The sequence below is a fragment of the Sphingopyxis sp. MWB1 genome, from assembly GCF_000763945.1.
Classification (GTDB): Bacteria; Pseudomonadota; Alphaproteobacteria; order Sphingomonadales; family Sphingomonadaceae; genus Sphingopyxis.
Genome location: NZ_JQFJ01000002.1, coordinates 962,519 through 1,019,722 on the forward strand (window position 1 = coordinate 962,519; position 57,204 = coordinate 1,019,722).

The 57,204-nt window shown below is 63.9% G+C and carries 51 protein-coding genes and 2 riboswitches (2 of these 53 only partly in view); of the genes, 10 read left to right on the forward strand and 41 right to left on the reverse strand.

What is annotated here, in order from left to right; all coding sequences use genetic code 11:
• The 31 genes from JV18_RS0105430 to JV18_RS0105570 all read right to left on the reverse strand — a co-directional run.
• Positions 1 to 280, reverse strand: the beginning of a protein-coding gene (locus tag JV18_RS0105430) for a putative bifunctional diguanylate cyclase/phosphodiesterase (RefSeq protein WP_052071754.1). Its footprint begins 1,796 nt before the window's first position; the window shows 280 of its 2,076 coding nt (coding positions 1–280); the start codon lies at positions 278 to 280; its stop codon lies beyond the left edge, outside the window.
• Positions 281 to 431: 151 nt separating this feature from the next.
• On the reverse strand, positions 432 to 542 hold the full coding sequence (locus JV18_RS15710; protein WP_144243867.1) for a DUF938 domain-containing protein: 111 nt from the start codon (positions 540 to 542) through the stop codon (positions 432 to 434).
• 650 nt (positions 543 to 1,192) lie between these two features.
• Positions 1,193 to 1,846 carry a DUF938 domain-containing protein gene (locus JV18_RS0105435; protein ID WP_033073718.1) on the reverse strand — a complete coding sequence of 218 codons (654 nt, stop codon included), beginning with the start codon at positions 1,844 to 1,846 and terminating at the stop codon, positions 1,193 to 1,195.
• Positions 1,843 to 2,310: an ABA4-like family protein gene (locus JV18_RS0105440; RefSeq protein ID WP_033073719.1), complete on the reverse strand. Its 468-nt coding sequence runs from the start codon at positions 2,308 to 2,310 to the stop codon at positions 1,843 to 1,845. The genes JV18_RS0105435 and JV18_RS0105440 overlap by 4 nt, the downstream gene beginning before the upstream one ends.
• 112 nt (positions 2,311 to 2,422) lie before the next feature.
• Entirely contained in the window at positions 2,423 to 3,982 is a 1,560-nt protein-coding gene (gcvPB, locus tag JV18_RS0105445; protein ID WP_033073720.1) for an aminomethyl-transferring glycine dehydrogenase subunit GcvPB, read from the reverse strand.
• Positions 3,979 to 5,337 (reverse strand): aminomethyl-transferring glycine dehydrogenase subunit GcvPA, encoded by a 1,359-nt coding sequence (gcvPA, locus tag JV18_RS0105450; RefSeq protein WP_033073721.1) that lies wholly within the window; start codon positions 5,335 to 5,337, stop codon positions 3,979 to 3,981. The genes gcvPB and gcvPA overlap by 4 nt, the downstream gene beginning before the upstream one ends.
• A 224-nt stretch (positions 5,338 to 5,561) precedes the next feature.
• Positions 5,562 to 5,933: a glycine cleavage system protein GcvH gene (gcvH, locus tag JV18_RS0105455; RefSeq protein ID WP_033073722.1), complete on the reverse strand. Its 372-nt coding sequence runs from the start codon at positions 5,931 to 5,933 to the stop codon at positions 5,562 to 5,564.
• A gap of 3 nt (positions 5,934 to 5,936) precedes the next feature.
• Complete coding sequence (gcvT, locus tag JV18_RS0105460; RefSeq protein ID WP_081944691.1) at positions 5,937 to 7,076, reverse strand: glycine cleavage system aminomethyltransferase GcvT; 1,140 nt, start codon at positions 7,074 to 7,076, stop codon at positions 5,937 to 5,939.
• A 55-nt stretch (positions 7,077 to 7,131) separates the two neighbouring features.
• Positions 7,132 to 7,265: riboswitch (glycine riboswitch) on the reverse strand.
• Positions 7,266 to 7,364: riboswitch (glycine riboswitch) on the reverse strand.
• Between the two features lie 58 nt (positions 7,365 to 7,422).
• The gene (locus JV18_RS0105465; protein ID WP_033073723.1) at positions 7,423 to 8,091 is read right to left on the reverse strand and encodes an NAD-dependent dehydratase; all 669 of its coding nucleotides are present in this window, start codon (positions 8,089 to 8,091) and stop codon (positions 7,423 to 7,425) included.
• A 28-nt stretch (positions 8,092 to 8,119) separates the two neighbouring features.
• Positions 8,120 to 9,292 (reverse strand): deoxyguanosinetriphosphate triphosphohydrolase, encoded by a 1,173-nt coding sequence (locus JV18_RS0105470; RefSeq protein WP_033073724.1) that lies wholly within the window; start codon positions 9,290 to 9,292, stop codon positions 8,120 to 8,122.
• The gene (locus JV18_RS0105475; RefSeq protein WP_033073725.1) at positions 9,289 to 11,274 is read right to left on the reverse strand and encodes a tetratricopeptide repeat protein; all 1,986 of its coding nucleotides are present in this window, start codon (positions 11,272 to 11,274) and stop codon (positions 9,289 to 9,291) included. The genes JV18_RS0105470 and JV18_RS0105475 overlap by 4 nt, the downstream gene beginning before the upstream one ends.
• An 80-nt stretch (positions 11,275 to 11,354) precedes the next feature.
• A complete protein-coding gene (ftsZ, locus tag JV18_RS0105480; protein WP_033073726.1) occupies positions 11,355 to 12,896 on the reverse strand; it encodes a cell division protein FtsZ in 1,542 nt (513 codons plus the stop codon).
• 153 nt (positions 12,897 to 13,049) lie between these two features.
• Positions 13,050 to 14,306, reverse strand: coding sequence for a cell division protein FtsA (gene ftsA, locus JV18_RS0105485; RefSeq protein ID WP_033073727.1), 1,257 nt, complete (start codon positions 14,304 to 14,306; stop codon positions 13,050 to 13,052).
• Positions 14,307 to 14,309: 3 nt separating this feature from the next.
• Entirely contained in the window at positions 14,310 to 15,248 is a 939-nt protein-coding gene (locus JV18_RS0105490; RefSeq protein WP_033073728.1) for a cell division protein FtsQ/DivIB, read from the reverse strand.
• Entirely contained in the window at positions 15,245 to 16,168 is a 924-nt protein-coding gene (locus JV18_RS0105495; RefSeq protein WP_033073729.1) for a D-alanine--D-alanine ligase, read from the reverse strand. The genes JV18_RS0105490 and JV18_RS0105495 overlap by 4 nt, the downstream gene beginning before the upstream one ends.
• Positions 16,165 to 17,085, reverse strand: a complete 921-nt coding sequence (gene murB, locus JV18_RS0105500) for a UDP-N-acetylmuramate dehydrogenase (RefSeq protein WP_033073730.1) — start codon at positions 17,083 to 17,085, stop codon at positions 16,165 to 16,167. The genes JV18_RS0105495 and murB overlap by 4 nt, the downstream gene beginning before the upstream one ends.
• Complete coding sequence (locus tag JV18_RS15715; RefSeq protein WP_268746262.1) at positions 17,082 to 17,213, reverse strand: hypothetical protein; 132 nt, start codon at positions 17,211 to 17,213, stop codon at positions 17,082 to 17,084. The genes murB and JV18_RS15715 overlap by 4 nt, the downstream gene beginning before the upstream one ends.
• Positions 17,210 to 18,643 (reverse strand): UDP-N-acetylmuramate--L-alanine ligase, encoded by a 1,434-nt coding sequence (murC, locus tag JV18_RS0105505; RefSeq protein ID WP_033073731.1) that lies wholly within the window; start codon positions 18,641 to 18,643, stop codon positions 17,210 to 17,212. The genes JV18_RS15715 and murC overlap by 4 nt, the downstream gene beginning before the upstream one ends.
• Positions 18,643 to 19,827, reverse strand: a complete 1,185-nt coding sequence (murG, locus tag JV18_RS0105510; protein ID WP_033073732.1) for an undecaprenyldiphospho-muramoylpentapeptide beta-N-acetylglucosaminyltransferase — start codon at positions 19,825 to 19,827, stop codon at positions 18,643 to 18,645. Before murG ends, murC begins: the two co-directional genes overlap by 1 nt.
• Before the next feature lie 7 nt (positions 19,828 to 19,834).
• Entirely contained in the window at positions 19,835 to 21,073 is a 1,239-nt protein-coding gene (locus JV18_RS0105515) for an FtsW/RodA/SpoVE family cell cycle protein (RefSeq protein ID WP_081944692.1), read from the reverse strand.
• Positions 21,070 to 22,386 carry a UDP-N-acetylmuramoyl-L-alanine--D-glutamate ligase gene (gene murD, locus JV18_RS0105520; RefSeq protein ID WP_033073733.1) on the reverse strand — a complete coding sequence of 439 codons (1,317 nt, stop codon included), beginning with the start codon at positions 22,384 to 22,386 and terminating at the stop codon, positions 21,070 to 21,072. The genes JV18_RS0105515 and murD overlap by 4 nt, the downstream gene beginning before the upstream one ends.
• Positions 22,383 to 23,453: a phospho-N-acetylmuramoyl-pentapeptide-transferase gene (gene mraY, locus JV18_RS0105525; RefSeq protein ID WP_033073734.1), complete on the reverse strand. Its 1,071-nt coding sequence runs from the start codon at positions 23,451 to 23,453 to the stop codon at positions 22,383 to 22,385. The genes murD and mraY overlap by 4 nt, the downstream gene beginning before the upstream one ends.
• On the reverse strand, positions 23,453 to 24,829 hold the full coding sequence (locus tag JV18_RS0105530) for a UDP-N-acetylmuramoyl-tripeptide--D-alanyl-D-alanine ligase (RefSeq protein ID WP_033073735.1): 1,377 nt from the start codon (positions 24,827 to 24,829) through the stop codon (positions 23,453 to 23,455). The genes mraY and JV18_RS0105530 overlap by 1 nt, the downstream gene beginning before the upstream one ends.
• On the reverse strand, positions 24,826 to 26,265 hold the full coding sequence (locus JV18_RS0105535) for a UDP-N-acetylmuramoyl-L-alanyl-D-glutamate--2,6-diaminopimelate ligase (protein ID WP_033073736.1): 1,440 nt from the start codon (positions 26,263 to 26,265) through the stop codon (positions 24,826 to 24,828). The genes JV18_RS0105530 and JV18_RS0105535 overlap by 4 nt, the downstream gene beginning before the upstream one ends.
• Positions 26,265 to 27,962 carry a peptidoglycan D,D-transpeptidase FtsI family protein gene (locus JV18_RS0105540; RefSeq protein WP_033073737.1) on the reverse strand — a complete coding sequence of 566 codons (1,698 nt, stop codon included), beginning with the start codon at positions 27,960 to 27,962 and terminating at the stop codon, positions 26,265 to 26,267. Before JV18_RS0105540 ends, JV18_RS0105535 begins: the two co-directional genes overlap by 1 nt.
• On the reverse strand, positions 27,959 to 28,576 hold the full coding sequence (locus tag JV18_RS0105545; protein WP_033073738.1) for a hypothetical protein: 618 nt from the start codon (positions 28,574 to 28,576) through the stop codon (positions 27,959 to 27,961). The genes JV18_RS0105540 and JV18_RS0105545 overlap by 4 nt, the downstream gene beginning before the upstream one ends.
• Complete coding sequence (gene rsmH / locus JV18_RS0105550; protein ID WP_033073739.1) at positions 28,570 to 29,565, reverse strand: 16S rRNA (cytosine(1402)-N(4))-methyltransferase RsmH; 996 nt, start codon at positions 29,563 to 29,565, stop codon at positions 28,570 to 28,572. Before rsmH ends, JV18_RS0105545 begins: the two co-directional genes overlap by 7 nt.
• On the reverse strand, positions 29,562 to 30,062 hold the full coding sequence (locus JV18_RS0105555) for a division/cell wall cluster transcriptional repressor MraZ (RefSeq protein ID WP_033073740.1): 501 nt from the start codon (positions 30,060 to 30,062) through the stop codon (positions 29,562 to 29,564). Before JV18_RS0105555 ends, rsmH begins: the two co-directional genes overlap by 4 nt.
• A gap of 290 nt (positions 30,063 to 30,352) precedes the next feature.
• Entirely contained in the window at positions 30,353 to 31,495 is a 1,143-nt protein-coding gene (locus tag JV18_RS0105560; protein ID WP_033073741.1) for a hypothetical protein, read from the reverse strand.
• Between the two features lie 5 nt (positions 31,496 to 31,500).
• Positions 31,501 to 31,902, reverse strand: coding sequence for a hypothetical protein (locus tag JV18_RS0105565; protein ID WP_052071756.1), 402 nt, complete (start codon positions 31,900 to 31,902; stop codon positions 31,501 to 31,503).
• Positions 31,899 to 32,873, reverse strand: a complete 975-nt coding sequence (locus tag JV18_RS0105570; protein ID WP_033073742.1) for a cysteine synthase A — start codon at positions 32,871 to 32,873, stop codon at positions 31,899 to 31,901. Before JV18_RS0105570 ends, JV18_RS0105565 begins: the two co-directional genes overlap by 4 nt.
• Before the next feature lie 169 nt (positions 32,874 to 33,042).
• Here JV18_RS0105570 and JV18_RS0105575 point away from each other — a divergent pair, with 169 nt between their 5' ends.
• The gene (locus tag JV18_RS0105575) at positions 33,043 to 35,193 is read left to right on the forward strand and encodes a TonB-dependent receptor (protein ID WP_033073743.1); all 2,151 of its coding nucleotides are present in this window, start codon (positions 33,043 to 33,045) and stop codon (positions 35,191 to 35,193) included.
• A 63-nt stretch (positions 35,194 to 35,256) separates the two neighbouring features.
• Here JV18_RS0105575 and fabG read toward each other — a convergent pair whose 3' ends face one another.
• The 3 genes from fabG to JV18_RS0105590 all read right to left on the reverse strand — a co-directional run bounded on the left by fabG (position 35,257) and on the right by JV18_RS0105590 (position 37,866).
• Positions 35,257 to 36,000, reverse strand: coding sequence for a 3-oxoacyl-[acyl-carrier-protein] reductase (gene fabG, locus JV18_RS0105580; RefSeq protein WP_033073744.1), 744 nt, complete (start codon positions 35,998 to 36,000; stop codon positions 35,257 to 35,259).
• Positions 36,001 to 36,022: 22 nt separating this feature from the next.
• Positions 36,023 to 36,961, reverse strand: a complete 939-nt coding sequence (gene fabD / locus JV18_RS0105585) for an ACP S-malonyltransferase (RefSeq protein ID WP_033073745.1) — start codon at positions 36,959 to 36,961, stop codon at positions 36,023 to 36,025.
• A 77-nt stretch (positions 36,962 to 37,038) separates the two neighbouring features.
• Positions 37,039 to 37,866, reverse strand: a complete 828-nt coding sequence (locus JV18_RS0105590; RefSeq protein ID WP_033073746.1) for an LD-carboxypeptidase — start codon at positions 37,864 to 37,866, stop codon at positions 37,039 to 37,041.
• A gap of 171 nt (positions 37,867 to 38,037) precedes the next feature.
• Here JV18_RS0105590 and JV18_RS0105595 point away from each other — a divergent pair, with 171 nt between their 5' ends.
• The 4 genes from JV18_RS0105595 to rplI all read left to right on the forward strand — a co-directional run bounded on the left by JV18_RS0105595 (position 38,038) and on the right by rplI (position 40,886).
• Positions 38,038 to 39,462 carry a Mur ligase family protein gene (locus tag JV18_RS0105595; RefSeq protein ID WP_052071757.1) on the forward strand — a complete coding sequence of 475 codons (1,425 nt, stop codon included), beginning with the start codon at positions 38,038 to 38,040 and terminating at the stop codon, positions 39,460 to 39,462.
• Between the two features lie 169 nt (positions 39,463 to 39,631).
• Positions 39,632 to 39,991, forward strand: a complete 360-nt coding sequence (gene rpsF, locus JV18_RS0105600; RefSeq protein WP_033073747.1) for a 30S ribosomal protein S6 — start codon at positions 39,632 to 39,634, stop codon at positions 39,989 to 39,991.
• Positions 39,992 to 40,002: 11 nt separating this feature from the next.
• Positions 40,003 to 40,227 carry a 30S ribosomal protein S18 gene (gene rpsR, locus JV18_RS0105605; protein ID WP_033073748.1) on the forward strand — a complete coding sequence of 75 codons (225 nt, stop codon included), beginning with the start codon at positions 40,003 to 40,005 and terminating at the stop codon, positions 40,225 to 40,227.
• Between the two features lie 14 nt (positions 40,228 to 40,241).
• The gene (rplI, locus tag JV18_RS0105610) at positions 40,242 to 40,886 is read left to right on the forward strand and encodes a 50S ribosomal protein L9 (protein ID WP_033073749.1); all 645 of its coding nucleotides are present in this window, start codon (positions 40,242 to 40,244) and stop codon (positions 40,884 to 40,886) included.
• Between the two features lie 276 nt (positions 40,887 to 41,162).
• On the opposite strand, the gene folE is transcribed toward rplI, so the two are convergent.
• On the reverse strand, positions 41,163 to 41,759 hold the full coding sequence (folE, locus tag JV18_RS0105615; RefSeq protein ID WP_033073750.1) for a GTP cyclohydrolase I FolE: 597 nt from the start codon (positions 41,757 to 41,759) through the stop codon (positions 41,163 to 41,165).
• 491 nt (positions 41,760 to 42,250) lie between these two features.
• Here folE and JV18_RS0105620 point away from each other — a divergent pair, with 491 nt between their 5' ends.
• Complete coding sequence (locus tag JV18_RS0105620) at positions 42,251 to 45,160, forward strand: TonB-dependent receptor (protein ID WP_052071758.1); 2,910 nt, start codon at positions 42,251 to 42,253, stop codon at positions 45,158 to 45,160.
• 103 nt (positions 45,161 to 45,263) lie between these two features.
• Here the strand turns inward: JV18_RS0105620 and JV18_RS0105625 are convergent, their stop codons facing one another.
• From JV18_RS0105625 to JV18_RS0105635, 3 genes are all read right to left on the reverse strand, one after another.
• Complete coding sequence (locus tag JV18_RS0105625) at positions 45,264 to 47,687, reverse strand: TonB-dependent receptor (RefSeq protein ID WP_033073751.1); 2,424 nt, start codon at positions 47,685 to 47,687, stop codon at positions 45,264 to 45,266.
• A gap of 379 nt (positions 47,688 to 48,066) precedes the next feature.
• Positions 48,067 to 49,080 (reverse strand): inorganic phosphate transporter, encoded by a 1,014-nt coding sequence (locus JV18_RS0105630; RefSeq protein WP_033073752.1) that lies wholly within the window; start codon positions 49,078 to 49,080, stop codon positions 48,067 to 48,069.
• Positions 49,081 to 49,095: 15 nt separating this feature from the next.
• The gene (locus JV18_RS0105635; RefSeq protein ID WP_200879071.1) at positions 49,096 to 50,220 is read right to left on the reverse strand and encodes a DUF47 family protein; all 1,125 of its coding nucleotides are present in this window, start codon (positions 50,218 to 50,220) and stop codon (positions 49,096 to 49,098) included.
• A 191-nt stretch (positions 50,221 to 50,411) separates the two neighbouring features.
• Between JV18_RS0105635 and JV18_RS0105640 the strand changes: the two genes are divergently transcribed.
• Entirely contained in the window at positions 50,412 to 51,962 is a 1,551-nt protein-coding gene (locus JV18_RS0105640; protein ID WP_081944694.1) for a flavin-containing monooxygenase, read from the forward strand.
• 2 nt (positions 51,963 to 51,964) lie between these two features.
• On the opposite strand, the gene JV18_RS0105645 is transcribed toward JV18_RS0105640, so the two are convergent.
• From JV18_RS0105645 to JV18_RS0105655, 3 genes are all read right to left on the reverse strand, one after another.
• Positions 51,965 to 52,147 (reverse strand): DUF3008 family protein, encoded by a 183-nt coding sequence (locus JV18_RS0105645; protein ID WP_033073754.1) that lies wholly within the window; start codon positions 52,145 to 52,147, stop codon positions 51,965 to 51,967.
• 28 nt (positions 52,148 to 52,175) lie between these two features.
• Positions 52,176 to 52,970, reverse strand: coding sequence for a glucose 1-dehydrogenase (locus JV18_RS0105650; RefSeq protein ID WP_052072080.1), 795 nt, complete (start codon positions 52,968 to 52,970; stop codon positions 52,176 to 52,178).
• A gap of 161 nt (positions 52,971 to 53,131) precedes the next feature.
• Complete coding sequence (locus tag JV18_RS0105655; protein ID WP_081944695.1) at positions 53,132 to 53,950, reverse strand: DUF4163 domain-containing protein; 819 nt, start codon at positions 53,948 to 53,950, stop codon at positions 53,132 to 53,134.
• Between the two features lie 78 nt (positions 53,951 to 54,028).
• On the opposite strand from JV18_RS0105655, the gene JV18_RS0105660 reads away from it, so the two are divergent.
• The 3 genes from JV18_RS0105660 to argC form a co-directional block, all read left to right on the forward strand.
• Positions 54,029 to 55,444: a leucyl aminopeptidase family protein gene (locus JV18_RS0105660; protein WP_033073755.1), complete on the forward strand. Its 1,416-nt coding sequence runs from the start codon at positions 54,029 to 54,031 to the stop codon at positions 55,442 to 55,444.
• Positions 55,445 to 55,519: 75 nt separating this feature from the next.
• Complete coding sequence (locus tag JV18_RS0105665) at positions 55,520 to 56,464, forward strand: C40 family peptidase (protein ID WP_235302902.1); 945 nt, start codon at positions 55,520 to 55,522, stop codon at positions 56,462 to 56,464.
• A 4-nt stretch (positions 56,465 to 56,468) separates the two neighbouring features.
• On the forward strand, positions 56,469 to 57,204 hold the 5' portion of the coding sequence (argC, locus tag JV18_RS0105670; RefSeq protein WP_033073757.1) for an N-acetyl-gamma-glutamyl-phosphate reductase. 191 nt of this gene lie beyond the right edge of the window; only the first 736 of its 927 coding nucleotides appear in the window; the start codon lies at positions 56,469 to 56,471; the stop codon falls past the right edge of the window.

The following is a 57,204-nucleotide window of genomic DNA, read 5'->3' on the forward strand; positions in this document are numbered from 1 at the left end:
CCATGGCCACGAGCAGCGAGGCGATGGTGAGCACCGGATCGAGCGTGACCGGCGCCTGCGCTTCATAGGCGAGCATGGCGACAAAATGGGTGCACCATATGGTCGCCCCGGCAGCAACCGCGGTCAGAAAAGTCCAGCCCGCGCGCTGTGCGCCGCTGGTCTGGCGCGCGCGTTCGAACATCTGGACAATGGCAAAAGCGCCGAAAGCACAAACCAGAACGGCCAGAAGAACCAGCCACGGGTCATGCTCGACCGCAATACACAAGGCGACGTTAATCATTAAAAATACCTAAATCTGTCCTGCCAAGCGAGGGGCAGGACCCCACTCGGCCGCGTTAGGTAAGGGGGTTTAAAAGCCGGTTAACAACAAACCCGCCCCAAGGCAGGTCAGCCTGGGGCCTCGTTTTCAGAAGGTATTTTTTTACAACCTCTTAGCTGCGGCGGAACAGCAGCATGAGATTATTTGCAGGCATGGCGCGGCGTGCGACAAAGGCCAGCCCGGCATCGGCGGCGGCCTGTTTCACAAGGTCGAGCTGGCGCAGGCCTCACGTCGCATTGTGCGCGCGCAAACCCGCGTCGAATAGTTGGTTGCGTTCCGCCGTCGGCACATCCGCTTCCACATGGCTTCATGATGTCCGCTCCACGGCTTGGCACGAAAAGGCGTGACCGTCCGATTTGAGGTGGGAAGCCAACGTTCGCTCATCTTCTTTCGTCATCCCGGACTTGATCCGGGATCCAAAGCAGCGCCGTCGTCATGGACCCCGGATCAAGTCCGGGGTGACGATGATGCATAGGTCCGCAATCGGTCGTTAGCGAAAACGCAGCTTTTGGGGTCGAGTGATAGCAAGCTGCCGCCTCCAGGCGGGCGGCGCATCCCAGCGACAGGGTAAAATTAGGAATAAGTGCGCACTTACGACTTTCTCCGAATATCCCGCCGGAATGGCTTCATGGTGTCCGCTCTACGGCTTCGCACGAAAAAGCGTGGCCGTCCGATTTGAGGTGGGAAGCCAACCTTCGCTCATCTTCTTTCGTAATCCCGGACTTGATCCGGGATCCACAGCAGCGCCGTCGTCATGGACCCCGGATCAAGTCCGGGGTGACGATGATGCATAGGTCCGCAATCGGTCGTTAGCGAAAAGGCAGCTTTTGGGGTCGAGTGATCGCAAGCTAACGCTTCTAAGTGAGCCGCGCATCACGCGCCTGATTTGGATTTTCTCCGGTAGGCGACAGTGAGGTTGTTTGCGGGCATCGCGTAGCGGTGGGTGCGTTCAAATCCGAACTTCTGCGCTACGCGGTCAACGTCAGCCAGTTTCCGGAGACCCCAAGCCGGGTTTCGCTCTTTCAGGGAGCGGTCAAAGGCCAAGTTCGATGGTGCCGTTTCGACGGCTTCCTCCAGATATGGCCCGTACAGAATGACCGGCGCATCTTGGGCGAGATGTTTTGCGCTTCCCCTGAACAGCCCAACCGTCGCTTCCCATGGGCTGATATGCACCATGTTGATGCACAGGATCGCGTCGGCCTGTGCGACCGGCCAGTCGGGGGCGGCGGCGTCCAGCGCGAGCGGGGGGCGGATGTTGGCGAGGGCGCTTTCCGCGCTCCATGCGGCGATGGAGGTCAGCGCGGCGGGGTCGGGGTCGCTCGGTTGCCAGTCGAGCGCCGGGAAGGCGCGCGCGAAATGGACGATATGTTCGCCCGATCCGCTGGCGATTTCGAGCACCAATCCCGTAGGCGGCAGCCAGTCGGCAAGGACAGCGGCGATGGCGTCGCGGTTGCGGAGCGTTGCGGGGGCGTGACGCTTGGCCCCGGCGCCGCCATCTTCGGGCATCCAGGGGCGCGGATCGCTCATGCCGCCTTTCCGGCTGCCTTGGTCTTTGCCTGTGCCCGCGCGCGGCGGTCGCGTATCACCAGCCAGCCGAGCAGGCCGACCGGGCCGAGGAAGAAGGTGAAGAGCAGGAAGGGAAGCTGCGCTGCCCGGCTGAACCCCTTTTGATCGGCATCGCGCGCGATCCACATGCCGACGAACAGGTCAAAGGCCAGATAATGGGTCCAGCCGATCACCGCCCCGCCCTTGCTGTCGAAGAGCGTCATCACCCCCGCCAGCGTGGAAAAATCGCCGCCGGTCGGGCCGACGGGATCGACCCCGCCCGCCAATATCGCGACGAGCGCGACGGTATAGACAAGGCAGAGCAGCGCGACGCCGAGATAAAGGATGAGCGCAAGGATGCGCGGGTCGCGCGGCAGAAAAGCCAGCGCCAGCCAGCCGATGATCGCCCAGCCATTGGCCAGATTGAACAAGGTTTCCCAGGCCATTCGCTCTCTCCCCTCTTATCCCTTTCGCCCGCGCTGGCGGGACGCGCCATCGCATTGGCTCATGGCCTCCAGCGCCCCCCGCCTTCGCGGGGGCGACGCCGGGGTCAGGCGATCAGGCCCCTTCGCCCTCGCTCCACGCAAGAACGGGTTTGCGCGCCGCGCCGGTTTCGTCAAGCCGCGCGCGCGGGGCGAAATGCGGCGCCGATTTGAGCGCGGGATCGCCATTTTTGGCGCGCAGGGCAAGGCTGCGCAGCGCGCCGATAAACTGGTCGAGCACCGCCTTGCTCTCGGTCTCGGTTGGCTCGACGAGCATCGCGCCATGAACGACGAGCGGGAAATAGACCGTCATCGGATGATAGCCTTCGTCGATCAGCCCCTTGGCAATGTCGAGCGTCGAAAAGCCTTCGGCGAGCCCCTTGTCGCTGAATAGTGCCTCGTGCATGCACGGGCCCGATGCGGCGAAGGGCGCGTCGAGCACATCTTCGAGGCTGCGGAGCATATAATTGGCGTTGAGCACCGCATCTTCGGCGACCTGCTTGAGCCCGTCGGCGCCGTGGCTGAGAATATAGGTCAGCGCGCGGGTGAACATGCCCATCTGGCCATGGAACGCGGTCATGCGGCCGAAGGTGTCGGGATGCTCTTCGCCCGCACTTTCTTCCTCGACCAGCTTGAAGCTGCCATCGGCATAGCGCGCCGAATAGGGGATCGGGCCATAGGGCGCGAGCGCTTCGGACAGCACCACCGGCCCCGAACCCGGCCCGCCACCGCCATGCGGGGTGGAAAAGGTCTTGTGCAAATTGATGTGCATCGCGTCGATGCCAAGGTCGCCGGGGCGCACCTTGCCAACGATGGCGTTGAAGTTGGCGCCGTCGCAATAGACATAGCCGCCCGCCGCGTGGACCGCGTCCGAAATCGCCTTCATATCGCGTTCGAACAGGCCGCAGGTGTTGGGATTGGTGATCATCACCCCCGCGACATCGGGGCCAAGCCGCGCTTTCAGCGCTTCCAGATCGACGCGGCCTTCCTTGGTCGCGGGAATATCCTCGACCGCGAAGCCCGCAAAGGCTGCGGTGGCGGGGTTGGTGCCATGCGCGCTTTCGGGGACGAGCAGCACGCGCCGGTCTTCGCCGCGCGCTTCCAGCGCCGCCTTGATGCAGAGCACCCCGCACAGCTCGCCATGCGCGCCCGCCTTGGGCGACATGGCGACGCCATACATGCCGGTGAGGCTGATCAGCCATTCGGCGAGTTCATTGATGACGGCGAGCGCGCCCTGCACCGTTTCCTGCGGCTGCAAGGGGTGGACGTCGGCGAAACCGGGCATCCGCGCGACCTTTTCATTGAGGCGCGGGTTGTGCTTCATCGTGCAGCTTCCCAGCGGGAAGAGGCCGAGGTCGATCGCGTAATTCTGGCGCGAGAGGCGCGTATAATGGCGCACCGTTTCGGATTCGCTGAGCCCCGGCAGGCCGATGGGGTCGCGGCGCATCAGCGAACCGAGATCGGCGGCTTCGGGATTTTCGTCGAAATCGACGCCGGTGGTCTGGTTGGAGCCGATTTCAAAGATCAACGGCTCGTCGAGCATCAGCGCGCGATTGCCGGTGAAGGTCACATTATCGTCGGCGCCGCCCGCAGCATTCATTTCGGGCCGCCAGCCGGTGGGGTTGAGCGCGCTCATGCCAGCACCTCCTTCAGCGCCGCGGCAAAGGCGGCGATATCTTCCTCGGTCACCGTTTCGGTGACGGCGACGACCAGCCCGTTCGCAAGGCCCGCATTATCGGGATAGAGGCGGCCCAGCGACACGCCGCCAAGCACGCCCTTTTCAGCGAGCGCATGGACGACGGGCCGCGCCTCGGCCGGGAGGAGCAGCGTGAATTCGTTGAAATAGCTGTCGTTCATCACCGACACGCCGGGAACCTTGGCGAGTTCGGTGGCGGCGGCCTTGGCCCGGCTGTGGTTGATCGCGGCAAGCTGGCGGAGGCCAGCCTCGCCCAGCAAGGTCATGTGGATGCTGAAGGCCAGCGCGCAAAGCCCTGCATTGGTGCAGATATTGCTCGTCGCCTTCTCCCGCCGGATATGCTGCTCGCGCGTCGAGAGGGTGAGGACATAGCCGCGCTTGCCCTTGGCATCGACGGTTTCGCCACACAGACGCCCCGGCATCTGGCGGACATATTTGGACTTGCAGGCGAACAGGCCGACATAAGGCCCGCCAAATTGCAGGCCGACGCCCAGCGCCTGCCCCTCACCCACCACGATATCGGCGCCCATTTCGCCCGGCGACTTGATGAGGCCGAGGGCAACGGGTTCGGTGACGACCGCGATCAGCAGCGCACCCGCCGCCTGACAAGCCTCTGCCAGCGCGGCCATATCGTCGATGCGGCCCAGGATATCGGGATATTGGACGACGACGCAGCTTGTCTCCTTGGTCACCGCCGCCGCGAGCGCCGCCCAGTCGGTGCCGGGTTCCAGCGCCGGATCGCTTTCGATCAACGTGTCGCGCGTATATTTGGCCATGGTGCGCGCGACGCTGCGATAATGGGGGTGGAGCCCGTTCGAGATCAGCGCGGTCGTCCGCTTGGTAACGCGGCGCGCCATGACAATGGCTTCCCAGCAGGCGGTCGAGCCATCATACATGGACGCATTGGCGACATCGGTGCCGAACAGCCGCGCGACCTGCGTTTGAAATTCAAACAGCATTTGCAGCGTGCCCTGCGCGATTTCGGGCTGATAGGGCGTATAGGCGGTCAGAAACTCGCCACGCTGGATCAGATGATCGACGCTGGCCGGGACATGGTGACGATAGGCGCCCGCCCCCAGGAAGAAAGGCCCGTCCCCCGCCGCGCGATTCTGCCGCGCCAGCGCCGCCATATGGCGCTCGACTGCAAGCTCGCTGGCCTGCAGCGGCAGCCCCGCGATCGGGCCGGTAAGCCGCGCTTCGGCCGGGACATCGACGAAAAGATCGTCGATGGTAGAAGCGCCGACCGCCGCGAGCATCGCGGCCCGGTCATCGGCGGTGAGGGGAAGATAACGCATTTTCGTCTCCTGAACCCTGCCCCTTGGGGCCGGGCGATTGCGCAACTTTAATCGGCGCGGCTAAGCCTCGTCATGCTGAACTTGTTTCAGCACCCATGGCCTTGCCTTGAAACCAGCGCTCGGTGACGAGCGAGGGCGGACCATGGACCCCGGATCAAATCCGGGGTGACGATAGAAGTGGCAGAAGGGTCAGAGCCCGCCCTGCCCCTTTCGCCACATCAAAATTACAGCGCGTCGCAGTAGGCCTTGTAACCCTTGCTATCCATCAGCCCGTCGAGCTGAGCTTTGTCGCTGAGCGTCATGCGAAAGAACCAGCCTTCGCCTTCGGGATCGCTGTTGGCGAGCGCGGGGTCTTCTTCCAAGGCGCTGTTGCCTTCGGTCACCGTGCCATCGACGGGCGCATAAATATCGCTGGCCGCCTTCACCGATTCCACCACCGCGGCGTCGCCGCCCTTGGTCAGTTCAACGCCGGTGTCGGGCACTTCGACGAACACAATATCGCCAAGCTGGCCCTGGGCAAAATCGGTGATACCGACGGTGGCGATTTCGCCATCGACCTCAACCCATTCATGTTCTTCGGTATAGAAACGCGGCATCACTCAGGCTCCTGTTTTACGGACATATTTATGGGGAACAAAGGGGGTGGACGCGACGGTCACGGCGACGCGCTTGCCGCGTACCTCTGCCGCAAGCGCGGTGCCGACTTCCGAAAGACCAGTCGGGACATAGCCCATGGCGATGGGCGCGCCGACGCTGGGAGCAAAGCCGCCCGAGGTAATGACGCCGACCTCTTCCTCACCATCAAAGATTTTCGCGCCTTCGCGCACCGGCATTTTCCCGTCAACGCTGAGGCCGACACGCTTGCGCGGGGCGCCATCGGCCAAGTGACCGAGAATGCGCGCGGCGCCCGGAAAACCGCCTTCCTCGCGGCGGCGCTTGGAAATGGCAAAGCCCAGATCGCCTTCGACCGGGTCAATCGCGGGATCAAGGTCATGGCCATAAAGCGGCAGCCCCGCTTCAAGCCGGAGACTATCGCGTGCGCCAAGGCCGATGGGCTTGACCGCTTCCATCGCACACAGCGCATCGGCAAAGGCGGGGAGCGCGGCATGGGGCAATGAGATTTCGAAACCATCCTCGCCCGTATAGCCCGAGCGGCTGAGGCCAATTTCATGCCCCTGCCAGGTCGCGCGGACGAATTGCATGAAAACGAGATCGGCGGCCGCTGGCACCAGCGTGGTTAGCGCCTCGGCAGCCTTTGGTCCCTGCAGCGCAAGCAAGCCCTGCTCGTCGAGATGGTTGAGGGTGATCTGATCGGGCAGATGTTCGCGCAAATGGGCGATATCGTCCCATTTCACCGCGCCATTGACGACGATGCCGAAACGGTCGCCCTCGTTGGTGATCATCAGATCGTCGAGGATTCCGCCATCTTCGGCCAGCAGGAGCGAATAGCGCATCCGGCCCGGCTTCAGCCCGGCGATATCGCCGGGGACCAGCGCCTCCAGCGCCTCGACCACGCCGTCGCCCGACAGATTGAGCTGGCCCATATGGCTGACATCGAACAGGCCCGCATTTTCGCGCGTCCACAAATGTTCGGCCATAATGCCTTCATATTGGATCGGCATCCAATAGCCCGCAAATTCGACCATGCGCGCACCCTTTGCGCGGTGCCAGGCGTCGAGCGGCAGGGTCGCGGTCTCGATCGCGACGGCGCCTTCGTCCATATCTTCGGTGTCGCTCATTTTCAGTCTCCCGCGGTTGACATGGCGAGGCGCGGCCCGGTGCTGCCCTTTTTGCCATGCCCCCTCTGTCACGGGAACCTGAGAGTTTCCCCCTGCCTGTCCTGGGGTGCGGGACGGCGGGGTTACCCCTTCGGTGGCCTCCCCCCTCCCGGCTTGCGGGTCAGCGAGGCGCTTTCCAGAGTGTCCATTCCAGCCTGCGCGGTCCTTTGACCTGAGAGTTTCCGGGGCGGTTGCTCCTTCGGTGGCGGATCGCCCTTTCGGGCGTCCGCGCTCTCCCGCGCGGCCGGTCGAATCCCGTTAAGAGGCCCGACAGACATGGGTGCCTTGGCGCTGGGCCTTCGCAGAGTCAATCGGCGAGCGCGCGCATGGCGTCATTTTCGTGGACATGGACGCCCGGCGCGGTGCAGCGCGAAAGCGCGGCAATCGCGCGGGCCACCCGCTCGGCGGGGATCGAGCGATAACGGCGCAGCCTTCCGCGAAGCAGCGCATCCGTGAGCGGCGCGGCGTGCATCGCCAGCCCCTCCCCCCAACGGCGGGGACCGCCGCGCGCGCCGGTGAGAAGGCCGGGGCGCAATATATCGAGCCGGTCGAAACCGATGGCCCCCAGTGCCGCCTCCACCTCTCCCTTGGTTCGCAGGTAGAAGTTGCGGCTGCGCGCCGAAGCGCCGACCGAGCTGACGGCAATCATATGCCGCGCGCCCGCAGCATAAGCGGCGCGGGCCGAGGCGAGCAGCAGGTCATGGTCGACCGCGCGAAACGCCGCGCGCGATCCGGCCTGGCGCAGCGTGGTCCCAAGGCAGGAGATCAGCGTGTCGGGCGCAAGTTCGGCGATGATGCGCGGCCAGTCGGCGGATGGAGCGACATGAGGGCGATCGGCCCCGCCCGGCCCCGCAAGCGGGCGGCGCGCGAGAATGTCCAAGGGACGATCCACCGCCGCAATCACCGCACGGCCCACCAGTCCGGTCGCCCCGATCAAAAGGATGGAGTGCGGCCTTGTGCCGCCGTCGTCCTGCATTTCCCCCTCCCCCCGTTGGCGCCGCGGCTCAGGCGTGGCGGAGCGCTTCGGGCACCGCATCGCGGCCGAAAATATCGGCAAAACGGTCGATGGCGAAACGGTCGGTCATGCCCGCGATATAATCGCCAATATGGCGCACCATCGCCTGCTCTCCCTCGGGAAGCCGCGCGCCCCAATCGGCGCCCATCAGTGCGGGGTCGCCGCGATAGGCGTCGAACAGCCGGGCAATCACCAGATTGGCTCCGTCCGCCGCCGCAAGCTGTGACGGGTGATGATAAAGATTGGCATACATGAAGCGTTTAAGGTCGCGTTCCTTGCGCGCCAGCTCGGCAGAAAAACCGCCCAGCGTGCGCCCCGCCGCGCGCACCTCGGCGACGCTGGCGACGCCGGCATCGGCGACATTGGCGCGGGTGGCGGCGATCACATCATTGACCATCACCCCAATCTGGTCGCGCACCAGTTCGCGCAGCAGACGGTCGCGCGGCGCGCCGGGGAAGCGGGCCTCCACCGCGCGATAATTATCAGCGACGAACGGCTGTTCCATCAACTGGTCGAGGCAGAGCAGCCCCGCGCGCAGCCCGTCGTCAATATCATGATTGTCATAGGCGATATCGTCGGCGACGGCAGCCACCTGCGCCTCCAGGCTGGCGTGGCTCGCAAGGTCGAGCGGAAATTCGGTGTCAATATCGGCGAGCGCCCAGCCGGGATGGCGCACCGGGCCATTATGCTTGGCGAGCCCCTCCAGCGTTTCCCACGTCAGGTTGAGTCCATCGAACAGCGGATAAGGACATTCGATCCGCGCGAGCGTCCGCAGCGTATGGCCATTATGGTCAAAGCCGCCATGCGCCTGCATCGCGGCTTTCAGTGCGGCCTCGCCTGCATGGCCAAAAGGGGGATGGCCAATGTCATGGGCGAGGCACAGCGCCTCGGTCAGATCCTCGTTCAGTCCCAGCGCGCGGGCAATGCCGCGCCCGATCTGCGCGACCTCGATACTGTGGGTCAGGCGGACGCGATAATGATCGCCGTCGGGGGCGACGAACACCTGTGTCTTGTGGCGCAGGCGGCGAAAGGAAATGGAATGGATGATCCGGTCACGGTCGCGCTGGAACACGTCGCGCGGGCCGCGCACAACCCGGCCCAACTCGCCATGAAGGCGCCCCCGGCTTTCCTCCGCTTGGCTGGCACAGGCGGCGATGCTCACTTGATCGGCTCGACCACTTCGCCCGCGTCACTGTTGAACAGGAACCCGTCGCCTTCGGCCTTTTTATAATCGTCGAGCCAATCCTGCGCGCTCTTGCGATCCTTGAACGGACCGACGAGCAGGCGGCGGGTGCGTCCCCATTCGGCGGTCGCGCCCGAATGACCCTTGAACAGCGCCGCATTGCGCTTGGCAAAGCGATTATAGTCAAAGGCGAGCGCCTTTAAATTGGCGCCGGTCGCGATCTGCACCCATTGGCGCGCGGGATGATCCTTCTTGCGCTCGGCCTCGGCCTTTTCCTTTGCTTCGGCTTCGGCCTTGGCGCGCGCCTCGGCTTCGGCCTTTGCCTTGGCGGCGGCGGCCTCTTTTTCACGGCGCGCAGCCTCGGCCGCTTCGGCGCGGCGCTTTTCGGCCTGCAGCCGCGCGAGCACATCGGCGCTCAGCGCCTCTTCGGGCCGCTGCATCTCCTCCGGCGGAATTTCGATCGAGCCGATGATGTCGCCCAGCGATGCCAAGGGCGCGAGCGGCGCGGCGGCATTGGGCGCAGCCGGATTCGCAGGCATTGCCGCGCTGGTCGCCGTCTCGCCCGATGATGGCGGCGCTTCGCCGATGCTGCGAATCGAAAAGCCGGGGCCAACCGGGTCCGATGGCGTCGCGGGTGCGGGCGTAACGGGGGTCGGCGAAACCGGAGTGGGCGTTGTAATCGCCCCGGCCGGTGGCAGCGCTGCGGGTGTCGCCCTCGGTTCGGCTGCGGGCGCCGACGGCGCGGCGGGCGTTGGCGACATGCTTTGCGGTGCGGCGGCGGGCGCGGATGGCGCGCTCGGTGCCGGGCTCGGAATGACGGGCTGCTCCGGGGTTTGAACCGGCGCTTGCGCGGGAGCTTGGGCCATCGGCTGCGGGACCGGCGCGGGCGCGGGCTGCGCTTGCACCGGTGGCGGCACGGCGGGGCGCGTGGCCGGCTGGAGGGCTGGCTGCAAAGCGGGAAGCGGAGCGGATGTTTGCGGCGGCGTCGGAGTGGCCGACCGGGCGGATGTCGATCCACCAGCCCGTGTGGACGGCGGCGTCGGCGTCGCTGCCGCCACGCGGCGCGTGCTTTCAGCGGAGCGGCGCGATTTGCGGTCGCGGCTGCGCTCTGCGGCCTTGTCCGTTCCGCTTGTCGCCGCCGCCATTTGCACCGGCGCGCGTTTTGGTCCCAGCGGCCCGCTGGGGAAGCGCCCGAAATGTGCTGCTGCCGCCATCTGCACCGGGGTCAGCCGGTCCATCTGCATCAAAAAGGGCAGGATACTCTGCGCCAGGTTCGCGGGCATTGTCCGCTCGACAATCTCCCGCGCTTCCTTGTCGTAGCCATTCATCGCAAGCACCATCGCGCGGGTGCGCCAGGCGCCGCGATCCTGACGCCGCAATTGCGGTGTCAGCAATTCGACCGCGCGGGTCGGGTCGCCGCTGATCCCCAGCGACAGCGCATAGCGGCGCGCCAGATCGTCACTCGGCGCCAGCGTCATCGCAAGCTGATAATCGCGTTGCGCCGCCTGCTGCTGGCCCAGAAGATCATGCGCCAGGCCGCGATCGGCCAGAAAGCTGCGTTCGGGCGCGCCCAGAAGCTGTGCTTCGCCGAAATAGTCGAGCGCGCGCGTCGGGTTCTCAAGATGCACCATCACGCTGCCCAGCGCGGCCTTGACCCGGCTGTCGCGCGGCGCAAGCTGTTCGGCGCGCAGCAGAAAGGCGAGCGCGGCGCGATGATCCTCCAGATCCATCGAGGCGCGCCCGGCGTCGAACTGCGCCAGCGGGTCATTGGCATTGGCAGCGATGCGCGCGAGCGCCGAGGACAGAAGCGTCCGCGCCGCCGCGCGCTTGTCCATCGCCGCCTGGGTGGCGGCATCGGGACCATCCGGCTGCATCGCCGCCGCGGGCGCGCCCAGTCCGGCCGAGGCAAGGCTGGCCGCGCCGACAAACGCCAACAGCCGCCCGCGTCCGGCCCGGTTCACCCTCTGCCGATCATGTCGCATGGAATCTCTCACCCGATTCCGGACCGCGCCGCCCCGAAGCGCGGTCGTCCATGCCCTGCTTACTGGTTATTCTGCTTGTTCAAAAAGCGCGGAATATCCACGCTGTCCGACTTGGCAGGCGCTTCGGCCTCGCTCGGCGCCCCACCGCGCGAAAGGCGCGACATGCGCTCGAACAAGGTGCCGCCGCCGCCCGCCGCGCGCGAGGGCGCTGCGCCAGACGGTGCAGGCGCTGCGCCGGGCGCCCCGCCGGGTGCGGGCGCGGGACGATAATCGCCGGGCGCGGACTTGGCGGGATCGCCCAGGACCAGTTCGTCGGCGGTATCGTCATAAGTGGCTGCGACCTGCGACAATTCCATCGGCTCTTCCGATGCGGCCGGAGCCGGGGTCGGCGCCGGTGCGGGCGCGGGAGTAGCCGCATCCTTCGCGCCGCCACCAAGCGAAAAGCCGGGTGCGGGATCGGCGGCGGGCGCCTCTTCCTTGACCGGAACGTCCTCGACGCCCGGATCGACCAGATCCTCGACCACCGGAGCGGGAGCGGCGGGCGCGATGGGCGCCGCCGTCCGCTTGGGCTGGAAGGCAAAGCTGCGTCCGGTCGGCGCCGGAGCGGCAGCCGCCCCGGCGGCATCGGCTTCGGCACCGCCCTCAATCCCCGTCGCGACGACCGAGACGCGGATCTTGCCTTCGAGCGATTCGTTAAAGGCGCTGCCCCAGATGATGTTCGCATCGGGATCGACCAGCTCGCGAATATGGTTCGCGGCCTCGTCCACTTCCATCAGGCGCATGTCTTCGCCGCCGACGATCGAGACGATCACGCCCTTGGCGCCCGCCATCGACACGCCGTCGAGCAGCGGATTGGCGATGGCCTTTTGCGCCGCTTCCAGCGCGCGGCCGTCGCCTTCGGCCTCGCCGGTGCCCATCATCGCCTTGCCCATTTCGCGCATCACGCTGCGGACGTCGGCAAAGTCGAGGTTGATGAGGCCGGGCATGACCATCAGGTCGGTGATACCGCGCACACCCTGTTGCAGCACTTCATCCGCCATGGTGAAGGCTTCTTTGAAGGTCGTGTTCGGATTGGCGACCAGAAACAGATTCTGGTTGGGAATGACGATCAGCGTATCGACATGATCCTGCAGTTCCGAAATGCCCGATTCCGCCGAACGCATCCGCCGCGCGCCTTCGAAAGTGAAGGGCTTGGTGACGACGCCGACGGTCAGGATACCGCGGTCGCGTGCCGCCTTGGCGATGACGGGGGCCGCGCCGGTGCCGGTGCCGCCGCCCATGCCGGCCGCGACGAAGCACATATGCGCGCCTTCCAGCGCTTCTTCGACCTGCGCGATGCTTTCCTCTGCCGCCGCGCGCCCGACTTCGGGCCGCGAGCCTGCGCCCAGCCCCTGGGTGATCTGCGTCCCAAGCTGGATGCGCCGTTCGGCGGGCGAGGCGTTCAGCGCCTGCGCGTCGGTATTGGCGACGATGAAATCGACGCCCTCGACCTTGGCGCTGATCATATTGGCGATGGCATTGCCCCCGGCGCCACCGACGCCGATCACCGCGATGCGCGGCTTCAGTTCGTCGACCTGCGGCGGGCCAATATTGATGCTCATCTAACAATCTCCCTGCGGCGGCCAACTCTTGCCGCGTAGCTGTCCATTCGATCCGGACGGGCAGCGGTTCGCCGCCCCGGACTCCCGTTACCGCATTGCACTATTGTGACCGCGGAATCACCCAAAAAATTAACCTTTTCGCCGCCCATCGGACTAGAAACTGCTTTTTAACGCCATCATCAGCCGGTGGATGATCCCCCCCTCCCTGGGCCGGTAGACATCCTGCGACATGACCGACAGGTCGCGCAGGTCCACCGGGTCGGAGGCAGCATAGAGAACCAGACCCGCCAATGTTGCGAAAGCGGGGCCACTATGCGCGTCGGGCAGGCCGTGCAAGCCCCGCGGTCGCCCGATGCGCGCGGCGCGGCCCAGTGCGCTTTGCGTATAATCGGCAATGCCCTTCAAATCGGCGCCGCCGCCGACCAGCACCACCTGCCGCCCGATCGGGCCGACAAAGTGCAAATCCTTCAAAGTGCGGCCAATTTCCCCCATCATCGCGTCAAGCCGCTGGCGGATCACCGACACAAGCTGCGCGCGGGTGATGCGCGGCGAGTCGCTGCCCGGCGGGGCGTTGGGGTCGAGTTCGATGATATCGCTATTGTCGCGCGGGCTGGCCGAGGCCGACCCGTAAAAGCTTTGCAGGCGCTGCGCCTGGCTGCGGCGAATGCCAAAGGCCGAAGCGATATCGTCGGTAATGTCGCTGGCGCCAAAGGGCAGCGAGGCCATTTCAACGAGCATCCCCCCGGCATAGAGCGACACGGTGGTCACCGCCGCGCCCATTTCGACGAGCGCGACGCCGAGATCGCGTTCCTCGTCGGACAAACAGGCCAGCCCAGCCGCAATCGGCGCGGCGACGACAGCGTTAACGTCCAGATGCGCCTGCCGCACCGCGGCCTCCAGATTGCGCACCGGCGCGCCGTCGGCCATGATGATGTGGATATCGACCCCCAGCCGATCGGCATGGAGGCCGATGGGGTTCTTCACCCCGGTCAGCCCGTCGAGCGTATAGAGCGCGGGCTGGGCATGGAGGATCATCCGTCCTTCGGGATCAATCCCCGCGCGTCCGGCGGCGAGCAGGTCATCGACATCCTCCTGCTCGATGCGGTGGCCGCCCAGCTCGCTTTCGATGGGTGCGACATCGCTCAGCAGGCAGCCTGCCGAAAAGCTGACCCACACATCGTCGATATTCAGCCCGGCGATGCGTTCGGCCTGCTCAATCGCCTCGCGCACCACATGTTCGGTCTGCTCCATATCGGCGACATAGCCGCGCTGGACGCCGCGGCTTTCGCGCTGCCCGGTGCCGAGCACATGCAGCGCGCCATCGGCGGTCTGCCCCGCGATCAGCGCGCAGACCTTCCACGACCCGACATCGAGCGCGGTGATGATCTTTTCAATGCGCGGCGGGGCCATGGCCTATCCCTTTTCCACGGCGATGCTGCTGACCGCATCAACGGCGGCGCGCGCATCCTCCAGCTTGGCGGGCGCGACCTGCCCCTCATGCGGCAGGCGCAGGACAAAGCGCGCGGGGTCGCGCATGTCGAAACGCAAAATGCCGCGTCCGAGCAGACGGTTCGCCCCATCGAGATGCGCGAATTTGGCGAGCGCCGCCTTCGCCTCTGCATCGCCTTCGGGAAGCGAGAGGGTTTCGCCGCTGCGAAAGCGCAGGTCCCAGCGGCGATTGCCGACCCAAGTCGCACCCGCGAGCAATTCCTTGAGCGAGCTGGCTTCCGCCATCAGCGCTTCCAGATCCTGTGCGCGCCGATTGGCGCGCGGACCGATCACCAGCGGCAGGTCGGGCATGGTGGCAATGGTGACGGGTTCCAGCACCACGCCTTCGGCATCGATCAGCGACAGGCGCCCCGCATGTTGCCAGATGGCAGCGGGCTTGCGCTCGACAATATCGACGACCAGCGTGTCGGGCAGGCGCCGCGACACGCGCGCATCCTTGATCCAGCCATATTGCATCAGATCGGCGCGCAGATCGTCGAGGTCGACCGCCGCCATCGAGCGTTCCTTCTGCGCGAGCGCAATATCATAGACTTTCAGCCGGTCGATCCGGTCGGCGCCGACCACTTCGACCTTTTCGACCTGAAAGCCCGCGCGCGCGACCGTTTGCGCCCATTCCTCATGCACCTTGGCCGTCACGCCCGTGGCGTGCGCGACCAGGCCCACGGCGGCGAACAGGCCGATACCGATGGTCCAGTTCGCAAGCTTTTGCAGCCGCTGGTGGCTGATCGGGAGCGCGTTCAGGATCGCATTGACGCGCGAGGTTTTCACCTTTTTGCGACGACGCGGCGCACGCGCCGGGCGGCGCGGCGGCGCCTTCGCGCGCTTGATGCGCGTGCGGCTCATAATGCGGCCTCCACGATGCGCTCGACCAGTTCGGCATAGTCGATGCCGACCGCGCGCGCCTGTTCGGGTACCAGGCTGAGCGGGGTCATGCCGGGCTGGGTGTTGACCTCCAGCAAGAAGAGGCCGTCCATCCCCAGCTCCTCATCCCACCGGAAATCGGAACGCGAGGCGCCCTTGCACCCCAGAATCCGGTGCGATTGCAGCGCCAGGTCCATCATTCGCTGCGCCACATCGGCGGGGACGTCGGCGGGACAGACATGTTCGGTCAGCCCGTCGGTATATTTGGCATCATAATCGTAAAAGCCCGATTTGACGCGCAGCTCCGTCACGGCCAGCGGCGTGTCGCCCAGCACGGCAACGGTCAGCTCGCGTCCCTTGATAAAGGGTTCGGCGAGAAGCTGGTCAAATTCCTGCCACGGCCCCACGGCATCGCGCGAAATGGGCTGGCCGTAATTGCTGTCCTCGCGGACGATGGCGACGCCGACCGACGATCCTTCGTTGACGGGTTTCAGCACATAGGGGCGCGGCAGCGGATCGCGTGAATAAAGGCTTTCGCAATCGACCATCACCCCCGTCGGCATGGGGATATCATGCGGCACCAGCGCCTGTTTCGTCAATTGCTTGTCGATGGCGATGACCGAAGTGACAAGGCCGCTGTGCGTATATTTCAGGCCCATCAGGTCGAGCATCCCCTGCACCGTCCCATCCTCGCCCGGAACGCCGTGCAGCGCGTTGAAAACGACATCGGGCTTTGCCTCGGCAAGCCGCAGCGCGACGTCGCGGTCCATGTCGATCCGCGTCACCTTGTGCCCGCGCTCCTCCAGCGCATCCGCGATACCCGTGCCGCTCGACAGCGACACCTCGCGTTCGGCCGACCAGCCGCCCATCAGGACGGCGACATGCCATGGACCCCGGCTCATTGGCTTTCCTCCCCTCGCGCGCCCGGGGCCTGCCCCACGCGCTGAATTTCCCATTGCAGTTCGACCCCGCATTTTTCGCGAACGCGGCGCCGCACTTCCTCGCCCAGCGCTTCGATATCGGCGCTGGTGGCATTGCCCATATTGATCAGGAAGTTGGTGTGCTTTTCGCTGACCTGCGCCCCGCCGATCACCAGACCCCGGCAGCCGGCCTGATCGACCAATTGCCATGCCTTGTGCCCGTCGGGATTTTTGAAGGTCGATCCGCCGGTCTTGGAGCGTAACGGCTGCGAGGCTTCGCGGCTGGCGGCGATGCGGTCCATTTCGGCCTGGATCGCCTGCGGCTCGCCCGGACGCCCGCGGAACAGCGCCGACACCACCACCGCCCCTTCGGGCAATTCACTGTGGCGATAGCTGTAAGCAAGGTCGGTCAGCGTCAGCGTGCGCCGCTCGCCGAAGCGCAAAATCACATCGGCTTCGACCAATACATCCTTGACTTCGCTGCCATAAGCGCCGCCATTCATCCGGACAAAACCGCCAACGGTGCCGGGGATCGAGCGCAGAAATTCCAGCCCCGCTATACCCGCATCGCGCGCGGTCGAGGAAACGAGAATCCCCGACGCGCCGCCGCCGCAGCGCAGGCTGGTCGCATCGACCGCCTCCACCTTGGCAAAAGCTTTGCCGAGCCGGATCACCACGCCCGGAAAGCCGCCGTCACGCACGATCATGTTGGAACCAAGCCCCAGCGCCATCACCGGAATCGCGGGGTCAAGCGCGCGCAGAAAATCGGCCAGATCATCGGCGTCCTGCGGTGCGAACAGCCAGTCGGCGGCGCCCCCCGACTTGAACCAGACCAGCGGCGCGAGCGGGGCATCGGGAGTGAGCTTTCCGCGAACGGCGGGAAGGGTGTGGGTGGTCAAACCGCCCTCCCCTCACCGTTCGCATCGAGCGAAGTCGAGATGCCCATCAGGCAAGGCGCGCAGTCGAGCCGTGTCTCGACTTCGCTCGACACGAACGGAGTAAAAAGCAGGTGAAACAAGCCGCTCATCGCGCCGCCTCCACCGCTTCGGCCAATCCGGCGGCGATTTTGGTAATATCGCCCGCGCCAAGGCAGATGATCTTGTCGCCCGCGCCGATCAGCCCGGTGCCGATCGCTTCGGCCAGCGTCGGGGCCAGCGCATCGGCATGGGCAACGGCGGCGGCGTGGCGGTGGCCGCGCTCGCGCAGCCCCTGCACCAGCGCGTCGGACGAGGCGCCTTCGATCGGTTCCTCCCCGGCGGCATAGACAGGCAGCGCGAGCACCATGTCGGCATCGTTAAACGCCTGCTGAAAATCATCCATATGATCGCGCAGCCGGGTAAAGCGGTGCGGCTGGACCACGGCCACGACACGCCCCGTCCCCACGCCTTCGCGCGCGGCGGACAGCACGGCGCGAATTTCGACCGGATGATGGGCATAATCGTCGATGACCGCGATATGCCCCTCACCCACCGCAATTTCGCCAACCTTGGTGAAGCGGCGCTTCACTCCCGCAAAGCCGTTGAACCCCGAAACAATCTTGTCGTCCGAAACCCCCATGTGCAGCGCGACCGCAATGGCGGCGAGCGCATTTTGCACATTGTGGCGCCCCGACATGGGCAGATGAATGCCCTCGATCGTCCGGCTTTCGCCGTCGCGGTTCCGCACAACCACATCAAAGCGATTGCCGTCGGGTCCCGGCTCGATATTGGTGCCGCGCACATCGGCCTGCGCCGAAAAGCCATAGGTGATGATGCGCCGGTCGCGGATGCGCGGAATGATTGCCTGCACCTCGGGATGGTCGAGGCAGAGCATTGCCGCGCCATAAAAGGGCACATTTTCGATAAATTCGACAAAGGCGTTCTTGATCGCGTCAAAACTGCCATAATGGTCGAGATGTTCGGGGTCGATATTGGTGACGACCGCGATCGTGCCGTCAAGGCGCAGGAAGCTGCCGTCGCTTTCGTCAGCCTCCACCACCATCCAGTCCGACGCACCCAGCCGTGCGTTCGATCCATAATTGTTGATGATGCCGCCATTGATCACTGTCGGATCAATGCCGCCCGCATCGAGCAGCGCGGCGACGAGGCTGGTCGTCGTCGTCTTGCCATGAGTGCCGGCAATGGCGACGGTCGATTTCAGCCGCATCAGTTCGGCGAGCATTTCGGCGCGGCGCACCAGCGGGATGCGGCGCGCGAGCGCAGCCTCGACTTCGGGGTTGCCGCGCTGCACCGCGGTCGAGGTGACGACCACCGCCACCCCTTCGACATTTTCGGGCGCATGGCCGATGGCGACCTTGATCCCGCGCGCGCGCAGCCCTTCGACGACATAGCTGTCGGCAATGTCGCTGCCCTGCACCTGATAGCCGAGGTTGTGCATCACTTCGGCAATGCCCGACATGCCGATGCCGCCAATGCCGATGAAATGGATGATGCCGATATCGGTCCCGACGCCGCGCATTATTTCGCCTCCCGCCGGGCTGCCGCCACGCCGGACGCCGATTTTCGCTGTCCGCCCTGGGCACCCACGCGGATGACATCCATCAACGGCGGCGGCGCAAAGGATTCGACCAGATCGGCAAGGACGCGCGTCGCATCGGGAAGGCCGCAGCTTGCCGCCTTTTCCGCTGCATCCTCAATAGCGCCGGGTTCGAGCGCGAAACGCTGGATCTGTTTGGCGACCGCCGCGGGGGTGAATTGCGGCTGGGGAATGGACTGCGCCCCGCCCGCCTCGACCAGATCGACGACATTATAGGTCTGATGATCGTCCATGGCATGGGGATAAGGCACGAACAGCGCCGGACGGCCCGCGCAGGCAAGCTCGGCGACGGTCGACGCCCCCGCGCGCCCGATGAACAGATGCGCCCAGCGCAACCGCTCGGGCAGGTCGGCGATATAGGGGGCGCATTCAGCGGCAACGCCCAGCTCCGCATATTTGGCGCGCACAGCGGCAAGATCATCCTCGCGGCACTGCTGCACCACCTGAAGCCGGTCGAGCAGCGCGCGCGGCAGCATGGCGATGGCGGCGGGCACCACTTCGCTGAGGATCGTCGCGCCCAGGCTGCCGCCGACGACGAGCAGGCGGAACACCCCATCTTCGGGCAAGGGCGGAAAGCCATCCTCACGGATCGCAATCACCTCCTCGCGTACCGGGTTGCCGGTGAGGTGGCGCTTCATCGCCAGCTTTTCGGGAAAGCGGTGGATATTGCGATAGGCAACCGCAATGGCATCGACGCGCCCGGCCATCAGCCGGTTGGTGCGCCCCAGCACGGCATTTTGTTCGTGAATGACGCTCGGCCGCTTCGCTGCGCGCGCGGCGAGCAGGCTGGGGAGCGAGGGATAGCCGCCGAAACCGACAACGACCGCCGGGTCGAATTCGCGGATCAGGTCAATGCCCATGCGCCGCCCCTTGCGGATGGCGAGCGCCGCCTTGACCCAGCCGACGGGGCCGCCATGGACGCGGCCGGCGGGCAGGATGTGCGTTTCCAGTTCGGCCGGGGCGCCGGGAATACGCAGCCCGCGATCGTCGCTGACCAGCGCAACGCGGTGGCCGCGCGCGATCAGTTCGCCCGCCAGCGCATAAGCGGGAAGCATATGGCCGCCCGTGCCTCCGGCGGCGAGAAGAAAGTGGCGCGTTGCTGTCATCGGGCAATCATTTCTGGTTCCAGTTGCGGGTCATCGACACCCGCGCCGCATAGGGGTTCCGGCGGGTCAGCGACAAGAGCAAACCCATTCCGATCGACAAGGCAAGGAAGGAGGAGCCGCCATAGCTGATGAAAGGCAAGGTCATCCCCTTCGACGGGAAAAGCTGGGTGTTCACCGCCATGTTGATCGTTGCCTGGCCGCCGAATTGCGCGATCAGCCCCGCGACCGCAAGGATCAGGAAGCTGTCCTCCTCGTCAAGCAAGCGCACCAGCACGCGAACGATGATCGCGAGATACAGCGCCAATATGGCAACGCAGGCGATAATCCCGAACTCCTCGCCGATAACCGAGAAGATATAATCGGTATGTGCTTCGGGAAGCTGGAACTTCGCCAGCCCCGCGCCGGGGCCGGTGCCGATCAGCCCCCCGGCGGTCAGCGTCGTATGCGCCTTGTCGACCTGGAAACTGTCGCCCTTGTCGAACAGCCAGATGTTGATGCGCTGCTGCGCCACCGGATAGAAGAAATAGGCGAGCACCAGCCCGGCAAAGCCCATCCCCGCGAGCGCGCCCAATATCCGCATCGACAGCCCGGCGACGAGGACGAGGACGAACCAGGTCGCGGCAAAGATGATCGTCTGGCCAAGGTCTGGCTGGCCCATCAGCAAGAGGGCGATCACGCCGGTCAGCCCCAGACTGAGCGGAACAACCGGCAGGCTGGGGTCATGAAGACGCAAAGACAGCACCCAGGCGAGCGATACGGCGAACAGGGGCTTCAGAAACTCCGACGGCTGGAGCCGGAAAAAGCCGCTGCCCAGCCAGCGCTGCGCGCCATTCACTGACGCCCCGGCCAAAGGCACCAGGATAAGGAGGAACAGGAAGAAAAGCGTCCCATAGACGGCAAAGCGCCGCGCCTGCGCCTTGGGAAGCATTGATATGGCGAGCATGACGGGCACGCCGACGATCACCCACATTAACTGGCGATAGAAATAATAAAGCGGGTCGATGCTGGCCGTCGCGGTTGACAATTTCTGCGCGGCGACGGGAGAGGCGGCGGCGACGGCCACCAGCCCGACCGCGACCAAGATCGACACGAGCAGCAACAGCACACGGTCGATTTCCCAGAACCAGAGGCCAAGCGGCGTGCGGTCGGCGCGGCTGAGGCGCGGCCCCCGCCGCCGCGTCGTGCGCGGCGCCGCAATGATCGGCCGATCAAGGGTGGCATCAAGATTGTCCGGCCCGCCGCTCATGCCCCGCGCCCCTGCACCAGTTCGCGAAAGGCATTGCCGCGCGCTTCATAGTCGGAAAATTGGTCGAAAGAGGCGCAGGCGGGCGAGAGAAGGATGATATCGCCGGGTGCGGCGCGGGCCGCCGCCTGCTCGACCGCGCGCGCGAGCGTGGCCGAGCGCTCAACGGGTACCGCGTCGCCGATTTCATCCGCGAAACTCTCCATCGCTTCGCCGATCAGATAGGCGCATTTGACATGCCCGAACCAGGGACGGCAGGCGGCGAGCCCATCGCCCTTGGCCTGTCCGCCCGCAATCCAGTGCAGGCGCGGCGCAGGCGCGGGCGGGAAAGCCGCCAGAGCGGGCGCCGCCGACGCCGCATTGGTCGCCTTGCTGTCATTATAGCAGCGGACGTCCCCGATATCGCCGACCCATTCCATGCGGTGGGAAAGCGCGCGAAAGCTGGCAAGGCCGCGTTCGATTTCCGCATCATCCAGCCCCAGCACCCGGCATACGGCAATGGCGCAAACGGCATTTTGCGCATTATGCGGCCCCTGCAGCGCGGGCCAGCGCGCCTGATCGGCGGGGTCGATATCCTTGGCGGATACGCGGTGGAGCCGGTGGTTGACATGGCTCGCCACCATTTTCGAAGGATCATCGTCAACCGCAATCACCGCGACCTGATCGCGATGCTGCAGGCTGAACAGCCGCGCCTTGGACGCGACATAGCCTTCAAAGCCGTCATAGCGGTCGAGATGGTCGGGGGTAATATTGGTGAGCACCGCAATGTCGCAGGCGAGGCTGTACGCGAGGTCGATCTGATAGCTCGACAATTCGAGCACATAGACGCCCGGCCCCTTTTCATTAGGCATCAACGGATCGCGCGCAAGGATCGGCAGGCCGATATTGCCGCCCATCAGCGCGGCACGGCCCGCCTGATCCAGCATATGGTGGATCAGCGCGGTGACGGTCGATTTGCCATTGGTGCCAGTGATGCCGACGATGCGATGCGGCGGCAGGTCGCCCCGCGCTTCGGCGAACAATTCGATATCGCCGATCACCGGCACCTTATTGTCCCGCGCATGGGCCGCAATGGGATGGCGATTGAGCGGCACGCCGGGCGAAACCACGACGCCCGCAAAGCCGATCAGGTCGATGTCCAGCGGATTGCCGATATCGGCGCCCAGTGCCATGGCGGCGTCGCGCGCCTCCTCCCGGTCATCCCAGGCGGTAACGCCCGCGCCGCTGGCCACCAGCGCTTCGACGGTCCCAAGACCCGAGCGCGCCAGTCCCAGCACCGCATAGCGGCGACCGGCAAAGGCGCGGCTGGTGATCACCGCAGCTTGAGCGTCGCGAGGCCCGCGAGCGCCAGTACGAGCGAAATGATCCAGAAGCGCACGACCACGGTCGATTCCGGCCAGCCCAATTGTTCGAAATGATGGTGGATCGGCGCCATGCGAAAGACGCGCTTGCCCGTTCGCTTGAACCAGAACACCTGGATGATCACCGACAAGGCCTCGACCACGAACAGGCCGCCGACGAGGACGAGCACCAGTTCATGCTGCGCGGTGACAGCCATGGTCGCCAGCGCGCCGCCGAGCGCCAGACTGCCCGTATCGCCCATGAAAACCGACGCGGGGGGCGCATTGAACCAGAGGAAAGCGAGGCAGGCGCCGATGATCGCGGCAGCGAAAATTGCCAGCTCTCCCGCCCCCGGCACATGCGGAATGCCGAGATATTCGGCGAATTTGGCGTTGCCCGACAGGTAGACGATGACGAGGAAGGTCAGCGCCGCGATCATCACGGGGAAAGTCGCGAGACCATCAAGCCCGTCGGTCAGATTGACCGCATTGCCAAATCCGACGATCAGCACCATCGCAAAGACATAGTATAGCGGCCCCAACGGAATGACGACGTCATTGAAAAAGGGCAGATAGAGATCGGTCCCGGTGCGCGACACGATCAGCAGCACCGCCACCCCGGCAATACCGAATTCAATCAGCAATCGCAGCCGCCCCGAAATGCCGCGATGGCTCGCCTTGGTCACCTTGTCGAAATCGTCGAGAAAGCCGACGAGCGCGAAACCGGCGGTCACGAACAGACAGGCCCAGACGAAGCGGTTGGAGAGGTCCATCCACAACAGGGCAGAGATCATTAGCGAGATGAGGATCATCAGCCCGCCCATGGTGGGTGTGCCCTTTTTCGCCAAATGGCTTTGCGGGCCGTCATCGCGGATCGGCTGTCCCTTGCCCTGGCGCATACGCAGCATCAGGATGAAGCGGGGACCGATCCACAGTCCAAGGATCATCGCGGTCGCGACCGCAGCGCCGGACCGGAAACTGAGATAGCGGATCAGGTTAAGGCCCCCCGGAAAACCCAGCCATTCCGCCAGCCAATATAACATCAAATATCCCCGTTGATCAGTGCGGTCACCAAATGCGACAGGCCGACGCTGTTCGATCCCTTGATCAAAATGGCATCGCCCGGACGGATCAAACCGCCCAATTGCGCCTTTGCATCGCCATGCGCGGGCACATGCGCGAAATCCACCTGCCCCTCAAGCGCTTTGGCGAGCGGCGCCATTTCCTCGCCCACCAGCAAGGCGAATTGCACGCCCGCCGCGATGAGCGGAGCGGCAAGCGCGGCATGATAGCGGTCACTTTCCCCGCCAAGTTCGCGCATGCTGCCCAAAATGGCGACCTTGCGGTCGGCGGATTCGTCCTTGAGCTGCCCCAGCGTCGCCGCCATCGAAGCGGGATTGGCGTTATAGCTTTCGTCGATGACCAATATCTTGCCATCGCCGAAATCAACCCGGTGCCGCGCGCCGCGCCCCGCCAACCCGCCCATTTCGGCAAAGGCAAGCCCCGCGGCGGGAAGGTCCGCGCCCACCGCCTTGACCGCCGCGAGCACCGCAAGCGAATTGGCAACCCAATGTGCGCCCGCCTGCGCGAGCGTATAGCAAAGCAGCGCGTCCTGAACCTGTGCGGTAACGAGCGATCCGCCCTGCCCGTCGGGGAGCCAGTCGACCGCGCGCACGTCAGCGCCCTCGCCCAGCCCAAAGCTGACGATGTGGGCCGCGTGCCGTTCGGCCTTGGCGCGCAGCCGGGCATAATGCGGGCTGTCAAAGGGGACGATGGCGGTGCCGCCGGGCTCCAGCCCCTCAAAAATCTCGCCCTTGGCATCGGCAATCGCCTCTTCGCTGCCGAAAAATTCGATATGTGCGGGCGCGATGGTCGTGACGATGGCGACATGGGGGCGGACGAGGCGGGTGAGCGCCGCCAGTTCGCCCGCATGGTTGATCCCCATTTCGAACACGCCATAATCGGCGGTGGCGGCCATACGCGCGAGGCTGAGCGGCACGCCGACATGATTATTATAGCTTTTGACCGAGCGATGCGCCTTGCCGGGACGGAAACGGTCGAGCGCGGCGTACAGCGCCTCCTTGGTCCCCGTCTTGCCCGCCGATCCGGTGACGCCGATAATCTTTGCGTGGCTGCGCGCGCGCGAAGCGGCGCCCAGCGCATCGAGCGCGGCGGCGCTGTCGGCGACGCGGACATGCGGGTGATCAATGGCGGTTTCGCACAGGATCCCCGCCGCGCCCGCCGCAATCGCCTTGTCGATGAATTTATGTCCGTCGGTCGCCTCGCCCTTCATCGCGATGAACAATTCGCCCGGCGTCACTTCGCGCGAATCGAAGGCGACCCCGCCGACGCTAAAATCGGCGCTGGCCTCGCCCTGACAGGCGGCGGCGATGGCGGAGGCGGTCCAGAGCGGGCTCATGCCGCCTCCTCGCGCGCAACGGCGACATCGTCAAAGGGAATGACGCGCATGGCATCGCCCGCGCCGACAATCTGGCCCTGTTCATGGCCTTTTCCGGCGATGCAGATGATGTCCTCGCCCCCGGCCTCGGCGATGGCGGCGGCAATGGCGGCGCGGCGGTCGCCGATCACCTGCGCCCCGGGCACCGCCGCGGCAATGGCGGCGCGGATCGCGGCGGGGTCCTCGCCGCGCGGATTATCGTCGGTGATGATCGCAACATCGGCCTTGGCAGCGGCGACCCGGCCCATTTCGGGCCGCTTTGCGGAATCGCGGTCGCCGCCCGCCCCAAAGACGAGGATCAGCCGCCCGCTGCAATGCGGCCGCAGCGCATCAAGCGCCGCCTCCAGCCCGTCGGGCGTATGCGCATAATCGACATAGATCGGCGCCCCCGCCCGGCTGATCGCCGCGCGTTCGAGTCGCCCGCGCACCGGCTGAAGCCGCGCGAGATTGGAAAGCGTCAGCGCCTCATCCCCCCCGGTTGCGATCACCAGTCCGGCGGCGACCAGGGCGTTGGCCGCCTGATAGGCCCCGATCAGCGGCAATTCGACGCGCCGCTCGCCCTCCCGGCCCGCAATCACCAGCGACTGGCCCAATTGCGTCGGCGTGCGCGACAACAGGCGCAGATCATCGCCGCTCGTCCCAACGGTGAAAAGCGTGGCGCCGCGCGCCTCTGCCGCCGCCTCGACCTGCGGCGCGGCAGGATCGTCGCGCCAGATCACCGCATGACCCGCCGGATCAACCACGTCGGTAAAAAGCCGCAGCTTGGCGGCGAGATACGCCTCCATCGTGCCATGATAGTCGAGGTGATCATGGCTCAAATTGGTGAAAGCCGCCGCGCGCACCGGCAATCCTTCGGTGCGATATTGGTCAAGTCCGTGACTCGACGCCTCAAAGGCCGCATGGGTCACGCCTTCGGCTGCCAGCCCCGCCATATTGGCGAGGAAGGTGACGATGTCGGGGGTGGTCAATCCGGTGGAGGCACTTTCGGTCGAGGTCGTAATCCCCAGCGTCCCGATCGAGGCAGCATGAAAACCCGCCATGCGCCACAGCTGGCGCGCCATTTCGACCGTCGAGGTTTTGCCATTGGTTCCGGTGACCGCCACGCAGGTGCCGGGAAAACGGTCAAAGAAGCGCGCCGCGATCCGGGCAAAGGCGCGGCGCGGATTGGCGTCGGCGATATGCACCGCGCCCTCGACCTTCGCCTCGGGCCGGGCGACGACGGCAATGGCCCCTGCCTTCACCGCATCGGCGATGAAATCCTCGCCATTGACCCGCGCGCCGACGAACGCGCCAAAAATGGTGCCGGGCGCAACCTTGCGATGGTCGATGGCGAGGCCGGTGACGGACGCGTCGCCCCCCGCCAACATCGCATCATCGAGCAAGGCCGATAGCTGCATTATTCGCCGCTCCCGCTGCTTTTCCAAAGAAGAGGGGTGAGTTCGGACACGTCGACGTCGCGGCTTTCGTCGGGAAAGACGCCCAGCATCGGCCCGGCGCGCATCACCACCTTTTGCACCACGGGCGCTGCCGTCCACCCGGCGGTGCGCTGGCCCGAGCTATAGGCATTGCCCTTGGGTTCGTCGATCATCGCGATCACCACATAGCGCGGATTATCCATGGGGAAAGCCGCCGAAAAGGTCGAGACGAGCGAACTGCGCCGATAGCCGCCCGCGCCGGGTTTTTCCGCGCTGCCCGTCTTGCCGCCGACACGAAAGCCCGGCGCATCGGCCTTGCGTCCCGTGCCGTCCGAAACGATCAGGCGCAAAAGCTGGCGCATCCGCGCGCTGGTCGCCGCCTTGAACACACGCCGCCCCTTGGGCGGGGCGCCATCGGTCAATTTGGTGAGGCGCGCAGGCCGGTAAATGCCGCCATTGACCAGCGCGGCATAAGCGCTCGCCAGATGCAGCGGCGTCACGGCAATGCCATGGCCATAGGCCGTCGTCATCGTCGTCAGTCGCCCCCAATGGCGCGGCCAGAGCGGATAGGCGCGTTCCTTGATGTCGATCCCCGGTCGCTTGTCGAAATCCAGATCGCGGAACAATTTCTCCATCCGTTCGCGCCCCAGATCATCGGCGATACGCGCGGTGGTGATGTTCGAACTGTGGATCAGCGTTTCAGGCACGTTGAGCCAGCGGCGCGCCGGATGGCTGTCGCGAATGCGAAAGCCCGCAATCGCCAGCGGCTCGGTCGCGTCATAGCGGCGCGCCATGCTGGTGACCGTCCCCGCATCGATGGCGGCCGCAATCGACAAGGGCTTGAAGGTCGAGCCCAGCTCGTAAAGATTATAAGTCACCGCATTGCGGCGCGTCATCGGATCGCTGCCCGCAAGCTTGTTGGGATTATAGGTCGGCAGCGAGGTCATCGCGAGCACTTCGCCGGTATGAACGTCAAGGATGACGCCTGCGCCGCCAATGGCTTCCAGATTATTGACGGCATGGCTTAGCTCGCTTTCGAGCACCCCCTGAACGCGCGCGTCGATGGAGAGCGCCAGCGGATCGGCGCGCAGCTTGGGATCGAGCAATCGCTCGTCATAAGCACCTTCGACCCCGGTAACGCCATGCCCTTCGGCATTGGTGAAGCCGAGCACATGGGCGGCCAGCGTCAGTTGCGGATAGAGCCGCTCCTTCTCGCGCGGGAAGTCGAACCCGATTTCGCCAATGGCATTGACTGCCGCCACCTGATCGGGAAGCGCGCGGCGGCGCAGATAGGTGGGCCGTGTTCCCGTGAGCCGCTTCAGAAATTCCTCGCGCGGGGTGTCGGGGAAAATCTTGACCAGCTCATCGGCCAGATAGCCCGGCTTGTTGAGCAGTTTCGACGGCACGACGCGGATCGAATAACCGTCGATGGTGCGCGCCAGCGGCACGCCATTGCGATCGACAATGTCGGCGCGCGCGGGGACAAAGGCCGCAGCATTGCCCCCCTGCCCCGTCGATGTATCGAACAGGCCGAAATAGACGAGCCGCACCGAGATTAGGAAAAAGGCCGCCATGAACAGCAACATCAGGATCATCAACCGCTGCTGCGCGGTCAGCAGGATTTGCTGCCGCACCCCTGCGGTTCGGATCCGGGCCGGGCGGACGACCAGCGTGTTCATTGCGCGGCGCTTCCCCCCGCAGCCTCGCGCGCCGCAGCGCGCTTGAGTTCGGCGAGCGTCGAATCCGCCAAAAGCTGGTCTTCAATCATCTTGAGCTGTTCGCGGCGCCGCGTCTGCACCATGCGCGGCGGCGTGTCGGTGCGGATTTCCGCTGGCGCCTGAGCGAGCACAATCGGCTTCTTGTCCGCGACCGGAGCCTTGGCCGGAGCCTTTTCGGGCTTGGGCGCGGCGCTTTCACGCGGCGCCTCGCTGCTGGCGACGGGAGTGACCATCGCCATCAGGACGGGCGCAACATCGCCCGCGCCGCGCGCCCGCGGCAAACGGTCGAGCGAGGCAAGCTGGCGCTCGTTCGAGAGATATTGCGCCGCCGAAGGCGCCGAATAGCCAAAGGTTTCAGCATTCCACTGTTCAAGTTGCCGCATCGACGCGCGCACCGCCAATTCGGATTCGAGATAGCGGATATTGTCGCGCGTGCGATCGATCTCGCGCTCGATCTGCGTGAGTTCGCTGCGTGTCGCCGCCACTTTGAGCGAGACGGGATAAAGCGCCATGGCAAAAAGCAGCACGAGCAGAACCAGGCCGATTCCTTGCAGCTTGCGGGCCGCCATCAACATGACATTGCCTCCTTTGTGATTGTATCGCCTGCCCGGGCGGGCGCATCGGTGCGAACCGCGCTCCGCAAGGTCGCCGACCGCGCGCGCGGATTGCGCGCTTCTTCGGCCTTGCCGGGGCGCACCTTGCGGGCTGGCGGATGAAAAGTGGGTACGACCGCGCCGCCGGCAGCGGGCGCCGGCAGGTGCCGCGAACCGCGCGCGTTGCCGCCGCTGCGTTCGCGGAGGAAATTCTTGACGATCCGGTCCTCGGTGCTGTGAAAGCTGACCACCGCAAGGCGGCCGCCGGGACGCAGCAGCCGCTCGGCGGCATTCAGTCCTGCAACCAGCTCATCCAGCTCGCCATTCACATGGATGCGGATCGCCTGAAAGCTTTTCGTCGCCGGGTCCTTCGGCGCGCCGGGGGGGTGGCGCAGCGCCTTGCGAATGACGGCGGCAAGCTCGGCGGTCCGCGAAAGCGGGCGCGCGGCGACAATGGCGCGCGCGACGCGGCGCGACTGACGCTCATCGCCATAATGATACAGCACATCGGCAATTTCGCCCTCGTCGGCGCGGTTGAGCCAGTCGGCGGCGCTTTCGCCCTCCTGCGCCATCCGCATGTCGAGCGGGCCATCTTTCTGAAAGGAAAAGCCGCGCTCGTCGCGGTCGAGCTGCATTGAGGAGACGCCGATATCAAAGGTGATGCCGTCGATGGCGGTGATGCCGCGTTCGGCCAGCAACCGGTCGAGCTCGCCAAAACGGCCATGGATCAGCGTCAGCCGTCCGCTCACCTCCGCCACCAGCGCCTGCCCTTCGGCAATGGCGTCAGGGTCGCGGTCACAGGCGATCACCTCGGCTCCGGCGCCGAGCATGGCGCGCGTATAGCCGCCCGCGCCGAAGGTCGCATCGACATGCCGTTCCCCGGGGGTGATGGCGAGCGCGGCGATGACTTCTTCACGGAGGACCGGATCATGGCGGGGATCCCGGGGGAGACCTGGGGGAAGATCGGTCATTTCCGCCCCTTCCCCTTCGTCTCTTGCCAGACGGCGGCAAGGCGCTTCAGCACCGGGTCCGCCTCAGCACATTCGGCCAAGGTGGGGAGCCACCAGATTTCAAAGCGGCGGCCCGATCCGACAAAGGCGGTCGCGCCCGCATCGCCCACCCGGTCGCGGTGGATGAAGCTGGGCAGGAAGCGCCCGCTGTCGTCGAGGGCGTAGGCCTCGGTATAGCTGAAGCGTTTCTTGAACTCGGCATCTTCGTCGAAATCGCGGTCGCGCATCCGCGCGGTTTCGCGGTCGCGTTCGATTTCGCCGGTCAGCCGGTCATATTGATCCTGCCCATAGGCGACGAGACAGGGCAGTTTTTCGTGAAAACCGACCCAAAGCACGCGCTGGCCATCCGCATTGAGGGGCACATTGTTGCGGAATTGTGAGGGCACGGCGATGCGCCCCTTGCCATCGATCGCGGCGAAGTTGGTGCCCGCAAACTGTCCGGGCGTCACAATCGCCATCGCTCTGCCCCCCTGTTTACGCGCCGATGGGCAAAACTTTCCTGACCCCGAAACCGCAGGATTTCAGGCCGAGTGACTCAGGCGGAGATTGCCCCTCTCCAACACCTGCCTACCAAGACTCTATCGGGGTGAAAAGGGGAAATTTAGGGACAGATGGGGTCAAAAGGCCAAATTTGCAGCAAAAACGCCATGAATCATCCGCGAAGCGGGGTCAAGACAGGGGAGATCGCGCCCGCCCCCTCGGGTGAACGCTTCAATGATCAGCAGATGAAGGGTGGCGGACCGGCAGGTCAGGAGGAACGAGCGCTGATCCACAAGGGGGTCAGCGGTGCGCGCGCCGCCGCCTCGCCCCATAAAAGGGCCGCGAGCCATTCCATCGTGTCAGCGCGGCGCAAATGGGCGGCCCCCGGCACCAGCGGCTGCCACAGCGGCGCAAAGAGCAGGTCGGCATCGCCCACCAGCCAGGCCTCGCCCCGGCCAATCGAACAATGAAGAATGCGCCGCTCGGCATAGCTGCGGCAGGCGGAGGGGAAATTTGTGAAGCCCCCCGCGCTGAACAGGCGCAGCCGCCGTTCGTTTGCATCCGCCTTCCTTTCCCCCTCCCCTTGCGGGGCCGCTCCCAGCTCGATCTGCCAATGGTCGAGCAAGGGCGTCAGAAGGCTGGTCACGGGCGGATTGCGTGGATTGCCGAGCGGATGCCGCGGAGGCCAGCTTGACAGAGCATCGGCAAGGATGACCGCGCGGCCCCCGCCGCGGACAAAGGCATCGACCGCGACCAGTTCATCAGGGGCAAGCGCACGCGGATGCGCCAACAACAGCGATCCGGGGGGCGAAAGATTGGCAAGATTGTCCACAAGCCGCACCGGCCCCCATTTTTCGAGCCGCGCAAGCGCGGGCGCGTCGGCGGCTCCGGTCCGCAGCATATCCGCCAGATCGCCGTCGCCGCCTGCCCAGCGGAGCGGCAAAGCTGTCGCCATCGTCATGGGAGGCGCGGTGGTCGACGGAGGTAATGGCGCATAAAGCAGCGCAAGCAACGCCTGCCCCGCGATCAGCCAGACCAGGCTCAGCAAGGCGCCCCCCGCCCAGCGCCACCTACTATGGCCTTTCTGCGCCAGCCAATCAGCCAGAAGAGCCGCGAAGACCGCTCCGACAGCGACCAGACCCAGCTGGAGGCCTGGCTGAAGCCAGTCAGTCCGTCCCGCCAGAGTGAAAGCAAGCAGTGCCTGGCCAGCAAGCAGGACGGCGATGGCCAGCAAAAGCATCCGCCAGCGCCGCCTCCGCCCACTCTTCCTCTCCCGGCAGGCCAGAAGGAACAGGGGCACAAACAGCCAAGGGAAAACCAACGCCGGGTCAATGCGGCCCAGCAGGGCTTGCCCGCCCAGCGCCCAGCCAAGCAGCAGGGCCAGCAACGCCGTTGCCGCTACGCTTATCATCGGGGTCAGTTTTTCTGCGATTGGCGCGCGCGCTCCAATTCAGGGTCGGGTTCAAGGTCGGGCACCGTCGCCGCTGGCGGTGCCAAAGGCGGGGATCGCTCTGCCATATCCTCCTCCTCGCCCTTGGAAGCAGGCTGAACCCCCAGTTCTTCCAGCGGCGCGCTGGCGCTTTTGGGCGTATCGCCCGGCATTTTCACTTCGCTGGCTTCCACAGCATCTTTGGCGGCGCTTTCGCGCGCGCGGTCGCTGATCAATTCCGCCATGCCGACGAGAAGGAGAACGGTGAGCACCCCGGCAATGCCGATTTGCATGCGGCGCATCGTATCCTGTTCGGGCGTAGCCGCAGGCTGCGACGCGGGGGTCGCACGCGCCGATGGGCGGCTGGAGGAAGGGCGGACGTCGCTCATGCCGCGTCCAGCCCTTTAGCCGCGAGCCATTCGGGATTGTACAGCGTCGACAGATAGCGAAAGCCGCTGTCGCACAAAATGGTCGCGATGCGCTTGCCCGGCCCCAATTGCCGCGCGAGCGCCATCGCGCCCGCGACATTGATCCCCGACGACAGCCCCAGGCACAGCCCCTCTTCGTCCAGCAGGCGGCGCACAACCGCCAGCCCTTCGGCGTCAGAAATGCGAAATTGCGTGTCAATCGGCGCGCCTTCGAGGTTGGCGGTAATACGGTTCTGCCCTATCCCCTCGGCAACGCTCGATCCTTCGGCCTTAAGTTCACCACAACGATAATAATTATAAAGCCCCGCCCCATGCGGATCGGTCAGCGCGATCGTGATATCGGGGTTTTTCGCCTTCAGCCCCAGCCCAGTTCCCGCGATCGTACCGCCGGTCCCCGCGGCGCAGGTGAAACCGTCGATGCGCCCCTCCATCTGGTCCCAGATTTCCTCGGCTGTGCCGCAGACGTGGGCTTTGCGATTGGCGATATTATCGAACTGATTCGCCCAGATGGCGTTTTCGGTTTCCTCGGCGATGCGGCGCGAGGTGTGGACGAAATGGCCGGGGTTGGCGAAGGGCGCGGGGGGGACCAGCACCAGTTCGGCCCCAAGGGCCCGGATTGTCGCCATTTTTTCGGCGCTCTGATTGTCGGGCATGACAATGATCGTCTTGTAACCCAGCGCATTTCCGACCAGCGCGAGGCCGATACCGGTGTTACCCGCCGTCCCCTCGACAATGGTGCCGCCGGGGCGAAGCAGGCCATTTTCCTCTGCATCGCGCACAATATACAGCGCCGCGCGGTCTTTTACCGACCCGCCGGGGTTGGCATATTCGCACTTGCCCCAGATTTCGCAGCCGGTTTCCTCGCTCGGCCCTTTCAGCAGCACCAGCGGCGTATGGCCGATCAGGTCGAGACTTTGTTTCGCTATGGTCATGGCGCTGATCTAGGACGCCGCCGGGACGGCTGCAAGACAGCTTCGCTTGGGAAGGGTCAAGCCAGCCCCCACGGAGGCGGGCACCCAAAAAGCATGGACGGGGGACTTGATACTGTGACAGTATATCATTACTGACGCCCGCCGAACCCCATAGAGACAGGATTTCCCCATGCGTTTGCCGAAACATCTCCCTTCCGCGACCGCCGGACTCGCCCTCATTCTCGCCGCCCCCGCTTATGCCCAGCAGGCACCGCGCAGCGGCGGCGGCGACGATCTGCACACCGGCGATCCGATCATCGTCACCGCCCCCTATGTCCGCGACCTCGACATTTTGGGCAATATTTCGGTGCTCGAAGGCGATGAGCTCGCGCGCGACCTGCGCAGCCAGATCGGCGACACCCTGACACGGCAACCCGGCGTTTCCGCCACCAGCTTTTCGCCCGGCGCATCGCGCCCGGTGCTGCGCGGCTTTTCGGGCGAGCGCGTCCGCGTCCTCACCGATGGCATCGGCTCCATCGACGTATCGAACACCTCCGCCGACCATGCGGTCACCATCGACCCGCTGACCGTCTCACGCGTCGAAATTCTGCGCGGCCCTGCCGTGCTTTTGTTCGGCAGTCAGGCGATTGGCGGCGCGGTCAATCTGTTCGACCGCCGCATTCCCCGCAAAGTGCCGGAGGATCATGTCCATGTCGACGTGCTGGGCGGCTATGCCACCGCCGCCGACGACCGCAATGTCGGCGCATCGGTCGATGTCGCCCTCTCCTCCCAGATTGTCGCCCATGTCGATGGAAGCTGGCGCAAGACCGGCGACGTTCGCACCGGCGGCTATGTCTTTGCCCCCGGCCTGCGCGATGACCTTCTCCATCTCGCCGAACATGAGGCCGAGGAAGGCCATGACGAGGAAGCCGCCGAACTGACCGAACAGGCGAACAGCCGCGGCAAGGTCGCCAACACCGGCAGCGAAACCTGGACCGCCGCCGGCGGCCTGTCGCTGATCAATGACGGCGGCCAGCTTGGCATTTCCATCGCTTATTTCGACAGCAAATATGGCGTCCCCAGCCGCCCCGGCACCGAACATCATCATGGTGACGAGGATGAAGACGACCATGATGACGATGATCATGATCACGAGCATGGCGAAGGCCCCGTCACCATCGGCCTCAAGCAATGGCGCGCCGATTTGCGCGGCGAAGTCGAATTGGGCGACGGTCTTTTCGACAAGCTGCGTATTCGCGCGGGCTTTGCCGATTACAAGCATACCGAATTTGAAGGCGATGAAGTCGGCACCATCTTTACCAACAAGGGCGTCGAAGGACGGCTGGAGCTGGCGCAAAATGATCGCGGCGGCTGGCGCGGCGCAAGCGGGGTGCAATATAGCCACCGCGATTTTGACGCCGTGGGCGCCGAAGCCTTTGTTCCGCGCAACCTGACCGACCAGTTCGCGCTGTTCACCTTGCAGGAATGGTCGATAGGCGCGCTGGGGCTGGAAGCCGCCGCCCGCTATGAAAAGACCGATGTGCGCGCACCAACGCTGGGCATATCGCGCAATTTCGATACTTTTTCGGGCGCGCTCGGCGCCAGCTATGAAGTCATGCCGGGGGTGAAAATCGCCCTGTCGGGCGCGCGGGCCGTGCGCGCGCCTTCAGCGGAAGAATTATTCTCCGACGGCCTGCATATCGCCACCCAAAGCTATGAGCTGGGCGACCCCGATCTGAAGCGTGAAGCCAGCTGGGGCGGCGAAGCCTCGGTCAAGGTGAACAGCGGCGGTTTCCACCTTGCGCTCGCGGCCTATTCCAACTGGTTCGACGATTTCATCTATTCGGCGGCGACCGGCGAGGAAGAGGATGAACTGCCGGTGTTCCAATATTATCAGCGCGACGCGCGCGTCTGGGGCTTTGAAGCCGAAGCGAGCGCACGACTGGCCGAAATCGGCGGCTTTGCTATCGTCGGCGATGTAACTGCCGATATGACCCGCGCGAAAATCCGCGGGGGCGCCGACCAGAATGTGCCGCGCATCCCGCCGCTGCGCATCCTGGGCGGCCTCGAAGCCCAAGGCGACCGGATCGACGCGCGCGCCGAGGTTGAATGGACCGACGACCAGACGCGCATCGCGCCGCATGAAACGCCGACCAAGGGCTTTACGCTGGTCAATGCCTCAATCAGCTGGCGTCCGCTGCCCAGCAGCGACAATCTGACGCTGATGCTGTCAGCGAACAATATTTTCGACGTCGAAGCGCGGCGCCACGCCAGCTTTACCAAGGATTATGTTCCGCTCGCGGGCCGCGATTTCCGCATCACCGCGCGGGCAAGCTTCTGAGGCTTCTCCCCTCCTCCCCCTCCCGACAAGCGGGAGGGGGCCGGAGAGAATTTACCCTATCGTTTACGAGAGCATCGCCATGCCGCCGTTCACATGCAGCGTCTGGCCGGTAACATAGCCTGCTTCCTTCGACGCCAGATAGACGACGGCAGCGGCGATATCCTCACCCTCACCCATGCGGCCCGCCGGAATGCGCTGATTGAGCGCTTCCTTTTGGGCGTCGGGCAGGTCAGCGGTCATGGCCGTCGCGATAAAACCGGGGGCGACGCAGTTTACGGTGACGCCGCGCGTCGCCAGTTCCTGCGCCAGCGCCTTGGTCATGCCGGTAACGCCCGCCTTGGACGCGGCATAATTGGCCTGCCCCGGATTGCCGGTGGCGCCAACGACGCTGGTGATCGACACGATGCGGCCAAAGCGCGCCTTCATCATCGGTTTGGCGGCGGCGCGGGCGAGGCGGAAATTGGCCTCCAGATTGATGCGGATCACATCATTCCATTCGTCATCCTTCATCCGCATGATCAGATTGTCGCGGGTAACCCCGGCATTGTTGACGAGAATATCGAGCTTCCCGCCCAGCGCCTCGACCGCCGAGGGAACCAGCGCATCAACCGCCGCCGCATCGCCAAGGTTGCACGGCAAGGCGACATGATCGCCGCCAAGCCCGTCGCGAAAGGCCGCGAGCTTGTCGGCATTGGACCCCGAAACTGCCAACCGCGCGCCCTGCGCGGCAAGCGCCTTGGCAATGGCGGAACCGATACCGCCCGAGGCGCCGGTAACAAGGGCGGTCATGCCGGTGAGATCGAACATAATTTCGTTCCTTATTTCTGAATTAAAGCGTTTTGAGCAATGCCTCGATATCGTCCATCGACAGCAGGCTCACCGTCTCGACCTCGCCGGTCGCGCTGCGCTTGACCATGGGGGAGAGGACCTTGCCGCCGAATTCGACGAAATGCGTCACGCCGATTTCTTCCATCGCGCCCACGCTTTCGCGCCAGCGGACGCGGCCGGTGACCTGTTCGACCAGGCGTTCGCGAATTTCGCCGGCATCGCTGATCGGGCCGGCGGTGACATTGGCGATGACGGGGACCAGCGGCGCGGCGGGCGGGTTTGCGCCCAGCGCCTCGGCCATCGCATCGGCGGCAGGTTGCATCAGCGGGCAGTGGAAGGGCGCCGAAACGGGCAGCAACACACCCCGCTTGATGCCATAATCCTTCACCATCGCGACCGCGCGTTCGACCGCGCCCTTGTGGCCAGAGATGACAACCTGCGAGGGGTCATTGTCATTGGCGACGGTGCAGACTTCGCCTTCGGCCGCCGCATCGGCCAGCTTTTGCGCGGTGTCGATATCGGCGCCAAGCAGCGCGGCCATGGCGCCGACGCCGACGGGCACCGCCGCCTGCATCGCCTGCCCACGCTTTTTCAAAAGGCGCGCGGTGGTGGCAACGTCGAAGGCGCCCGCCGCGCACAGCGCGCTATATTCGCCAAGGCTGTGCCCCGCGACATAATCGGCCTTTGCCGCCAGCGTCACCCCGCCTTCCTTTTCGAGCACGCGCAAGGTGGCGACGGCATTGGCCATGATTGCAGGCTGGGCATTTTCGGTAAGGGTCAGTTCGCTTTCCGGCCCCTCGCTCATCAGCTTGAAGAGATGCTGGCCAAGGGCGTCGTCGACTTCCTGAAACAGTTCGCGGGCGACGCTCGACGCATCGGCAAGCGCCTTGCCCATGCCGACCGACTGGCTGCCCTGACCCGGAAAGATGAATGCGCGCATGACCCTGTTCCTCTATCGTCGCTCCCCGCAAAGGGCGGGGGCGGTTGCTATTCTCACATGTTGCGCCGCCTATTCGCTCACTCCGCGCGATGCAAGCCGAAGGGCACCACCTTATTCGCCGCGTCATGGCCTATGTCCGCCCGGCCCAGCCACGGGATGGCGCAACGCTCGCACCAATGGCGCGCGATCTCCTCCGCCTCCATGCCAAAGGGACGGTCATTTTCCGGGATATCGCTGACCCGGCCCAGCCGCAGCCCCGCCAGCCCGCGCGGGCCAAGCGTCGAGGCGACATGGAAGAAGGCGCGGTCGAAGGCGTAGAGATATTCGCTGACCTCCTCGACGATCAGCACATGGCCCGCAAGATCGGGTTCGAGCGGGGTGCCGAGCAGCATCGACAAGGTCATCAGGTTGAAGGCGGCGTGACGCGCGCCATGCGCCAGCGCACCCTCGCACGCGGCCGGATCGCGGGCGACGAGCCAGTCGAGCGCCCGCGTGACGGCGGCATCGCCGCCCTCGCGGCGAATATCGGCGACCATCGGTCCATGGGCGACATGGTCGAAACCCTCACGATAAAGGGCGGCGAGCAAATTGCCCTGATCCGAATAGCCAAGGAAAGCCTTGCCGCGCGCGGCATCAGTCATCGCGCGCACCGCATCCTCGGCAATACGGCAGGCGCCATAGCCGCCGCGCGCAAACCAGATGGCGTCGATATCGGGGCGGTTCGCCATTTCAACCAGCGCCGCGAAACGATGCCCGTCCTCGCCCGCGAAATGGCCGTGGACCGCGAAGCATTGCTCATCAAAGACCAGCTCAACCTCGGGATAGCCGATGCTGGCAATTGCACGCACCGCCTCTGCATCATCGGGCAATATGGGGGTTGAGGGGGCGACTATTCCGATACGCATTGTCCACTTTCCTGTGATCGTCACCCCGGACTTGATCCGGGCCCACCAGAACAGCGCCGGACAATGGACCCCGGATCAAGTCCGAGGTGACGGCGAGGCTGACTGCGGCGCTTTCCTGCATGGACATGCACCGCAGTTGCAAAGCCGTCGCCAAGGCCATATCGCGGGGCCATGGGCAAAGACAAATCCTATTTCTTTTGCGGCATTGGCGGATCGGGCATGCTGCCGCTGGCGATGATTGTTGCCGCGCGCGGGGCGGCGGTCGCGGGTTCCGATCGCAGCCGCGACCAGGGGCGCTCGCCCGACAAATTCGCCTGGCTGGAGGGGCAAGGCATCGCCCTCTTCCCGCAGGATGGCAGCGGCCCCGCCGCCGGGCAGGTGATGATCGCCTCGGCCGCGGTAGAGGATAGCGTGCCCGACATGGCTGCCGCCAAGGCGCTGGGCCTGCCGCGGATGACGCGCGCCGACCTCAACGCCGCGCTGTTCAACGAGGCGGCGCACGGCGTCGGCGTCGGGGGGACGAGCGGCAAATCGACCGTCACTGGCATGATCGCCTGGATCCTGTCGCAGGCTGGCCGCGATCCCACGGTGATGAATGGCGCGGTGATGCGTAACTTCGCGGGGCCCGACCGCCCCTTTGCCAGCGCGCTGGCAGGCGACGCCGCCGCCTATGTCAGCGAAGTCGATGAAAGTGACGGGTCGATCGCGCTTTATCGGCCCGATGTCGCGGTGGTCACCAACATCAGCCTCGACCACAAGAGCCTGGAGGAACTCCACTCCCTGTTCGGCGATTTCGCAGCCAAGGCGCGCATCGCCGTGGTCAACGCCGATGATCCGGAATCGGCGCCCCTGCTGCGCGGCGGCAATGTCATCCGCTTTGGCTTTTCGGACGAAGCCGCGATGCGCGGCAGCGAGTTCGAGCCGCTCGACGATGGCTGCCGCTTTGCCATCCATTTCGCAGGCGACCGGCACGAGGCGCGCCTGCGCATGCCGGGGCGCCACAATGCGATGAATGCGCTGGCCGCCATCGCGGCCGCGCGCGCGCTCAACATATCGGTGGGTCAGTCGGTTGCCGCGCTCAGCGAATTTGCAGGGCTCGCGCGCCGCTATGAAGTGCTGGGCCAGGCGGGGGATGTGACCGTCATCGACGATTTCGCGCATAATCCCGACAAGGTCGCGGCCACACTGGCCGCCGCCGCCGAATTGCCGGGCCGCGCGCTGATCTTTTTCCAGCCGCACGGCTATGGTCCGCTGCGCCAGATGGGCAAGGAACTGGCGGCGAGCTTTGCCAAGGGGATGCGCGCGGACGACCGGCTTTATATTTGCGATCCCGTCTATTTTGGCGGAACCGTTGACCGCAGCATCGGCAGCGAGGCGCTGGTCGCCGATATTGTCGTGGGCGGCGGAACCGCCGTCCACCTTCCCACCCGCGCGGAATGCGGCGAGGCCATGCTGGCCGAGGCCCGCGCCGGGGACCGCATCTTCATTCTGGGCGCGCGCGACGATACGCTGACCGAATTTGGGCAGCATCTGCTGGCGCAGTTGGCGGCGCCTGCCGCGCTGGCAGCGGCGCCGATTGCCGGAATTGCGGGATAAGGCGGCTTGATTCCCGCGCCAATATCTGTATAGGCGCGGCTATTCGGGGCGAGGCCTTGTGCCTGTCGCCCCGTTTGCTTTGCACAGGTTACGCAAAGCCGGACGACAGCCGGAGGGGTTTCGCGATCGGCGCGAAATCAGCGATCGGCCAAAATGAAGGAAGCGCACCATGCCGTTTTACGAGCATGTCTTTATCGCGCGTCAGGACCTGTCCCAATCACAGGTCGACGCGCTGGCGGAAACCGTCACCAATATCATTACCGAATATAAGGGTGAGGTTCACAAGACCGAAACCTGGGGCCTGAAGCAGCTCGCCTACAAGATCCAGAAGAACCGCAAGGGTCATTATGTGATGTTGTCGGCTGAAGCGCCGGGCGAAGCCGTCGCCGAGATCGAGCGTCAGGCGGCGATCAACGAAGATATTATCCGTTGGATGACGATCCGCGTCGACGAGCTGGAAAAAGGCCCGTCGGTCATGATGCGCAAGCAGGAACGTCGTGGCGGCCGCGGCCGTGACCGCGAAGATTAAGGAGAAAGACCATGGCACGACCCTTTTTCCGTCGCCGCAAGACCTGCCCCTTCAGCCAGAAGGACGCACCGGTCATTGATTACAAGGACGTTCGTCTGCTCCAGGGCTATTTGTCGGAGCGTGGCAAGATCGTCCCGTCGCGGATCACCGCGGTGTCCACCAAGAAGCAGCGTGAGCTGGCCCGCGCGATCAAGCGCGCGCGCCACATCGGCCTGCTGCCCTATATTGTGAAGTAAGGAGGGCTGGTCCGATGGAAATCATCCTGCTCGAACGTATCGAGAAACTGGGCGGTATCGGCGATGTCGTCACCGTCAAGAACGGCTTTGCGCGCAACTATCTTCTGCCCAACAACAAGGCGCTGCGCGCCAATGATGCCAATCGCAAGCTGTTCGAAGCGAACCGCGCAAAGATTGAGGCGGACAACGCCGAACGCCGCAGCGCAGCCGAAAGCCACGCCAAGGATGTCGACGGCAAGCAGGTCATCCTGATCCGTCAGGCGTCGAACACCGGGCAGCTTTACGGCTCGGTTTCGGTGCGCGACATTGTCGAGGCCCTGATTGAAAACGGCGTGGAGAACGTGACCAAGGCCATGATCGAGCTGGAACGCCCGATCAAGTCGCTGGGCCTGTTCGACGTCAAGGTAAAGCTGCACCCCGAAGTTGTCGTAACCGTCAACGTCAACGTCGCGCGCTCGCCTGACGAAGCCGAAATGCAGAAGGACGGCATCGACGTCATCGCCGCCATGTTCGAAGAAGAACAGGCTGCCATGGCTGCCGCCGCCCTCGAACCCGACAGCGAAGACGAGTTTGAAGAAGGCACCCCGCCTTCGGAAAGCGAAGCTGAATCGGATGCGGACGAAGCTCCGGCCGCTGACGAGGAAGACAAGGAAGCTTAAGCTTTCCTTCCTCTCGCACGAGACAGAAAGGCTCCGGAACCCCGCGTTCCGGAGCTTTTTCTTTGGCCGACAAGAATGCAGAAAATATCAAAAGGGGGCAACGGCCATGCCGCCGACGCCTTGCCCCTCACGCAGGCGGAAGGGGCAGCGAGACTCGCGAGCTTGTTCGTTAGCCGCAGCGGGGGCGGACAAAGGCGGCGCTGCACAAACTGGCCCCCGCCCCGCGCGCTACATCTCAAACGAAAGGGGTTAAAAAACGCCCCCCGCCTGCTGCGCTCAATAGCCCATCAGGCTCAGCACTTCCTTGCGGCTGCGGTCATCTTCTAGGAAGACGCCGAGCAGGCGGCTCGTCACCATGCCGACGCCGGGGGTCCGCACCCCGCGCCCGGTCATGCAGCCATGCTGGGCGTCGATCACTACGGCAACGCCATGCGGCTGGAGATGGTCCCAGATGCACTGCGCGACTTCAGCGGTCAGCCGTTCCTGCACCTGCAGGCGGCGGGCATAGCCGTTGAGCACGCGCGCCAGTTTCGAAATGCCGACCACCCGGTCCTTGGGCAGGTAGGCGATCGAGGCCTTGCCGGTGATCGGCGCCATATGATGTTCGCAATGCGACTGAAAGGGAATGTCGCGCAGCAGCACCACCTCGTCATAGCCGCCCACCTCTTCAAAGGTGCGCGAGAGGTGAACCGATGGATCCTCCGCATAGCCCTGACAATATTCCTTCCACGCCCGCGCCACGCGCCTTGGCGTATCACGCAGTCCTTCGCGCGAAGGGTCGTCGCCCGTCCATTCGAGTAGGGTTCGCACCGCGTCCAGCACATGATCGGGGACGATGATCTTGCCGTCCGGTCCCACTTCCATTTTGCTCATCGACGCGCCTTCACTGTTGCCAACATGTCGCACATCTCGCCTCCCATAATGGGAAAGACAAGGGCGGGCCGCGACTTTTTTCCCACCTTTCGTTCTGATTGACGCTGCGGAATCCTTGCCTTTTTGGATATTGCGCGAGCCGTCATTTTTCAGGACTTTTCGTTCAAATAAGTGACTTGACGCTTTCGTCAACCAGGCGCACCTTCATTGCATTACAGAACTCGTCTTAACGGGTCGTAATTCGGAGAGGCCGGCGTTTTCCCCGACGCCGGTGGGAGAGGACGATGACCAGCAACGCTGGCATGTGGGATCTGTTGTTCAGCCAGGCCATTTTGGCCCGACAGCCTTTGCGCTGCACGGCTCCATCGCATCGGGCGCAGCCCGGTGGAGTCGGACCGCGCATGGCGTTGCATCACATGGAGATGTCCCCTCCCCTTACCTGAAATTGTTTGGGCGGCCCCCTTCTTTAGGGCCGGAAAAGGGAGGAATGAATGAAGTTCAAGGCACTGATCGGCACTTCGATCCTGGCGGTTGCGGTCGCGACCCCGGCATATGCACAAAACCAAAGCAACACCGATGCCTTTGGCGGCGAAATCGTCGTCACGGCGCAGCGGCAGTCCGAACGATTGCAGGACGTCCCCATCGCGGTCAGCGCCTTTTCGTCGGAATCTTTGGAAGCGCAACAGATTGAAAATCCCGCCGATCTTCAACTCACCCTGCCCAATGTCACCTTCACCAAAACGAATTTCACCTCATCCAGCTTTACCATTCGCGGCATCGGCGATTTGTGCGTCGGGGTCAGCTGTGACAGCGCGACCGCCATTCACCAGAATGAATCGCCCTTGATCGGCACGCGCCTGTTCGAAACCGAATTTTTCGACCTCGAACGCATCGAAGTGCTGCGCGGGCCACAGGGCACGCTGTTCGGCCGCAACGCCACGTCGGGCGTCGTCAATGTCGTCACCGCCAAGCCCGACCTTTCGGGCTTTGGCGCGTCGGGCGAACTGGAATATGGCAATTATAACAGCATCAAGGCCAAGGGCATGGTCAACGTGCCGCTCGGCGATACGTTGGGGGTTCGCGTTGCCGGTTTTTACCTGAACCGCGACGGCTTCACCAAAAATCTTTATGACGGCAGCCGTATCGACGACCGCGACATGTATGCGGTGCGCGGGTCGATCCGCTGGGAACCCAGCGACGATACGACGCTCGATCTGATGGGCTATTATTTCCGCGAGGATGACAATCGCCTCCGTATCCAGAAACAATATTGCCAGCGCGACCCAACGGGCGTGCTCGGCTGCCTCAACAACCGCCGCGACCCCGGCGTCACCAACGCCAATTCGACCATCGCCGGCGTGCTGACCAGCCGCGAATTTTTCGCGGTTCGCGGGCTTCCCACCGCCTTTGCGCTCGGCAGCCTTTATGGGCCGGACTCGCTGGCTTCTTTCCAGCCGATCGCCGATCCGCGCGTGGTGAACACCGATTTCAACCCGACCTATTTTTCGGACGAATTGCAAGTGCAGGGACGGCTGGAACAAAGCTTCGGCGCGTTCAACGTTTCGCTGGCCGGGGTTTACCAGAAAGCGCGGGTCGACAGCCAGCAGGACTATAATCTGTCGATCCAGGACCGCGCGGGCTATGCGGTCGCGCTCAACACGCTCGCCGCGGCAGCGGCGGGACAGGTGCCGGGGCTTCCTGCCGCCTATTTCAAGCCGATTGCCGATGCGCTGATACCCAATGGTCCGAATGGTCCGCTTTGCACCTCGCTTGCCGAACCCAGCGGGCTTGGTGTCTATGGCGGCCACGCCATCTGCAGCGACACGCCGCAGGATTTTGACCGTTCAGTACAGGACAGCAGCGCCTGGTCGGGCGAAATGATCATCAGCTCCGACTTTGACGGACCGTTCAACTTCCTGCTCGGGGGCATTTACGGGAAAAGCCATCTCACCGAAAACAGCTATTATGTGAATGCCTTCGGGCTGGATTATGCGGCCGGGATATTGGGGACGTTCACGGCAATGACGACCCCCGCGCCCAATGGACCGCTGCCGCCCTCTTTCCTCGGCACACCCAATTATCGCAACAATACTGACGATCTGCGGGTGCGTTCCTATGGCTTCTTTGGGGAGGCCTATTATGAAATGAACGATGCGCTCAAGCTGACGCTCGGCCTGCGCTATAATAATGACAAGAAATCGGTGCGCGCACGCAACACGCTCGCAAGCTTCCTTGTCCCCTTTGGCCAGACGGGTAGCGCGTTCGACTCGCCCTTTGTCGGCGGTTTCGATGCCGACCCCGGATTGCCTGGAAACCAGCTGTTCCAGGAACGCAGCGTCGGCTTTGACGAAATAACCGGCCGCGCGGTGCTCGACTGGAAAATCACGCCCGACAATCTCGTCTATTTCAGCTACTCGCGCGGTTATAAATCGGGGGGCATCAATCCGCCGCTCGCACCGGTGTTCACCGTCCCCGACTCCTTTGCGCCCGAAATCGTCAATGCGTTCGAAATCGGCTCAAAGAACCGCTTTGGCCCGCTCCAGCTCAACCTGACGGGCTTTTATTATAAATATAAGGGGTTGCAGCTCAGCCGCATCGTCGCGCGCACCTCGGTCAATGACAATGTTGATGCGAATATCTGGGGTGTCGAGGCCGAAGCGGTCATCACCCCCTCGCCCGACTTTGTCGTCAATATCGGCGCCAGCTATCTCAACACCGAAGTGTCGAGCGACAAGATGCTCGCCAATCCGCGCGACCCGTCGGGCGGCCGATCCGATGCCGTGATCATCAAGGATATCACCAACGGGTCGAACTGCGCGGTGGTGCCAACAACCGCCGGCAATGGCGCGGGTTCTTCCGCCTATGTCGCGGCGATCAACAACAGCATGGGCCTTCGCGCGCCTGCTGGTTTCGGGCCGAACAGCGGGATCAACTCACCCGGCGCCTTCAGCATCTGCCAGGTGCTTGCCGCCAATGCAGCAACCGTCGGCGCCGCCTTTGGCGGGATAGCGGTCGAGCCCGCGGGCGTCGAAGTGAATATCAAGGGCAACAAGCTGCCCCAGGCACCGGTGGTAAAATTCAGCGCGGGCGCCCAATATACGTTCAACTTCGCCAATGACATATCGCTGACGCCGCGCCTCGACCTCACCTATACTGGCGACAGCTATGGCAATATCTTCAACGGGCGGGTGAACAAGATCAACGGCTATGCCCAGGCCAATGCCCAGCTCCAGCTTAACGGCCCCGACCGGCGCTGGTTCGTCAAAGCCTTCATCCAGAATATCTTCGACAGCCAGCCTGTGACGGGCCTTTATGTCACCGATCAGTCGTCGGGGCTCTTCACCAATGTCTTCACGCTCGACCCGCGGCGTTACGGCATCGGTGCAGGGTTTAAATTCTGACGCTTTTGCCCTGAACAAAAAGGGGCCCGGTCATAGACATGCATGACCGGGCCTTTTCTTTTTGAGGCCGGGAAAGGCGGAACGATCCGCCTTCCCCCTGTCCTCAGAATTTGAAGCGAACCGTGCCGCCATAAGTACGCGGCTGGTTGGCATAGCCCGAAACACTGCCCTGCTGGGCAACCGACGGGAAAACGGAAATCAGATATTGCGATTTGGTCAGGTTGCGGCCCCACAGACCCACTTCCAGACCATTGGGCAGCGCGACCGTGAAGGAAGCATTGACCTGATTCACTTCGCGCTTCAGATCGCGGGCGACGCTGGCCGGGAAGCCATAGAGGCCATCGACAATCTGCGTCGGGCTTTCATACAGATAGTCGGCATGCAGGATCGCGCGCGTCCCGCCCGCAAATTCATGCGTATAGGTGCCGCCAAAGGTCGCCGACAGATCGGGAATGCCCGCGGGCTTGGTCCCCGACAGATCGCCAAAGGCCGAGCCGACGAAGCTGTCATATTTGGGGTCAAGATAGGTCATCGCCATGGTGAGGTTCAGCCCCTGCACCGGCCGGACCGATCCGTCGAACTCGATCCCGAAGGTCGACTGCTTGCCCGCATTGGCGAGCGCGAAGCCGGTGCCGGTAAAGACGTTCGACTGGAAGCCCTTGATTGACTGTTTGAAGACCGCAAGGTTCAGCGCGGCGAGCGCCCATTGCGCCTTCAAACCGGCTTCATAAACTTCCGACTCCTCCGGCCCCGCAAAGCGCGAACCGGGCACCAAGTTGGGAAGGTCAAGTCCGGCCTCGCGGATCGCTTCCATATCAGCGGCCAGCGGACGGCTGTCGCGCGACAGGTTGATCGAGCTTGCCTTGAAGCCCGTCGCATAGGTCGCATAGACATTGACCGTATCGGTCAGCTCATAAGCGGCGCGGACATTCCAGGCGAGGTCGCTGTCGCGCGTCTTGCCATCCTCAACCGCATTGGGAACGTTGAGGAACTGCGGCTGGAACTGGAACGCCTTCAACGCCTCAAACGGAGTGCCAGTCAGATCGACGCTCGAAAACACGTCGGTGCTGACCACGTCGGTCGCAAAATCCTTGCGGTCCTTCGTATAGTTGGCCCCAGCGGTCAGGCGCAGCCGGTCGGTCACGTCCAGATCCACCGTGCCAAAGATCGACCAGCTGGTGTTTTTCAGGTCGTAATTTTCCACCATGCCGTCGCCGGCGCGGAAGAAAGCGCCCTGATATTTGGTCGGATCGCCTTCCGCGCTGCCCAGGATCGCTTCGAGTGTCGGAACGTTGAGCGTCCCGCCAGTCGCCGCGCGGATCAGCGCATCGCCATAGTCACGGAAGTCGGTGCCGGTGGTCAGCGCGCTATACTGGTCGATCTTCTCGTGGAAATAATAGCCGCCGAGCAGGAAGTTGACGGGGCCGTCAAAGTCCGACGTGAAACGGATTTCCTGCGTGAAGGTGTTGATGTCGACATTATCGCGCTTTTCGCTGATCAGGTCAGCGGCGGTGAAATCCGAATCCTGATTGGCATCGGCACGCACCTGCCGGTAGGCGGTGATCGATGTGAGGCCAATTGAGCCCAGATCATAGTCGATCTGCGCCGAACCACCATAATTGCGGATTTTGTTCGTGGACAGGAAGTTGTTGTACACCCTGTACGAGAAGGGGTTGGCCGGATCGACGCTGGGGCCGCCGACCAGCGCATCGGTGATCGCCACGGTCGGACCCGCGATGATATTGGCGGCAGCGCAGCAATTTTCGTCGATCTTGTCATAATCGCCGATCAGACGGATCGACAGGGCGTCGGTCGGTTCGAGCAGCAATTGCCCGCGCACACCCCAGCGGTTGCGGTCGTTGACGTCCTGGTCGAGATGCGCGTCATAGACATAGCCGTCGCGGCGATTGTAATTGCCGCCGAGCGAGAAAGCGACCGTGTCGCTGATCGGACCGGTGACGCTGCCCTTCACCGTGACAGCATTGAAATTGCCATAGGTTGCTTCGAGCGAACCGCCGAAATCATATTGCGGCTTTTGCGTGACGATGTTGATCACACCCGCCGAGGCGTTTTTGCCGAACAGCGTCGATTGCGGACCGCGCAGCACCTCGACACGCTCCAGATTGGGCAGGTCGCCGACCTGCGCCGCCGAACGCGAACGATAAACGCCGTCGATGAACACGCCGACCGAAGGCTCAATCCCGGCATTGTTCGCGCCATTGCCGAAACCGCGAATGATGAAATTGGTGTTGGCGCTCGACTGCAGCTGCGTCACGCGCAAGCTGGGAACCGCCGACTGAAGGTCGAGCAGGTCGCGCACCTGGGCATTTTCAATGTCTGCCGCCGACGTCACCGACACGGCAATCGGCGTGTCCTGCAGCGTTTCGGAGCGCTTTGTCGCCGTGACGATAATTTCATTGGCATAAGCGCCTGCGCTCGTCGTGCCCGCATCCTGGGCCAAGGCATGGGCGGGGACCGTCCCGGCATATAAAATGGTAGCGCCCAGCAAAATATTGCGAATGTTCATCAGCAATCCTCTCTCATTATGCGGCATTGCTCTCCGGGAAGAGGGGGAAGGGAGAGCTTCAACCGATTAGAGCCAGCTAGTAATCCGCGTTTCTGCGCCGTCAATCCGGGCACCCGCCAGAAAGGGCTTTTGAGATGCCGGGTGATAAAAAAGCAACAGTGTCCGTTAGTTAGACTGTATTATCATTATTATACGCTTGCCGTAGCGTCAGAGGACAAGGATTATCTTTTCGGCGCCGCGCCATGCTCTGGTTAAGCTTTCGAAACCGGGCCCGTTTCAATATGAAATTTTTTTCAGCGCGCGCAGGACGGCAGGCCGCCTCCCCCCCAAGACACCTTCTTCAACGAAGAGAATCGCAAGAAGGCTGCCGCCCGCCCGCTTAGAACAGGCGCGTCAGCGAATAGAAAATTGCCGCCACAACGGCGCTTGCCGGAATGGTGATGAACCAGGCGGCGATAACATTGCCCGCGACGCCCCAGCGCACCGCGCTCGCCCGGCGCGCGACGCCCGCGCCGATGATGCTGCCCGTGATCGTGTGGGTGGTCGACACCGGAATGCCGAGCAGGCTGGCTGTAAACACCATGATCGACCCGCCGGTCGAGGCGGCAAAACCCTGATGATGCGACAGCTTGGTGATGCGTCCGCCCATCGTCTCGATAATCTTCCACCCGCCCGACAGCGTGCCCAGCGCAATCGCGACATAACAGGCGAAAGCCACCCAATGCGGCACATGAAAATCGCCGCTGAGATAGCCGGTCGAATAAAGGAGGACGGCGATAATCCCCATCGTCTTTTGCGCGTCGTTCAACCCGTGGCTGAGCGAATAGGCGGCGGAAGAAAAGAGATGGAGGTAGCGAAAGGCGCTTTCGGCAAATTTGGCGGTCGCCCGCCGCAAGGCCCAGCTGCTGACCAGCATTACCAGCATGGCAAGGAACATGCCGAGCATCGGCGACAGGAAAATGGCGATCACCGTCTTGTTGAGGCCGGTCCATTGTATCCCTTCAAAGCCCGCATGGGCCACGCCTGCACCAACGATCCCGCCCACAAGCGCATGGCTGGACGAGGAGGGAATGCCCTTCAGCCAGGTGACAATGTTCCAGAACATCGCACCGATCAGCGCGCCGAACACCACCGCCGGGGTCACCAGATCCTTGTCGATCAGCCCCGCGCCGATGGTTTCGGCGACCTTGTGCAAGGCGGGAAAGGCAAGGCTGAGGAAATAGGCGGCAAAGTTGAAAAAGGCAGCAAAGATCACCGCCTGCACCGGCTTGAGCAGCCGCGTCGCCACGACGGTCGCAATGCTGTTGGCCGCATCGTGCAGGCCGTTCAGAAAGTCGAAGGCCAGCGCCAGGATGATCAGCCCGACGAGCAAGGGATAAGCGAGTTCGTGCATATGCTGCGCCCCCGCCTAAGCGTGGTCGATGACCAAGCCGTCAATTTCGTTCGCGACATCCTCGAAACTGTCGGTGACGCGCTCAAGATGCCGGTAAATTTCCCGGCCAATCAGGAAATTCGACGTGTTTGACGCCCCATGTTCCTTGAACAATCGCTTAAGGCCCGCGCTGTGAATTTCATCGGCATGGCCCTCCATCCGAACCAGCCGCTCGGTCAGCTCGTGCAGGCGCGGTCCATTGGCGCTGATATTCTGAAGCAAGGGGATTGCCTCCGCCGTCAGCCGTGCGGCATCGACGATGATCCCCGCGATGTCGCACATTTCGGGTTCGAATTCCTTGACGTCATACAGGTCGATCGCGCCGGCGGTTTTCTGCATTTCGTCGATGGCGTCGTCCATCGCGACGATCAGGTCGGTAATCGCGCTGCGGTCAAAGGGGGTCAGGAAGGTGCGCCGCACCGTCTGCAACACTTCGCGGGTGATGGCATCGGCGTCGTGTTCGCGTTCAAACACTTCGCGGATATGATCCGCCATCCCGCTGCCGCCCTGCAACAGCCGGGACAGGGCGTTCGCGCCCAGCACCAGCGTCGCCGCATGGCTTTCAAACAGCTCGAAAAAATTGCCCTGCCGCGGCAACAGCCGCTGAAACCATGCGAACATCTTGTTTGCCCCTGTTCTTTCGCCAATCCGGCTGACGGCCCCCCGTCGCAGCGCGGCCGCACGAAAACCTGTATCGCCAAAGGAACGGATCAGCGCCTGTAGATCAGGTTCGTCCACCGCCTCGGCTGCGGCGTCAAAGGCGAACCATTTGCGTTCGCGCTCGTCCATTTCCTTCCACTCGGTCAACTCGCGCGTGACCGCAAGTGGAAAGACCTCCACATCATACATGATCGACGCGCCATTGGCCCGGCGCTTGCGATATTGATAGCTGCCGATCGAGGTCGGACAGACCGCGCCGATCACCCCGGCTTCCTCTTCCGCCTCGATCGCGGCGGCGGCATGGCGCTCCATGCCGGTCAGCGGGTTCCCCTTGGGCACGACCCAGCGCTTGGTCTCGCGCGAGGTGATCAGCAAAATTTCGGTCGGCCCATTTTGTGTGGGACCGCTGAAACGATAGGGGAGGACAGCGATTTGACGCACAAGGCAATCCTTTTCCCGGGACGCGACCCACCCTGCGCGTCAATGACAAAAACGTGACGCCCCTATGACAATAATATGACAGTCACAAGCCGCTTCGCCCGTCGGTCCTCTATTTTCACTCCTGTCAATTCGATTGCAAAATGCAACGCGGTGCGTAAGCTGGAGCGAAATATAGTCGGGAGAGACATATTATGGCAGCAACGGCGTTAACAGAGCGTTCCGTTGACCCGGGGTCAGCGCATTCATCCCCTGCCCCCGTCGATCAGGATGTGCTGATCGTCGGCGCGGGCATTTCGGGCATCGGCATGGCGGTCCATCTTCAGATGAATTGCCCCGACCACAGTTTCGGCCTGGTCGAACGCCGCGCGCAGCTTGGCGGCACCTGGGACCTGTTCCGCTATCCCGGCGTCCGGTCGGACAGCGACATGCACACGTTGGGCTTTGTGTTCGAGCCGTGGACGCATGAAAAAAGTATCGCCGACGGTCCCTCCATCCTCGATTATCTAAACCGCATCGTCGATGAACGCGGCATCCGCGACTGCATCGCCTTCAACCGCAAGGTGGTCGGTGCGGACTGGGACAGCGCGGCGGCGCGCTGGACGGTGACGCTGGAGGATGAGGAAGGCAAAAGCTCGACCACCACCGCGCGCTGGCTCCATCTGGGGTCGGGCTATTATGATTATGACGCGCCTTATGAAGCGCATTTTCCGGGGCGGGAGACCTTCAAGGGCGAGATATGGCACCCGCAATTCTGGCCCGAAAATGCGGATTACAAGGGCAAGAAAATTGTCGTCATCGGGTCGGGCGCCACCGCCGTCACCATCGTTCCCTCGATGGCAAAGGACGCTGCCCATGTGACGATGCTTCAGCGCACGCCGACCTGGTATTTCATCCGCCCCGCCAAGGACGGCTTTGCCAATTTCCTTCGCAAGATCCTGCCCGAAGAGCTGGCCTATAAAATCACCCGCTTTAAAAATGTGAAGCTGCAAAGCATCGGCTTTCAGCGTGCGCGCACCAAGCCCGAAAAGGTGAAACAATTTCTCACCAGGCGGCTGAAAGCGGCGCTGGGCGATCATTATGATGAAAAGGCCTTCACGCCGCCCTATAATCCATGGGACCAGCGGCTATGCCTCGTCCCCGATGGCGATTTTTTCGAAGCGATGAAGGCGGGCAAGGCCTCGGTCGTCACCGATCATATCGAGCGGTTCGACGCCAGCGGCATCCAGCTCAAATCGGGCGCGCATCTCGATGCCGATGTCATCGTCACGGCAACGGGCCTCAAACTGGCGGTCGCGGGCAAAATCCCCGTCCGCGTCGATGGCGAAGCCGTCAGCTGGGCCGATCATTTCTATTACAAGGCGTGCATGTTCTCCAACATCCCCAATTTCTCGGTGGTGTTCGGCTATTTGAATGCAAGCTGGACGCTGCGCGCCGATATTGTGTCGGAATATGTCTGCCGCGTTCTCAATCATATGGGCAAGCAGGGCAGCAGCATCGCCCTGCCCCGCCTCGACGATCCATCAAGCCTGACCGAGGATAATATCTTCGATTTCTCCTCGGGCTATATCCAGCGTTCGCTGCACATCATGCCCAAAAATGCCGTCGAAATGCCCTGGCGGCTCAGCCAAAATTATGTGCAGGACCGTATCGACATGCGCCGCGATCCGGTCGACGACGGCATTTTGCATTTTGGCCATCCGATGGCGGCGGCGTCCCGCGATCAGCTTGAGGCCGCCGAATAGGCTCAGTCGACATGCTCGGGCTTGCCCTTGCGCGAGCCCGAGGCGAAATCCTCGAGTTCGCTTTCGCTCATACTCTCATACATTTCGCGCGATGCGCCCTGAAGCTTGGACTTGGGCGTCTCGCCGCGCTTGGCGCTGAGTGCGGCCCCGGCCGCCTTTTGCTGCGCCTTGGACTTGGCTGGCATGGTTTGTCTCCTGCGTGCCCGCCCCCCGCTATCCGTTAACGATCATCCCGCCATTGGGATGCAACACCTGGCCCGACATATAGCTGCTGTCGTCGCAGGCGAGGAACAGAAAGGCAGGCGCCACCTCATTGGGCTCGCCGGGGCGTTTCATCGGGGTGCTTTCGCCGAAATGCTCGACCTTCTCCGCCGGGGCGCCGCCGCGCGGGTTGAGCGGGGTCCAGATCGGCCCCGGCGCCACGCCATTGACGCGAATCCCCTTCTCCACCAGATTTTCACTGAGTGAGCGGGTGAAGGCGGTAATCGCCCCCTTGGTCGCACTATAATCGAGCAGCCCGCCTGATCCCTTATACATGGTGACGCTGGTGCAATTGACGATCGCCGCCCCCTTGCCCAGATGCGGCAGCGCCGCCTGCACCAGATAAAACATCCCGAAAATATTGGTGGCAAAAGTACGCTGTAGCTGGTCAGCACTGATATCGCGAATATCGGCGGCGGGATGCTGCTCCCCGGCATTATTGATCAATATGTCGATTCGGCCAAAGGCCTCTATCGTCTTGGCGACACTCTTTTCGCTCGCGTCAACCTTGCCGACATCGGCCTTGATCGTGATCGCGCGCTGCCCTTCGTCGGCAACAATATCCGCCGTCGTTTCGGCGTCCTCGCGATTTTCATGATAGACGATGGCAATATCAGCGCCCTCGCGCGCGAACAGCGCACAGACGGCGCGACCGATGCCGCTGTCGCCGCCAGTGACGATGGCAACCTTGCCCTCCAGCCGCCCCGACCCCGGATAGCGCGGCTCCCAGCGCGGTTCGCGCTGCATGTCGGCTTCACGATCAGCGGGCGGATGCGCGATGCTGTCGCTCTTTCCCACCTCCTGCTTCAGCTTTTTCGCGGCCTGTTTCTTGCCCTTCTTCTCCTTCGGCGTTTCTCCCACTTTCCCGGCTTTGGGCGTCTTCGCCATCATTATCTCCCATAGCTGCGTCAGTTGATCGGCAGGAACTCCCGAGCATATTCGGGCTTCACTGCCTTCACCAACGCGCCGGTCATGGGAATGTTCACCAGATAGCTGCCCTCGGCATAGGGGCCGACTTCATAGGGGGCGATGGCGATGGTCAGCCGGTCGAGATATTTGCCATCGGACGATCCGATCCACACCGTCTGGGCCGAAGCCGGGGGGCATTTGGCAAAGGGGCTGTCGGCATCGCGGGTCGGCTCCACCCCTATGGTCGCTTTCGCGCGCTCTATCCCCGCACAGAATTTGTCGCGAATGGCGGCATCAAAGGCCGAAGCGCTGGTAAACATGTCCAGCGGTTTGATCTGCATGGCCCGATTGCGATCCCAGATCAACGTGTCGAAACTCTGCATCCCGTGCGCACCGCCGGTATAGGTGCCGATCTCGCTCGACAGGCTGACGAAGCGCGGCGTGCTGGTGACCAGCTTCCACGTCTGCAAATGGCTGTGCGCGCGATAGGGATAGCCGCCCTGTTCGGCGCTGGCCTTGTCGCGGCGGGAATCATTGATCAGCGCCTCGCGCTTCGCCTCGCGGTCTGCGTCGAGCCATGCCGCCAGCTTGGGGATCGCCGCCGCTTCGCGCGGATAGCTATAGGCGAAATGGATAAGGTCATTTTCCTCTTTCACTTCCGACGCGCGCGCCTCCTGCGCAGGAACTTCGGCCGGAACGGCGGGAGGTGCGCCGGGCACGGGACGAACATTCGCCTTGGTTGCGGGGGGTGTTTCGGCTTCGCTTCCCGCCGAGCAAGCGCTTACGCTTATCGCAAGCGGAACCAGAAACAGGCTCATCTTATGAGAAGAAATAGTCATCATCTTCGTGCAACTCCGGGAATCGACAAAATATCCCAATGGGCTTAGCACATTTACATGTTCGATTATTCCGATCTGATCCAGCCCGACCAGGGACAGGACGCCCGCACCATCCATCTCGTCGATAAGCAGGGCTTTGAAGCCTGGCTCAAAACGCGCAGCCCCCGCGAACGCGCGGCGCTGGAGGCAGCGGATTTCAAGCCCGCCCCCTATGCCCATGCGATTCTGCCCGGCGATGTGGCGGAAAGCTGGTCGGTGGTAACCAGCGTCGCCAATGTCGACAGCCTGTCGGCCTGGTGCCTCGCCAAGCTGGCCGAAAAACTGCCCGAAGGGCGCTACCGGGTGGAGGGGCGCCAGCCGGGCAAGGCGATTTTCGGCTGGATGACCGCGCAATATCGCTTTGACAGCTATCGCAGCAAGGCGGAGCCGCGCGGCGCCCGCGTGCTGCTCACCGAAGATGTCGCGAGCATCGCCCCCGCGGTCGCCGAAGCGCGCGCGACGGCCCTAGTCCGCGATCTGGTCAACACCCCCGCCGCCGATATGGGCCCGGCCGCGCTTGAGCGCGAGGCGGAGCGGATTGCCAAGGCGTATGGCGGCCAGCTCACAGTAACGAAGGGCGAGGCGCTGGAGCAAGGCTATCCGATGATCCACGCGGTTGGCCGCGCCGCCGCCAAACATCACGCCCCCCGCTTGATCGAGATCAGCTGGGGCAAGCAAGAACATCCGCGCATCGCGCTCGTTGGAAAGGGCGTCTGCTTTGACAGCGGCGGCCTCGACATCAAGCCTGCGGCAGGCATGCGGCTGATGAAGAAGGATATGGGCGGCGCCGCTCATATCCTTGCCCTCGCCGAACTGGTCATGGCCAGCGGCCTTCCCGTCCGTTTGCATTGTCTGGTCGGCGCGGTGGAAAATGCCATTTCCGCCGATGCCTTTCGCCCCGGCGATGTGCTCAAAAGCCGCCTCGGCCTGACCGTCGAGATCGGCAATACCGACGCCGAAGGGCGGCTGGTGCTAGGCGATGCCCTCGCCCGCGCGGGCGAGGAAAAGCCCGAGCTGATCGTCGATTTTGCAACCTTGACCGGCGCGGCGCGCGTGGCGCTCGGCCCCGACCTTCCCGCCATGTTCGCCAATGACGATGCGCTCGCCGCCGATCTGATCGCGGGGGGCGAGCATCGCGACGATCCTGTGTGGCGCATGCCGCTGTGGGATGGCTATGCCGACCTGCTGGAAACCGACATCGCCGACCTGGGCAATGCAGGCAGTTCGGCCTTTGCCGGCTCCATCACCGCCGCGCTTTTCCTCAAGCGCTTTGTCCCCAAGGACAGCGTCTGGGCGCATTTCGACACCTTCGCCTGGCGCCCTTCGGCCCGGCCCGGCCGCCCCAAGGGCGGGGCAGCGCTGGGGCTGCGCGCGGCCTGGGCGATGCTGCAACAGCGCTATGACCGCCGCGCGCGACCGGGCGAAGCCGCTTGATCAACCGCCATCCGCTGGTCTAATGCCGCGCGATTATCCGCTTTTTGCGGCTTATCCGATTTTACAGGACAAAAAGTGACAGGGGAAAAGCTCCATAATTCAACGGCTGCACCGGTTCGTATGGGGCGCCCCGGCGTCGCAGGCCAAGGGCGCGGACGTTTCGGACTGACCGGCACGTCGCAGGCCTATGACCCGCGCGTCGTCGCGATCCGCCCGGACCTCGCCGATGTGGACGTCGCGGGCGTTCATTTCGCTCCCCATTATGCGGCTCCGATGATGCGCAGCGCCATCCTGCCTTCGGCCCCGCTGCGCGCGGCTCCGGCGCTCGATGCCGAACAGACAAGCGAACTGCTGTTCGGCGAAGGCTTTGCCTTGCTCGATATTTCGGGCGGCTGGGCCTGGGGCTATTGCCTCGCCGATCACTATGTCGGCTATCTCGCGGTCGATGCGCTCGGTGCCCCCATCGCGGCAACGCATCGCGTCGCCGCGCCCGAAGCCATTCTGCACAGCGCCCCCGACGCCGCGAGCGGCGGATCGGCGGTGCTTCCGCGCGGCGCGCTGGTGATGGGCGAAGCACAGGGCGAGTGGCTTGAAACGCCCAATGGCTTTCTGCCGCTGGCAGCCCTGACCGCGCCCGACGCGGTTGAGGATGATCCTGCCGCCATCGCCGAAGCGCTGATCGGCACCCCCTATGTCTGGGGCGGGCGCACGGCGAAAGGCATTGATTGTTCGGGCCTCGTCCAGCTTTGCTGGGCATCGGCGGGGGTTCAGCTTCCGCGCGACAGCGACCTTCAGCTTGCTGCCCTGGGTTCGGATCGCGATGTTGCGGCCGGCGATCTGGCACGCGGCGACCTCATCTTCTTCCCCGGCCATGTCGGCATCATGGGCGATGAAACGCATCTGATCCATGCCAGCCAGAAATGGATGGAGGTCAAGAGCGAGCCGCTCGCCGACGTTATCGCCCGCACCGCTGCGGAAGGCCATGATCCGCCGGTGAGCGGATATAAAAGATTGCGTTAAATCCATGACTCACAAGATTTTCATCGACGGCGCGGCGGGAACGACGGGCCTAGAAATTGCCGAACGGCTTGCCGGGCGCAGCGAATTTTCGCTGATCACGCTGGACGAGGCGCGCCGCAAGGATGCCGCCGCGCGGCGCGAGGCGCTGAACGCCGCCGACTTCGTCATCCTCTGCCTGCCCGACGATGCTGCGCGCGAGGCGGTGGCGATGATCGACAATGACCGCACCCGTGTCATCGACGCATCGACCGCGCACCGCGTCGCCCCCGGCTGGGTCTATGGCCTTCCCGAAGTCAGCGGCCACGACAAGGTCGCCGCCGCGATGCGGGTGTCGAACCCCGGCTGTTATTCAACGGGCTTCATCGCCCTGCTCGCGCCGCTGGTCAGCCAGGGTCTGCTTCCTGCCGACTGGCCCTATATCTGTCACGCCGTCAGCGGCTATTCGGGCGGCGGCAAGGCGCTGATCGAACGGTTCGAAACCGACGGCGACATTGCCTGGCGCGGCTACGCACTCGGCTTGGGGCATAAGCATGTGCCGGAAATGCAGGAACGCTGCGGCCTGTCGCTGCCACCGCTTTTCGCGCCTGCGGTCATCCCCGCGCATCGCGGCATGATCGTCGAAATTCCGCTACCCTTGGCCGCCATGACCGGCGCTGCCACGGCCGATGCGATGCGCAGCGCCTTGGCCGCTCATTATGAAGGCAGCCCGCTGGTCGAGATTGGCGAAACGCCCGACAGCG

Coding starts and splice junctions, on each gene's coding strand:
- JV18_RS0105435 (WP_033073718.1), bottom strand. CDS start 1,846: ATGAGCGATCCGCGCCCCTGGATGCCCGAAGATGGCGGCGCCGGGGCC.
- JV18_RS0105440 (WP_033073719.1), bottom strand. CDS start 2,310: ATGGCCTGGGAAACCTTGTTCAATCTGGCCAATGGCTGGGCGATCATC.
- gcvPB (WP_033073720.1), bottom strand. CDS start 3,982: ATGAGCGCGCTCAACCCCACCGGCTGGCGGCCCGAAATGAATGCTGCG.
- gcvPA (WP_033073721.1), bottom strand. CDS start 5,337: ATGCGTTATCTTCCCCTCACCGCCGATGACCGGGCCGCGATGCTCGCG.
- gcvH (WP_033073722.1), bottom strand. CDS start 5,933: ATGCCGCGTTTCTATACCGAAGAACATGAATGGGTTGAGGTCGATGGC.
- gcvT (WP_081944691.1), bottom strand. CDS start 7,076: ATGAGCGACACCGAAGATATGGACGAAGGCGCCGTCGCGATCGAGACC.
- JV18_RS0105465 (WP_033073723.1), bottom strand. CDS start 8,091: ATGCAGGACGACGGCGGCACAAGGCCGCACTCCATCCTTTTGATCGGG.
- ftsZ (WP_033073726.1), bottom strand. CDS start 12,896: ATGAGCATCAATATTGGCCCGCCGCAGGTCGACGAACTGAAGCCGCGC.
- ftsA (WP_033073727.1), bottom strand. CDS start 14,306: ATGGCCCCGCCGCGCATTGAAAAGATCATCACCGCGCTCGATGTCGGG.
- JV18_RS0105490 (WP_033073728.1), bottom strand. CDS start 15,248: ATGAGCCGCACGCGCATCAAGCGCGCGAAGGCGCCGCCGCGCCGCCCG.
- JV18_RS0105495 (WP_033073729.1), bottom strand. CDS start 16,168: ATGAGCCGGGGTCCATGGCATGTCGCCGTCCTGATGGGCGGCTGGTCG.
- JV18_RS15715 (WP_268746262.1), bottom strand. CDS start 17,213: ATGAGCGGCTTGTTTCACCTGCTTTTTACTCCGTTCGTGTCGAGCGAA.
- murC (WP_033073731.1), bottom strand. CDS start 18,643: ATGCGCGGCGTCGGGACCGATATCGGCATCATCCATTTCATCGGCATT.
- murG (WP_033073732.1), bottom strand. CDS start 19,827: ATGACAGCAACGCGCCACTTTCTTCTCGCCGCCGGAGGCACGGGCGGC.
- JV18_RS0105515 (WP_081944692.1), bottom strand. CDS start 21,073: ATGAGCGGCGGGCCGGACAATCTTGATGCCACCCTTGATCGGCCGATC.
- mraY (WP_033073734.1), bottom strand. CDS start 23,453: ATGTTATATTGGCTGGCGGAATGGCTGGGTTTTCCGGGGGGCCTTAAC.
- JV18_RS0105530 (WP_033073735.1), bottom strand. CDS start 24,829: ATGAGCCCGCTCTGGACCGCCTCCGCCATCGCCGCCGCCTGTCAGGGC.
- JV18_RS0105535 (WP_033073736.1), bottom strand. CDS start 26,265: ATGCAGCTATCGGCCTTGCTCGATGATGCGATGTTGGCGGGGGGCGAC.
- JV18_RS0105540 (WP_033073737.1), bottom strand. CDS start 27,962: ATGAACACGCTGGTCGTCCGCCCGGCCCGGATCCGAACCGCAGGGGTG.
- JV18_RS0105545 (WP_033073738.1), bottom strand. CDS start 28,576: ATGTTGATGGCGGCCCGCAAGCTGCAAGGAATCGGCCTGGTTCTGCTC.
- rsmH (WP_033073739.1), bottom strand. CDS start 29,565: ATGACCGATCTTCCCCCAGGTCTCCCCCGGGATCCCCGCCATGATCCG.
- JV18_RS0105555 (WP_033073740.1), bottom strand. CDS start 30,062: ATGGCGATTGTGACGCCCGGACAGTTTGCGGGCACCAACTTCGCCGCG.
- JV18_RS0105560 (WP_033073741.1), bottom strand. CDS start 31,495: ATGATAAGCGTAGCGGCAACGGCGTTGCTGGCCCTGCTGCTTGGCTGG.
- JV18_RS0105565 (WP_052071756.1), bottom strand. CDS start 31,902: ATGAGCGACGTCCGCCCTTCCTCCAGCCGCCCATCGGCGCGTGCGACC.
- JV18_RS0105570 (WP_033073742.1), bottom strand. CDS start 32,873: ATGACCATAGCGAAACAAAGTCTCGACCTGATCGGCCATACGCCGCTG.
- JV18_RS0105575 (WP_033073743.1), top strand. CDS start 33,043: ATGCGTTTGCCGAAACATCTCCCTTCCGCGACCGCCGGACTCGCCCTC.
- fabG (WP_033073744.1), bottom strand. CDS start 36,000: ATGTTCGATCTCACCGGCATGACCGCCCTTGTTACCGGCGCCTCGGGC.
- fabD (WP_033073745.1), bottom strand. CDS start 36,961: ATGCGCGCATTCATCTTTCCGGGTCAGGGCAGCCAGTCGGTCGGCATG.
- JV18_RS0105590 (WP_033073746.1), bottom strand. CDS start 37,866: ATGCGTATCGGAATAGTCGCCCCCTCAACCCCCATATTGCCCGATGAT.
- JV18_RS0105595 (WP_052071757.1), top strand. CDS start 38,038: ATGGGCAAAGACAAATCCTATTTCTTTTGCGGCATTGGCGGATCGGGC.
- rpsF (WP_033073747.1), top strand. CDS start 39,632: ATGCCGTTTTACGAGCATGTCTTTATCGCGCGTCAGGACCTGTCCCAA.
- rpsR (WP_033073748.1), top strand. CDS start 40,003: ATGGCACGACCCTTTTTCCGTCGCCGCAAGACCTGCCCCTTCAGCCAG.
- rplI (WP_033073749.1), top strand. CDS start 40,242: ATGGAAATCATCCTGCTCGAACGTATCGAGAAACTGGGCGGTATCGGC.
- folE (WP_033073750.1), bottom strand. CDS start 41,759: ATGAGCAAAATGGAAGTGGGACCGGACGGCAAGATCATCGTCCCCGAT.
- JV18_RS0105620 (WP_052071758.1), top strand. CDS start 42,251: ATGAAGTTCAAGGCACTGATCGGCACTTCGATCCTGGCGGTTGCGGTC.
- JV18_RS0105625 (WP_033073751.1), bottom strand. CDS start 47,687: ATGAACATTCGCAATATTTTGCTGGGCGCTACCATTTTATATGCCGGG.
- JV18_RS0105630 (WP_033073752.1), bottom strand. CDS start 49,080: ATGCACGAACTCGCTTATCCCTTGCTCGTCGGGCTGATCATCCTGGCG.
- JV18_RS0105640 (WP_081944694.1), top strand. CDS start 50,412: ATGGCAGCAACGGCGTTAACAGAGCGTTCCGTTGACCCGGGGTCAGCG.
- JV18_RS0105645 (WP_033073754.1), bottom strand. CDS start 52,147: ATGCCAGCCAAGTCCAAGGCGCAGCAAAAGGCGGCCGGGGCCGCACTC.
- JV18_RS0105650 (WP_052072080.1), bottom strand. CDS start 52,970: ATGCAGCGCGAACCGCGCTGGGAGCCGCGCTATCCGGGGTCGGGGCGG.
- JV18_RS0105655 (WP_081944695.1), bottom strand. CDS start 53,950: ATGAGCCTGTTTCTGGTTCCGCTTGCGATAAGCGTAAGCGCTTGCTCG.
- JV18_RS0105660 (WP_033073755.1), top strand. CDS start 54,029: ATGTTCGATTATTCCGATCTGATCCAGCCCGACCAGGGACAGGACGCC.